At 69.6% G+C, this 53,361-nt stretch carries 58 protein-coding genes (2 of these 58 cut by a window edge); 25 read left to right on the forward strand and 33 right to left on the reverse strand.

Translation table 11 applies throughout. The features are described from left to right. Positions 1-474 carry the 5' end (the start) of an RsmB/NOP family class I SAM-dependent RNA methyltransferase gene (locus tag G5B31_RS01000; RefSeq protein WP_165012907.1) on the reverse strand. Its footprint begins 753 nt before the window's first position, so only the first 474 of its 1,227 coding nucleotides appear in the window; its start codon is at positions 472-474; its stop codon lies beyond the left edge, outside the window. Positions 475-533: 59 nt separating this feature from the next. On the opposite strand from G5B31_RS01000, the gene G5B31_RS01005 reads away from it, so the two are divergent. Next, the gene (locus tag G5B31_RS01005; RefSeq protein WP_165012909.1) at positions 534-716 is read left to right on the forward strand and encodes a DUF1674 domain-containing protein; all 183 of its coding nucleotides are present in this window, start codon (positions 534-536) and stop codon (positions 714-716) included. A 287-nt stretch (positions 717-1,003) separates the two neighbouring features. Here G5B31_RS01005 and dapB read toward each other — a convergent pair whose 3' ends face one another. Continuing rightward, a complete protein-coding gene (gene dapB / locus G5B31_RS01010) occupies positions 1,004-1,813 on the reverse strand; it encodes a 4-hydroxy-tetrahydrodipicolinate reductase (RefSeq protein WP_165012911.1) in 810 nt (269 codons plus the stop codon). 99 nt (positions 1,814-1,912) lie between these two features. Here dapB and rbfA point away from each other — a divergent pair, with 99 nt between their 5' ends. From rbfA to G5B31_RS01030, 4 genes are all read left to right on the forward strand, one after another. After that, on the forward strand, positions 1,913-2,347 hold the full coding sequence (gene rbfA / locus G5B31_RS01015; RefSeq protein WP_165012913.1) for a 30S ribosome-binding factor RbfA: 435 nt from the start codon (positions 1,913-1,915) through the stop codon (positions 2,345-2,347). After that, a complete protein-coding gene (locus G5B31_RS01020) occupies positions 2,344-3,081 on the forward strand; it encodes a phosphodiester glycosidase family protein (RefSeq protein WP_165013727.1) in 738 nt (245 codons plus the stop codon). The genes rbfA and G5B31_RS01020 overlap by 4 nt, the downstream gene beginning before the upstream one ends. A gap of 3 nt (positions 3,082-3,084) precedes the next feature. Next, positions 3,085-3,987: a tRNA pseudouridine(55) synthase TruB gene (gene truB / locus G5B31_RS01025; RefSeq protein WP_165012915.1), complete on the forward strand. Its 903-nt coding sequence runs from the start codon at positions 3,085-3,087 to the stop codon at positions 3,985-3,987. A gap of 100 nt (positions 3,988-4,087) precedes the next feature. After that, a complete protein-coding gene (locus G5B31_RS01030; RefSeq protein WP_165012917.1) occupies positions 4,088-4,609 on the forward strand; it encodes a DUF1643 domain-containing protein in 522 nt (173 codons plus the stop codon). On the opposite strand, the gene G5B31_RS01035 is transcribed toward G5B31_RS01030, so the two are convergent. Beyond that, complete coding sequence (locus G5B31_RS01035; RefSeq protein WP_165012919.1) at positions 4,590-5,600, reverse strand: calcium-binding protein; 1,011 nt, start codon at positions 5,598-5,600, stop codon at positions 4,590-4,592. The two genes, G5B31_RS01030 and G5B31_RS01035, sit on opposite strands and share 20 nt — an antisense overlap. 313 nt (positions 5,601-5,913) lie before the next feature. On the opposite strand from G5B31_RS01035, the gene rpsO reads away from it, so the two are divergent. Next, entirely contained in the window at positions 5,914-6,183 is a 270-nt protein-coding gene (gene rpsO / locus G5B31_RS01040) for a 30S ribosomal protein S15 (protein ID WP_165012921.1), read from the forward strand. A gap of 143 nt (positions 6,184-6,326) precedes the next feature. On the opposite strand, the gene G5B31_RS01045 is transcribed toward rpsO, so the two are convergent. Beyond that, entirely contained in the window at positions 6,327-6,542 is a 216-nt protein-coding gene (locus tag G5B31_RS01045; RefSeq protein ID WP_346763865.1) for a type II toxin-antitoxin system RelE/ParE family toxin, read from the reverse strand. Then, positions 6,539-6,772 (reverse strand): type II toxin-antitoxin system ParD family antitoxin, encoded by a 234-nt coding sequence (locus G5B31_RS01050; protein ID WP_165012923.1) that lies wholly within the window; start codon positions 6,770-6,772, stop codon positions 6,539-6,541. The genes G5B31_RS01045 and G5B31_RS01050 overlap by 4 nt, the downstream gene beginning before the upstream one ends. A 200-nt stretch (positions 6,773-6,972) precedes the next feature. Here G5B31_RS01050 and pnp point away from each other — a divergent pair, with 200 nt between their 5' ends. The 3 genes from pnp to G5B31_RS01065 all read left to right on the forward strand — a co-directional run bounded on the left by pnp (position 6,973) and on the right by G5B31_RS01065 (position 11,957). After that, the gene (pnp, locus tag G5B31_RS01055; RefSeq protein WP_165012925.1) at positions 6,973-9,117 is read left to right on the forward strand and encodes a polyribonucleotide nucleotidyltransferase; all 2,145 of its coding nucleotides are present in this window, start codon (positions 6,973-6,975) and stop codon (positions 9,115-9,117) included. Positions 9,118-9,345: 228 nt separating this feature from the next. Beyond that, complete coding sequence (locus tag G5B31_RS01060; RefSeq protein ID WP_165012927.1) at positions 9,346-10,479, forward strand: Fic family protein; 1,134 nt, start codon at positions 9,346-9,348, stop codon at positions 10,477-10,479. 137 nt (positions 10,480-10,616) lie between these two features. After that, positions 10,617-11,957, forward strand: coding sequence for a D-amino acid dehydrogenase (locus G5B31_RS01065; RefSeq protein WP_346763873.1), 1,341 nt, complete (start codon positions 10,617-10,619; stop codon positions 11,955-11,957). Between the two features lie 75 nt (positions 11,958-12,032). Here G5B31_RS01065 and G5B31_RS01070 read toward each other — a convergent pair whose 3' ends face one another. After that, the gene (locus G5B31_RS01070; protein WP_165012931.1) at positions 12,033-12,689 is read right to left on the reverse strand and encodes a peroxiredoxin; all 657 of its coding nucleotides are present in this window, start codon (positions 12,687-12,689) and stop codon (positions 12,033-12,035) included. 268 nt (positions 12,690-12,957) lie between these two features. Between G5B31_RS01070 and G5B31_RS01075 the strand changes: the two genes are divergently transcribed. After that, positions 12,958-14,403: an aldehyde dehydrogenase family protein gene (locus tag G5B31_RS01075; protein ID WP_165012933.1), complete on the forward strand. Its 1,446-nt coding sequence runs from the start codon at positions 12,958-12,960 to the stop codon at positions 14,401-14,403. A gap of 158 nt (positions 14,404-14,561) precedes the next feature. Further along, a complete protein-coding gene (locus G5B31_RS01080; protein ID WP_165012935.1) occupies positions 14,562-16,541 on the forward strand; it encodes an FAD-dependent oxidoreductase in 1,980 nt (659 codons plus the stop codon). On the opposite strand, the gene G5B31_RS01085 is transcribed toward G5B31_RS01080, so the two are convergent. From G5B31_RS01085 to G5B31_RS01105, 5 genes are read right to left on the reverse strand one after another with little or no spacing between them, the layout of a single operon-like run. Beyond that, positions 16,538-17,191, reverse strand: coding sequence for an RluA family pseudouridine synthase (locus G5B31_RS01085; RefSeq protein ID WP_165012937.1), 654 nt, complete (start codon positions 17,189-17,191; stop codon positions 16,538-16,540). The genes G5B31_RS01080 and G5B31_RS01085 overlap by 4 nt on opposite strands. After that, positions 17,188-18,084: a homocysteine S-methyltransferase family protein gene (locus G5B31_RS01090; protein WP_165012939.1), complete on the reverse strand. Its 897-nt coding sequence runs from the start codon at positions 18,082-18,084 to the stop codon at positions 17,188-17,190. The genes G5B31_RS01085 and G5B31_RS01090 overlap by 4 nt, the downstream gene beginning before the upstream one ends. A gap of 59 nt (positions 18,085-18,143) precedes the next feature. Next, positions 18,144-18,917 (reverse strand): GFA family protein, encoded by a 774-nt coding sequence (locus G5B31_RS01095; RefSeq protein ID WP_240904225.1) that lies wholly within the window; start codon positions 18,915-18,917, stop codon positions 18,144-18,146. After that, positions 18,914-19,366 (reverse strand): GAF domain-containing protein, encoded by a 453-nt coding sequence (locus G5B31_RS01100; protein WP_165012941.1) that lies wholly within the window; start codon positions 19,364-19,366, stop codon positions 18,914-18,916. The genes G5B31_RS01095 and G5B31_RS01100 overlap by 4 nt, the downstream gene beginning before the upstream one ends. Beyond that, positions 19,367-20,938 carry a gamma-glutamyltransferase family protein gene (locus G5B31_RS01105; protein WP_165012943.1) on the reverse strand — a complete coding sequence of 524 codons (1,572 nt, stop codon included), beginning with the start codon at positions 20,936-20,938 and terminating at the stop codon, positions 19,367-19,369. It abuts the gene before it with no gap. 69 nt (positions 20,939-21,007) lie between these two features. Between G5B31_RS01105 and G5B31_RS01110 the strand changes: the two genes are divergently transcribed. Next, on the forward strand, positions 21,008-21,175 hold the full coding sequence (locus G5B31_RS01110; protein WP_165012945.1) for a hypothetical protein: 168 nt from the start codon (positions 21,008-21,010) through the stop codon (positions 21,173-21,175). Between the two features lie 176 nt (positions 21,176-21,351). On the opposite strand, the gene G5B31_RS01115 is transcribed toward G5B31_RS01110, so the two are convergent. From G5B31_RS01115 to hspQ, 3 genes are all read right to left on the reverse strand, one after another. After that, positions 21,352-21,825 carry an ATP-binding protein gene (locus tag G5B31_RS01115; protein ID WP_165012947.1) on the reverse strand — a complete coding sequence of 158 codons (474 nt, stop codon included), beginning with the start codon at positions 21,823-21,825 and terminating at the stop codon, positions 21,352-21,354. Then, complete coding sequence (locus G5B31_RS01120; RefSeq protein WP_165012949.1) at positions 21,815-22,150, reverse strand: STAS domain-containing protein; 336 nt, start codon at positions 22,148-22,150, stop codon at positions 21,815-21,817. The genes G5B31_RS01115 and G5B31_RS01120 overlap by 11 nt, the downstream gene beginning before the upstream one ends. 81 nt (positions 22,151-22,231) lie before the next feature. Then, complete coding sequence (hspQ, locus tag G5B31_RS01125; protein WP_165012951.1) at positions 22,232-22,558, reverse strand: heat shock protein HspQ; 327 nt, start codon at positions 22,556-22,558, stop codon at positions 22,232-22,234. 216 nt (positions 22,559-22,774) lie between these two features. Here hspQ and G5B31_RS01130 point away from each other — a divergent pair, with 216 nt between their 5' ends. Beyond that, positions 22,775-23,359 carry a lytic transglycosylase gene (locus G5B31_RS01130; protein WP_165012953.1) on the forward strand — a complete coding sequence of 195 codons (585 nt, stop codon included), beginning with the start codon at positions 22,775-22,777 and terminating at the stop codon, positions 23,357-23,359. Positions 23,360-23,689: 330 nt separating this feature from the next. Here the strand turns inward: G5B31_RS01130 and G5B31_RS01135 are convergent, their stop codons facing one another. Beyond that, positions 23,690-24,307 carry an outer membrane lipoprotein carrier protein LolA gene (locus G5B31_RS01135; protein ID WP_165012955.1) on the reverse strand — a complete coding sequence of 206 codons (618 nt, stop codon included), beginning with the start codon at positions 24,305-24,307 and terminating at the stop codon, positions 23,690-23,692. 210 nt (positions 24,308-24,517) lie between these two features. Here G5B31_RS01135 and G5B31_RS01140 point away from each other — a divergent pair, with 210 nt between their 5' ends. Together G5B31_RS01140 and G5B31_RS01145 are read left to right on the forward strand one after the other, a co-directional pair. Continuing rightward, a complete protein-coding gene (locus G5B31_RS01140) occupies positions 24,518-25,129 on the forward strand; it encodes a class I SAM-dependent methyltransferase (RefSeq protein ID WP_165012957.1) in 612 nt (203 codons plus the stop codon). A 246-nt stretch (positions 25,130-25,375) separates the two neighbouring features. Next, positions 25,376-26,170 carry a phytanoyl-CoA dioxygenase family protein gene (locus tag G5B31_RS01145; protein WP_240904226.1) on the forward strand — a complete coding sequence of 265 codons (795 nt, stop codon included), beginning with the start codon at positions 25,376-25,378 and terminating at the stop codon, positions 26,168-26,170. Between the two features lie 99 nt (positions 26,171-26,269). Here the strand turns inward: G5B31_RS01145 and G5B31_RS01150 are convergent, their stop codons facing one another. The 3 genes from G5B31_RS01150 to G5B31_RS01160 form a co-directional block, all read right to left on the reverse strand. After that, complete coding sequence (locus tag G5B31_RS01150) at positions 26,270-29,359, reverse strand: DNA translocase FtsK 4TM domain-containing protein (RefSeq protein WP_165012959.1); 3,090 nt, start codon at positions 29,357-29,359, stop codon at positions 26,270-26,272. Positions 29,360-29,371: 12 nt separating this feature from the next. Beyond that, the gene (locus G5B31_RS01155; protein WP_165012961.1) at positions 29,372-30,550 is read right to left on the reverse strand and encodes an aminotransferase class I/II-fold pyridoxal phosphate-dependent enzyme; all 1,179 of its coding nucleotides are present in this window, start codon (positions 30,548-30,550) and stop codon (positions 29,372-29,374) included. A 131-nt stretch (positions 30,551-30,681) separates the two neighbouring features. Then, on the reverse strand, positions 30,682-32,013 hold the full coding sequence (locus tag G5B31_RS01160) for an amidase (RefSeq protein ID WP_240904228.1): 1,332 nt from the start codon (positions 32,011-32,013) through the stop codon (positions 30,682-30,684). An 82-nt stretch (positions 32,014-32,095) separates the two neighbouring features. Here G5B31_RS01160 and G5B31_RS01165 point away from each other — a divergent pair, with 82 nt between their 5' ends. Further along, positions 32,096-33,325: an FAD-dependent monooxygenase gene (locus tag G5B31_RS01165; protein ID WP_165012963.1), complete on the forward strand. Its 1,230-nt coding sequence runs from the start codon at positions 32,096-32,098 to the stop codon at positions 33,323-33,325. 361 nt (positions 33,326-33,686) lie between these two features. Here G5B31_RS01165 and G5B31_RS01170 read toward each other — a convergent pair whose 3' ends face one another. The 4 genes from G5B31_RS01170 to G5B31_RS01185 all read right to left on the reverse strand — a co-directional run bounded on the left by G5B31_RS01170 (position 33,687) and on the right by G5B31_RS01185 (position 36,200). Then, the gene (locus G5B31_RS01170) at positions 33,687-33,869 is read right to left on the reverse strand and encodes a Trm112 family protein (protein ID WP_165012965.1); all 183 of its coding nucleotides are present in this window, start codon (positions 33,867-33,869) and stop codon (positions 33,687-33,689) included. Continuing rightward, entirely contained in the window at positions 33,866-34,504 is a 639-nt protein-coding gene (locus G5B31_RS01175) for an LON peptidase substrate-binding domain-containing protein (protein WP_165012967.1), read from the reverse strand. Before G5B31_RS01175 ends, G5B31_RS01170 begins: the two co-directional genes overlap by 4 nt. 96 nt (positions 34,505-34,600) lie before the next feature. Next, complete coding sequence (gene trxA / locus G5B31_RS01180; RefSeq protein WP_165012969.1) at positions 34,601-35,506, reverse strand: thioredoxin; 906 nt, start codon at positions 35,504-35,506, stop codon at positions 34,601-34,603. Positions 35,507-35,633: 127 nt separating this feature from the next. Next, positions 35,634-36,200 (reverse strand): DNA-3-methyladenine glycosylase I, encoded by a 567-nt coding sequence (locus G5B31_RS01185; protein ID WP_165012971.1) that lies wholly within the window; start codon positions 36,198-36,200, stop codon positions 35,634-35,636. A gap of 105 nt (positions 36,201-36,305) precedes the next feature. Between G5B31_RS01185 and G5B31_RS01190 the strand changes: the two genes are divergently transcribed. From G5B31_RS01190 to G5B31_RS01205, 4 genes are all read left to right on the forward strand, one after another. Continuing rightward, the gene (locus tag G5B31_RS01190; protein ID WP_240904230.1) at positions 36,306-37,154 is read left to right on the forward strand and encodes an EAL domain-containing protein; all 849 of its coding nucleotides are present in this window, start codon (positions 36,306-36,308) and stop codon (positions 37,152-37,154) included. 441 nt (positions 37,155-37,595) lie between these two features. After that, the gene (locus tag G5B31_RS01195; RefSeq protein ID WP_165012973.1) at positions 37,596-38,771 is read left to right on the forward strand and encodes an acetyl-CoA C-acetyltransferase; all 1,176 of its coding nucleotides are present in this window, start codon (positions 37,596-37,598) and stop codon (positions 38,769-38,771) included. 120 nt (positions 38,772-38,891) lie between these two features. Then, positions 38,892-39,617, forward strand: coding sequence for a beta-ketoacyl-ACP reductase (locus G5B31_RS01200; RefSeq protein WP_165012975.1), 726 nt, complete (start codon positions 38,892-38,894; stop codon positions 39,615-39,617). A gap of 95 nt (positions 39,618-39,712) precedes the next feature. Next, the gene (locus G5B31_RS01205) at positions 39,713-40,591 is read left to right on the forward strand and encodes a DMT family transporter (RefSeq protein ID WP_165012977.1); all 879 of its coding nucleotides are present in this window, start codon (positions 39,713-39,715) and stop codon (positions 40,589-40,591) included. On the opposite strand, the gene G5B31_RS01210 is transcribed toward G5B31_RS01205, so the two are convergent. The 3 genes from G5B31_RS01210 to G5B31_RS01220 form a co-directional block, all read right to left on the reverse strand. Further along, on the reverse strand, positions 40,563-40,736 hold the full coding sequence (locus G5B31_RS01210) for a YdcH family protein (RefSeq protein WP_165012979.1): 174 nt from the start codon (positions 40,734-40,736) through the stop codon (positions 40,563-40,565). The genes G5B31_RS01205 and G5B31_RS01210 overlap by 29 nt on opposite strands. A 100-nt stretch (positions 40,737-40,836) precedes the next feature. After that, entirely contained in the window at positions 40,837-41,595 is a 759-nt protein-coding gene (locus G5B31_RS01215) for a methyltransferase (protein WP_165013737.1), read from the reverse strand. Continuing rightward, positions 41,595-41,810 carry a DUF2007 domain-containing protein gene (locus G5B31_RS01220; protein WP_165012981.1) on the reverse strand — a complete coding sequence of 72 codons (216 nt, stop codon included), beginning with the start codon at positions 41,808-41,810 and terminating at the stop codon, positions 41,595-41,597. The genes G5B31_RS01215 and G5B31_RS01220 overlap by 1 nt, the downstream gene beginning before the upstream one ends. Before the next feature lie 51 nt (positions 41,811-41,861). Here G5B31_RS01220 and G5B31_RS01225 point away from each other — a divergent pair, with 51 nt between their 5' ends. Continuing rightward, a complete protein-coding gene (locus G5B31_RS01225) occupies positions 41,862-42,869 on the forward strand; it encodes a polyprenyl synthetase family protein (protein WP_165012983.1) in 1,008 nt (335 codons plus the stop codon). On the opposite strand, the gene G5B31_RS01230 is transcribed toward G5B31_RS01225, so the two are convergent. From G5B31_RS01230 to G5B31_RS01240, 3 genes are all read right to left on the reverse strand, one after another. After that, positions 42,862-43,683: a 4-(cytidine 5'-diphospho)-2-C-methyl-D-erythritol kinase gene (locus G5B31_RS01230; RefSeq protein WP_165012985.1), complete on the reverse strand. Its 822-nt coding sequence runs from the start codon at positions 43,681-43,683 to the stop codon at positions 42,862-42,864. The two genes, G5B31_RS01225 and G5B31_RS01230, sit on opposite strands and share 8 nt — an antisense overlap. Then, positions 43,673-45,457 carry a tetratricopeptide repeat protein gene (locus G5B31_RS01235; protein ID WP_165012987.1) on the reverse strand — a complete coding sequence of 595 codons (1,785 nt, stop codon included), beginning with the start codon at positions 45,455-45,457 and terminating at the stop codon, positions 43,673-43,675. Before G5B31_RS01235 ends, G5B31_RS01230 begins: the two co-directional genes overlap by 11 nt. 117 nt (positions 45,458-45,574) lie before the next feature. Beyond that, positions 45,575-47,221, reverse strand: a complete 1,647-nt coding sequence (locus G5B31_RS01240) for an electron transfer flavoprotein-ubiquinone oxidoreductase (RefSeq protein WP_165012989.1) — start codon at positions 47,219-47,221, stop codon at positions 45,575-45,577. A gap of 264 nt (positions 47,222-47,485) precedes the next feature. Between G5B31_RS01240 and greA the strand changes: the two genes are divergently transcribed. From greA to G5B31_RS01260, 4 genes are all read left to right on the forward strand, one after another. Beyond that, positions 47,486-47,956, forward strand: coding sequence for a transcription elongation factor GreA (gene greA / locus G5B31_RS01245; protein ID WP_165012991.1), 471 nt, complete (start codon positions 47,486-47,488; stop codon positions 47,954-47,956). 2 nt (positions 47,957-47,958) lie between these two features. Next, positions 47,959-48,996, forward strand: a complete 1,038-nt coding sequence (locus G5B31_RS01250; RefSeq protein ID WP_165012993.1) for a hypothetical protein — start codon at positions 47,959-47,961, stop codon at positions 48,994-48,996. An 87-nt stretch (positions 48,997-49,083) separates the two neighbouring features. Then, positions 49,084-49,557, forward strand: coding sequence for a MarR family winged helix-turn-helix transcriptional regulator (locus G5B31_RS01255; protein ID WP_205911760.1), 474 nt, complete (start codon positions 49,084-49,086; stop codon positions 49,555-49,557). Between the two features lie 43 nt (positions 49,558-49,600). After that, positions 49,601-50,002, forward strand: coding sequence for a DUF1398 domain-containing protein (locus tag G5B31_RS01260; RefSeq protein ID WP_165012995.1), 402 nt, complete (start codon positions 49,601-49,603; stop codon positions 50,000-50,002). A gap of 3 nt (positions 50,003-50,005) precedes the next feature. On the opposite strand, the gene G5B31_RS01265 is transcribed toward G5B31_RS01260, so the two are convergent. From G5B31_RS01265 to G5B31_RS01285, 5 genes are all read right to left on the reverse strand, one after another. After that, positions 50,006-50,587 (reverse strand): N-acetyltransferase, encoded by a 582-nt coding sequence (locus G5B31_RS01265; RefSeq protein WP_165012997.1) that lies wholly within the window; start codon positions 50,585-50,587, stop codon positions 50,006-50,008. Further along, positions 50,584-51,462: a molybdopterin guanine dinucleotide synthesis gene (locus G5B31_RS01270; RefSeq protein WP_165012999.1), complete on the reverse strand. Its 879-nt coding sequence runs from the start codon at positions 51,460-51,462 to the stop codon at positions 50,584-50,586. The genes G5B31_RS01265 and G5B31_RS01270 overlap by 4 nt, the downstream gene beginning before the upstream one ends. After that, a complete protein-coding gene (mobB, locus tag G5B31_RS01275) occupies positions 51,452-51,946 on the reverse strand; it encodes a molybdopterin-guanine dinucleotide biosynthesis protein B (RefSeq protein ID WP_165013001.1) in 495 nt (164 codons plus the stop codon). Before mobB ends, G5B31_RS01270 begins: the two co-directional genes overlap by 11 nt. After that, entirely contained in the window at positions 51,943-52,527 is a 585-nt protein-coding gene (mobA, locus tag G5B31_RS01280) for a molybdenum cofactor guanylyltransferase MobA (protein ID WP_165013003.1), read from the reverse strand. The genes mobB and mobA overlap by 4 nt, the downstream gene beginning before the upstream one ends. A 328-nt stretch (positions 52,528-52,855) precedes the next feature. Next, positions 52,856-53,361 carry the 3' portion of a hypothetical protein gene (locus tag G5B31_RS01285; RefSeq protein WP_165013005.1) on the reverse strand. 118 nt of this gene lie beyond the right edge of the window, so only the last 506 of its 624 coding nucleotides appear in the window; its start codon lies beyond the right edge, outside the window; its stop codon occupies positions 52,856-52,858.

Consider the following 53,361-nt stretch of genomic DNA (forward strand, 5'->3'; position numbering starts at 1 on the left):
CGGCGGCTCGGCGGCATGGACTGCCTCGATCCCGGCAACGACCTCGCGGCCCCAGGCATGGACCAGCGGCTGGCGCAGCCAGCGCGGCAGTTTCTGCACCCCGGGCAAGGCCCCCTCGGGCACCGCCCGCAGCACGGCGTTCACCAGCCCGGCCAGATGCGCGGTCTTGCGGTTCGCCCGCACGATCTCCACCGCCGCATTGACCACGCCATGCCCGGGCGCGCCCAACGACCGCTCCACCACCGCCAGCCGCAGGATGTTCATCGCCCTGAGCGGCGGCCGCTTGCGCAGATGCGCCGCCAGCGCCCGGTCGGCCGGCTCCAGCCGCCGCAGCACCGCCGCCGCCAGCCGCAGGGCGCGCGCGCGGTCCTCGGGCGGCAGGGCCATATCGGCCTCGGCCAGCATCCGCCCCTCGCCCAGGACGGCATCCAGCATCGCCACCGCCGCCGCCCGCGCCTTCACACCCTCGGCCATCCGCTTTTCCTTTCGCTTCCCCGGGCCTATATCATCCGGAGGACGGAAGGAACCCGACGATGCCCGAAGACAGCCCGAAGGCCCTGCCCCCCGAAGCCCTGCGCGCCCTGGCCGAGGCCGAGGAACGCCGCCGCACCTCTCCGCCGGTGGAGCTGCCGCCCGAACTCGGCGGCCGCAAGGAGGGGCTGGAGGCGGTGCGCTACGGCGACTGGGAGAAGAAGGGGCTGGCGGTGGATTTCTGAGCCGGTCCGATCCCGACGGAGGCTCCAAGCAACGTCTGGCCGGGCGGGAGAGGGCGAGGCATTGCCTCGCCCTCTCCCGTGCATGCGGTTTCCACCGGAAACATGTCGGCAGGAGCCCCCGAGAGGCCAGCGCCCGACCCGGCGGGCGAGAAGCGCCTGGCCCGAGGGCGGGGCGGGCGCTGGCCGGGCCTTGGAGGCCCGGCCGGGACAAGGGCACCGGGCGAGGTGGTGGGTGGAACGCTTCCTAAGTCAACCACCTAGGGAAGCGTTCCACTCAGACCGGAAGCCTACAGCCCAAGCACGTCCATCATGTCATACTGCCCCGGCTTCCGCCCCTGCCCCCAGAGCACCGCGCGCAGCGCGCCGCGGGCGAAGATCGCGCGGTCGGTGGCCAGGTGTCGCAGCACCACCCGCTCGCCGTCCGCGGCGAAGATCACGTCGTGCTCGCCCACCACGTCGCCGCCGCGGATGGCGCTGAAGCCGATCGAGCCGCGTTCCCGCACCCCGGTGATGCCGTCGCGGCCGGAGACCATGGCGTCCTCCAGCTTCACCCCGCGGCCCTCGGCCGCGGCGCGGCCCAGCATCAGCGCGGTGCCGGAAGGGGCGTCCACCTTCATCCGGTGATGCGCCTCGACCACCTCGACATCCCAGTCCTCGTCCAATGCCGCGGCGATCTTCTGCGTCAGCCGCACCAGCAGGTTCACCCCGAGGCTCATGTTCCCCGCCCGCACGATCACCGCATGGCGGGAGGCCGCCTCGATCTTCGCCAGATGCTCGGGGCCGAGCCCGGTGGTGCCGATCACATGCACCAGCCGGGCCTGCGCGGCCAAAGCGGCGAAGTCCACCGTGGCGGCGGGAGCGGTGAAGTCCACCACGCCCTGCGCGCCGGCGAAGGCCTCCAGCGCGTCGTCGGTCACCACCGTCCCCAGCGGCGCGCCGCCCATACATTCCCCGATGTCGCGGCCGATCCAGGGATGGCCCGCGCGCTCGATGCAGCCGGCCAGCCGGGCCTTGCCGCTGTCGGCGATGGTCCCGACCAGCATCCGGCCCATCCGGCCCGACGCCCCGGTCACCACGATCCCCGGCAAATCGCCCATCTCCGCCCCCCGTTCGCTGCCGCTTCCGCTTTAGCCTCCCCTTGCCGCGGGCGAAAGCCCGCCGTTGCGGGCGGGGGCGAAAGGCCCTATGTGGGGGCCATGTCCCAGAAACGCTTTTCCCCGGCCGCAGGCCCTTCGCAGCGCCAGCTGCGCGTCGGCGAGTTGATCCGCCGCACGCTGTCGGACGTGCTGAACCGGGGCGAGATCCACGACCCCGACCTGAACGCCATGCCGATCACGGTGGGCGAGGTCTCCTGCTCGCCCGACCTGAAGGTCTGCACCGTCTATGTGATGCCGCTGATGGGCTCCGGCCCGGTGGAAGAGGCGATCAAGGCGCTGGCCCGCAACAAGGGCGAGTTGCGCCGCCGCGTCGGCGCCGAGCTGACGCTGAAATACGCCCCCGACCTGCGCTTCCGCCCCGACGAGACCTTCGACCGGCTGGACGAGACCCGGCGGCTGTTCTCGGACCCCTCGGTGCAGCGCGACATCGGTGCGGACGGGGCCGCCGACGAGGACGAGGGCGGGGAGGGCTGATGCGCCTGCTGCTGGCCCTGCTGGTCCTGCTTGCCCCGCAGGCAGCGGGAGCCGCGGCCTGCCGGGACGACAGTTTCGAGGGCGCCTCCTTCACCCTCTGCGAAGTGACGGCGGAGGAGGACCTGCGGCTCTTCCGCGACGGCGCCGACGGCCCCCTGGGCAGTTTCCGCGCGGTGGACGAGGTGCTGGCGGCCGAGGACAGGCAGCTCGACTTCGCCATGAACGCCGGAATGTATCACCGCGACCTGTCGCCGGTGGGCCTGTTCATCGGCGAGGGCGTGCAGACCGCCCCGCTGGTCACCCGCGCCGGGCCGGGCAACTTCGGCCTGCTGCCCAACGGCGTCTTCTGCTGGGGCACGCCGGGGCAGGGTTTCCGGGTGATCGAGAGCCGCGCCTTCGCCGCCGAGGCGCCGGACTGCCGCTATGCCACCCAGTCCGGGCCGATGCTGGTGATCGGCGGCAAGCTGCACCCGCGCTTCCTGCCCGACAGCGACAGCCTGAACATAAGGAACGGCGTCGGGGTCAGCGCCGACGGCCTGCGCGCGGTCTTCGCCGTGTCGAACGACGAGGTGAACTTCCACCTCTTCGGCCGCTACTTCCGCGACCATCTGGGGCTGCGGGACGCGCTTTACTTCGACGGCAACATCTCGCGCCTTTACGCGCCCGCTCTGGGGCGGCATGACGGCGGCTTCCCGATGGGGCCGATCGTCGGCACCGTGGTTCCGAAGGGCTGAAGGATGGCGAAAGCGCGCAAGGGCCGCCCGGTGCACGGCTGGGTGATCGTGGACAAGCCCGCGGGCGTGGGGTCCACCGACGTGGTGGGCAAGGTCCGCTGGGCCTTCCAGGCGCAGAAGGCCGGGCACGCGGGAACGCTGGACCCGGATGCCACCGGGGTGCTGGCGGTGGCCCTGGGCGAGGCCACAAAGACCGTGCCGCTGATCATGGACGCGCGGAAGGGCTATCGCTTCCGCATCGCCTTCGGGGCCGAGACCGCCACCGACGATGCGGCGGGGGAGGTGCTGCGGACCTCCACCCTGCGGCCTTCGGAGGCGGAGATCCTCGCCGCCCTGCCGGCCTTCCGCGGCGACATCCTGCAGGTGCCGCCGCAGGTCTCGGCGGTGAAGGTAGAGGGCGAGCGCGCTTATGACCTGGCGCGCGAGGGGGTGGCGATGGACCTCGCCGCCCGGCCGCTTCATGTCGAGCGGCTGGAGTTGCTGACCCGCTCCGATCCCGACCATGCCGAATTCGAGATGGTCTGCGGCAAGGGCGGCTATGTCCGCGCCATCGCCCGCGACCTGGGCCGGGCGCTCGGCTGCCTCGGCCATGTGCAATGGCTGCGGCGGGAATTCTCCGGGCCCTTCGCGGCGACCGAAGCCTGCACCCTGCAGGAGATCGAGGCGCTGGCGCGGACCGATGCCATCGACGCGCTGTTGCAGCCGCTGGAACTCGGGCTCTCCGCCCTGCCGGAACTGCGGGCGACGCCGGAAGGCGCCATGCGGCTGCGCAACGGCAATCCCGGCCAAGTCCTCGGCCACCTGCCCTATGGCGAGGAAGCCTGGGCCAGCCTGGACGGCCGGGCGGTGGCGGTGGGGCGCTACATGGGCGGCGAGTTGCACCCCAGCCGCGTCTTCGTGCGGTGAAGGGCTGCCGCCTCGGACTGCCGGGGCGGGCAGCGGCAAGGGCTCTGCCGGTTCACCTTGGTCCAAATACTCACTCCACCCGCCCGGCAGGGCGCTGCGGATGATCACCCGCAGCCACACCGCAGGCGAGACCCGTTCGACCGTCGTCTATTCGGCTTGCGAAACCTACCGCTACCTGCTGACCCGGGTCTGGAACCCGGCCGCGCCGCGGCTGCTGTTCGTGATGCTGAACCCCTCCACCGCCAGCGAATTGCGCAACGACCCGACCGTGGCGCGCTGCGAGGCGAGGGCGCGGGCGATGGGACAGGGGGCGCTGCGGGTGGCGAATATCTTCGCCTTCCGCGCCACCGACCCGCGCGCCCTGCGCGGCGCGTCAGATCCGGTCGGGCCGCAGAACGACCGGCTGCTGGCGGACAGCGCCTTGTGGGCCGATGCGGTGGTCTGCGCTTGGGGCAACCATGGCGCGCTGATGGGCCGGGCGGCCGCGGCCGAGGCGCTGATGCGCGCCACCGGCAGGCCGCTGTTGCACCTGGGGCTGACCGGCGCCGGGCAACCCCGGCATCCGCTCTATGTCCCGAACAGCCGCGCGGCCTTGCCGTGGATCAGGCCGCCAGCAGGGTGATGTCCTCGGCCGACAGGCCGGCGCCGCCCGCCACCAGCCCCACGGCCTGCCCGTCCAGCAGGATCCGCACGTCGTCGGTGCCCTCGACCGGAGCCAGCGTCAGTTCCGGCGCGGCATGGGTGGCCGGGTCGTAGACGACGACGATCTGGTCCTCCGCCGCGTCGTAATCGGTGATGGTGGCGAAGCCGCCCTCGCCCAGCCATTGGCCCAGGGTGAAGGCATCCGCCCCGGCGCCGCCGCTGCCATGGTCGCCCGTGCCGAGGACCAGCGTATCGTCGCCTGCGCCGCCGTTCAGGAAGTCCGCCTCGGCATCGTCGCCCTCGGGGAAGGCGCCATACAGGGTGTCGGCGCCGTCGCCGCCGTCCAGCGTGTCGCCGCCCGCGCCGCCGGCCAGCAGATCGTCGCCCTCGCCCCCGGCCAGCCAGTCGGCATCGCCGCCGCCGTCCAGCGTATCCTCGCCGGTGCCGCCGATCAGCGTGTCCAGGCCCCAGTCGCCGGCGATGCTGTCGTCGCCCTCGTGGCCGCAGAGCGAATCATCGCCCGATCCGCCCGTCAGGCTGTCGTCTCCCGCCTGCCCGTGCAGGATGTCGTTTCCCGCCCCGCCGGCCAGCAGATCGGCACCGGCGCCCGCCCAGAGGATGTCTTCCCCGTCGCCGCCGTCCAGATCGTCGTCGCCATCGCCGGCGTCGATCTGGTCGTCGCCCGCGCCGCCGGTGACGGTATCAGCCGCGCCGCCGCCCGAGATCAGGTCGTCGCCATTGCTGCCGTGCAGGACCAGCGGATCGTCCGGCGGATCGGGAATGTCATCCGATTCAATGGCATCGCCGTCGTCGTCCAGCGGGATCGTGCCGGTGCCGCCCTGCGCCGGGCCGCCGTCGCCGCCGTCCTCGTCCCCCTCGTCGTTGCCGTCGCCCGGCTCGGTCGCCGCAAGGACCGATTCCGCAAGCACCCCGGCGAACAACGCGCCAAACAGACCGAACAGAGCCAGCATGTCCCGTTACCCCATCTACCGCGCCGCACCCCTGCGGCGTTAACCATTTTTCCGTTAACCTTTTGAACGGACATGGAAATATACTTTCCTCCATAGCACGGAAATCGGGGCGGAAAAAGGGCGATGCGCGCCAGGGTTGCAAGGGATTGAGGCAAATGCCCCGCGTTCCGCCGCGGCCCGGGCCACAACGGGCTTTCCTTTTCGCGCCGCAGGCCCTATAGGCCGCCATCCGTCCCGAGGACGGAGCCTCCAAGGGCCCTGCTGGACGACATCCCGGCTTGCGCCATGACCCTTTGACGAACAGGAGACCCCGATGTCGATCACTGTCGAAGAGAAGACCCGCCTTATCAAGGAATATGCGACCAAGGAAGGCGACACCGGCTCGCCCGAAGTGCAGGTCGCCATCCTTTCCTCGCGCATCGCCACGCTGACCGAGCATTTCAAGAGCCACAAGAAGGACAACCACTCCCGCCGTGGCCTTCTGATGCTGGTCGCGCAGCGCCGCAAGCTCCTGGACTACCTGAAGAACAAGGACGAAGCGCGCTACACCGCGCTGATCCAGCGCCTCGGCCTGCGCCGCTGAGCGGACCACAGGTTTCGGGAAACGCCCGTGCCGCAAGGCGCGGGCGTTTTGCTTTTGCGGTCATTCCATCAGGTATTCCGCCCAATCGGAACGGGCGTGGACGACGCGCAGCACCTCCAGCCGGCCGGGCGCGGCCCGAAAGATCACCAGATGCGAGCGATAGCGGTGCAGCGGACCGGCGGAGTGAACTCCGGCCTTTCGCGGGCGATCTCGGGCTGTTCGGCCAGCAGCGACAGCAGGCGGTCAAGCCCGGTAAAGTAGGTCCTGGCCTGCGCCGGCCCCCATCTCTCGGCGGTATGATCCCAGATCGCGGCAAGGTCGGCCCTTGCGGCCGGGGTCAGCAGCAGGTGCCGGATCACCGACTTTCGCGCTCGGCAAGGAAAGTCCGCATGTCGAAGGGAACGGCGGGACCGGAGGCCAGGCCATCGTCCACCAGCCGCTGGATGCCGGCCACAGCCTCCTGCCGGGCCTGGTCGCGGCGGATCAGGTCGCGCATGTAGTCGCTGACATTGGCATAGCGCCCACCGGCGGCCTGCGCCTCGGCGAAGGCCTTCATCTGCTCGGGCAGCGATATGTTCATGGTGGCCATCCGCTCATCCTCGCAGCTTGGCAAACTTTGTCAACCAACCCGCCCCTTCCCAACCCCCTTGTTTTCCTGTATGGCCCGCCCCCATCTGCGACGTGAGGCCCGCCCCCGGGGCACATGCGAAGGATCGGGGGAAACGGCGGCAATGGGGCCGCCAGATACGGGGGCGCCGGCAGGGGCCGGACACCCAGAGGAAACGACATATGTTCAACGTGACGAAGAAATCCATCCAGTGGGGCAACGAGACGCTCACGCTGGAAACGGGGAAGGTTGCGCGCCAGGCCGACGGCTCGGTCGTCGCCACCCTCGGCGAGACGCAGGTGATGGCCAACGTGACCTTCGCCAAGGCGCCGAAGCCGGGGCAGGACTTCTTCCCCCTGACCGTCCACTATCAGGAAAAATACTATGCCGCGGGCAAGATCCCCGGCGGCTTCTTCAAGCGCGAGGCGCGGCCGTCCGAGAAGGAGACCCTGGTCTCCCGCCTGATCGACCGGCCCTGCCGGCCGCTGTTCGTGCCGGGCTTCAAGAACGAAGTGCTGGTGATGGCGACGGTGCTGTCCTGCGACCTGCACAACGATCCCGACATCGTGGCGATGATCGCGGCCTCCGCCGCGCTGACCATCTCGGGCGTGCCCTTCATGGGCCCGATCGGCGCGGCGCGCGTCGGCTTCGTCGACGGCCAGTATGTGCTGAACCCGCCGATGGACGACATGACCCAGCTGCGGTCCAAGCCCGACCAGCGGCTGGACCTGGTGGTCGCCGGCACCAAGGACGCCGTGATGATGGTGGAGTCCGAGGCCTATGAGCTGACCGAAGAGGAAATGCTGGGCGCCGTGGTCTTCGGCCACGAGCAGATGCAGCCGGTGATCGACCTGATCATCGACTTCGCCGAAGAGACCGCCAAGGAGCCCTTCGACTTCACCCCGCCCGACTACGCGGACCTCTATGCCAAGGTGAAGGCGGCCGGCGAGGCGCAGATGCGCGCCGCCTTTGCCCTCCGCAACAAGCAGGAGCGCACCGCCGCCATCGATGCCGCGGCCGAGGCCATCGTGGCCGCGCTGTCGGACGAGGACAAGGCGGATGCCAACCTCGGCCCGGCGATCAAGAAGCTGGAATCGTCCATCCTCCGCGGCGACGTGGTGAGGAACGGCACCCGCATCGACGGGCGCGACACCAAGACGGTGCGCCCGATCGTTGTGGAAACCGGCGTGCTGCCGCGCACCCACGGCTCGGCCCTCTTCACCCGCGGCGAGACCCAGTCGATCTGCGTCACCACGCTGGGCACCGGCGAGGACGAGCAGATCATCGACGCGCTGAACGGCAACTTCCGCTCCAACTTCCTGCTGCACTACAACTTCCCGCCCTATTCGGTCGGCGAGGTTGGCCGCGTCGGCAGCCCCGGCCGCCGCGAGATCGGCCATGGCAAGCTGGCCTGGCGGGCGCTGCAGGCGGTGCTGCCGGCGCCGACCGACTTCCCCTACACCGTCCGCATCGTGTCGGAGATCACCGAATCGAACGGGTCCTCCTCGATGGCCACGGTCTGCGGCGGGTCGCTGTCGATGCTGGACGCGGGCGTGCCGCTGAAGGCGCCGGTCGCCGGCGTCGCCATGGGCCTGATCCTGGAGGACGACGGCAGCTATGCCGTGCTGACCGACATCCTGGGCGACGAGGACCACCTCGGCGACATGGACTTCAAGGTCGCCGGCACCGCCGAGGGCATCACCTCGCTGCAGATGGACATCAAGGTCGCCGGGATCACCCCCGCGATCATGAAACAGGCGCTGGCGCAGGCCCGCGACGGCCGTCTGCACATCCTGGGCGAGATGGCCAAGACCATCTCGGCGCCGCAGGGCTTCTCGGCCTATGCGCCGAAGATCGAGACGCTGACCATCCCGACCGACAAGATCCGCGAAGTGATCGGCTCGGGCGGCAAAGTCATCCGCGAGATCGTGGAAGTCTCGGGCGCCAAGGTCGACATCAACGACGACGGCGTGATCAAGATCGCCTCCTCGGACGCCGCGGCGATCAAGAAGGCGCATGACATGATCTGGTCGATCGTGGCAGAGCCGGAAGAGGGCCAGATCTACACCGGCAAGGTGGTGAAGCTGGTCGATTTCGGCGCCTTCGTAAACTTCTTCGGCAAGCGCGACGGCCTGGTCCATGTGTCCCAGATCGCCAACAAGCGGCTGAACCACCCGAACGAGATCCTGAAAGAGGGTCAGGAAGTGAAGGTCAAGCTGCTCGGCTTCGACGACCGCGGCAAGGTGCGCCTCGGCATGAAGATGGTCGACCAGGAGACCGGGGCGGAAATCTCGCCCGAGAAGCAGAAGGAAGAAGCCGAGGGCTGAGCCCTTCCCGCTTTGCGAGGCGAGAGGCCCCGGGGGAAACTCCGGGGCTTTGTCGTATTCAGACGTCACCTCCAGCTACTACAACTTAGCTTGCGGGTGTTTCACGCACGACAAACCCCCTTGTCATACACACAGGCCGCCCACACGCACGACAAACCACTTTGTCATAGGCCCGGCTTCAGCTACGGTTGTTGTCGTAGCTAAATTTGATCGCAAAGCACGACAATCATGCAGGACCATCTGAAAGACGCCGTGACCTACCACTACGGCGCCTTCCCACCCGCAGATCTGCGCTTCGCCGAACTCCTAGACCCGGTGTTCGAAACCGGCAGCGCGCTCGCCCGCTACGACCAGATGCTGGAGGCGATGCGCAACAGCGAAATCCTGCTGGCCCCGCTGCGCAACCAGGAGGCGGTGATCTCCTCGCGGATGGAAGGCACCATCTCGACCCTGGACGAGGTGCTGCGGATCGAGGCGGAGGACGGTGAAGCCGCGGACGACGCCTTCCACCACGCCCGCAGCGAGGCGGTGGAAACCTTCCTCTACACCCGCGCCCTGCAACGCGTCCAACGCGAGATCGAGGCCGGACGGCCGCTTTCGGAAACGCTGATCCGGCAGGCGCATCAGGTGTTGCTGTCCTTCGGCCGCGGCGCCACCAAATCGCCGGGCGCCTACAAGACCGAGCAGAACTACATCGGCGAAAGGCGGCGGACGGTTTCCTTCGTCCCGATCAGCCCGACCGCGCTGCCCGGCGGCATGGAGGCCCTGTTCGCCTTCATCCGGGAAAGCCCGATGAACCGCCTGCTGAAGACCGCCGTGGCCCATGTCGAATTCGAGGCGCTGCACCCGTTCAAGGACGGCAACGGCCGCATCGGGCGGATGCTGATCACGCTGATGCTCTGGACCTCCGGCCTGATCAGCCAGCCGCACTTCTATGTCAGCGGATATTTCGAGCGTTATCGGGACGACTACATCGAGAGGATGCGGCGGGTGTCGTCGCATGGCGAATGGACGGAATGGTGCGTGTTCTTCCTGACCGGGCTGCGCGAGCAGGCCGAGCACAACATCCTTGTCGCCCGCAGGATCTTCGACCTCTACGAAGAAATGAAGCTGCGGTTCCGGGAAGAGCTGAAAAGCGAATGGGCGGGGGAGGCGCTGGACTTCATGTTCGCCAACCCCAGCTTCAAGAACAGCAAATTCACCGGCCACGACCCGATCCCGCCGCATGTCGCGGCCAGCATGACGCGCAAGCTGCGCGAGGCTGGCCTGCTGTCGCAGATCGTGCCCGGCTCCGGCCGCCGGCCGGCGATCTACGGCTTCAAGCCGCTGATCGACCTGGTGCGCAGCGAGACCGGCGACTAGGCGTCGCGACGGTGGCTTTATTCGCCCGTCGCGGCCATGGCCGGATATTATTCGTGAGATTTTCCGTCACGCCGAAGATTATTCTACACATGTGGAAAATATAAGCCATCTTCACCAAATCCTTTCCCGCAGACGCGATATTCTCTCCCGAACGCTTCCGCGAACAGGAGTTTCCCATGCGCGTCGTCGTCCTCGGTTCCGGCGTCATCGGTGTCACCTCCGCCTGGTATCTGGCCAAGGCGGGACATGAGGTCACCGTGGTCGACCGCCAGCCCGGCCCGGCGCTGGAGACCTCCTTCGCCAATGCCGGCGAGGTGTCCTTCGGCTATTGCTCGCCCTGGGCGGCGCCGGGCATTCCGAAGAAGGCGATCAAGTGGCTGCTGATGGAACATGCGCCCCTGATCCTGCGGCCCAAGGTCGATGGCGCCATGCTGTCCTGGCTGGTGCGGATGCTGCGCAACTGCACCTCGGACCGCTATGCCCTGAACAAGAGCCGGATGCTGCGGCTGGCCGACTACAGCCGCCTCTCGCTGGCCGCGCTGCGCGAGGAGACCGGGATCGACTACGACCAGCGCATGAAGGGCACCCTGCAGCTGTTCCGCACCGAGGCGCAGCTGGAGGCCTCGGCCAAGGACGTGAAGGCGCTGAACGCCGACGGCATCCCCTGCCAGGTGCTGGACCCGGCCGGCTGCATCGCGCAGGAACCGGCGCTGGCACAGGCCCGCGACAAGATCGTCGGCGGGCTGCTGACGCCGCTGGACGAAACCGGCGACTGCTTCAAGTTCACCAATGCGCTGGCGGCGCTGGCCGAGGCCAAGGGCGTGACCTTCCGCTGGGGCGAGAGCATCCAGCGGGTGGAGGTCGAAGGGGGCCGCGCCACCGGCGTGGTCACCGACAAGGGCACGATCAAGGCCGATGCGGTGGTGATGGCGCTCGGCAGCTACAGCCCGATGCTGATGCGGCCGCTGGGGATCCGGCTGCCGGTCTATCCGGTCAAAGGCTATTCGCTGACCATCCCGATCACCAATGCCGCGCTGGCGCCGGAATCCACCGTGATGGACGAAAGCTACAAGATCGCCATCACCCGGCTGGGCGACCGCATCCGGGTGGGCGGCATGGCGGAAATCTCGGGCTACAACAACCGGCTGGAACCCGCCCGCCGCCGCACGCTGGAGCATTCGGTGTCGGACCTGTTCCCCGGCGGCGACCTGCCGCAGGCGACCTTCTGGTCGGGCCTGCGGCCGATGACGCCGGACGGCACCCCGATCATCGGGCCGACGTCGGTGCAAGGGCTTTACCTGAACACCGGCCACGGCACCCTGGGCTGGACGATGAGCACCGGCTCGGCCCGGGTGATCGCCGACTTGGTGTCCGGCCGCGTGCCCGAGATCGACGCCGCCGACCTGGCCGTGGCGCGCTACCGGCGCAAGGGCGGCTGCCCGGCGGCGCCGCAGCCGCTGGCGGTTCCGGCCGAATAGGCCCGCGGCAAGGAAAAGGAAAACGCCCGCGAGTAGGACTCGCGGGCGTTTCCGTTCCGGCCTTCGGCCCGGGCTTCAGGCCGGGCGCTTGGCGTAGCGCAGATAGGGCAGCTTGATGTCCAGCGGCCCGAACTTCTCTTCCGCCTGATCGGTGGGGACCGAGGTCGCCACGATCACGTCCTGCCCCGGCTGCCAGTTGGCGGGGGTGGCGAAGGGCACGCCATCGGTGGCCTGCACCGCATCCAGCGCCCGCAGGATCTCGGCGAAGTTGCGGCCGACCGACATCGGATAGGTCAGCGTCAGCCGCACCTTCTTGTCCGGCCCGATGATGTAGACCGTGCGCACCGTGGCCGAATGGGCCGGCGTCCGGCCCTCGGTCGGCAGGTAGTAGTCGGCGGGCAGCATGTCATAGGCCTTGGCGACGGTCAGGTCGCTGTCGTCGATGATCGGGAAGTCGGGCTGCGCGCCGCCGACCGTCTCGATGTCGCGCTTCCATTTCTCGTGGTCCGAGACGGAATCGACCGAGACGCCGATCACCTTGGTGTTGCGCTTCTGCCATTCCGGGATCAGCTGGGCCACGGCGCCGAATTCGGTGGTGCAGACAGGGGTGAAATCGCGCGGGTGGCTGAACAGGATCGCATAGCCATCGCCGAGCCAGTCGTGGAACCGGATGGTCCCGGCGGTCGACTCGGCGGTGAAGTCGGGGGCAATGTCGTTGATGCGGACGGCCATGGCAGGTTCTCCAGATTGACCCATTCCAGATAGCCGATTCGGAACACGGTTTCATCCCTTTGCCCGACCTTTCGGTCAAAATAGAACGACAGTCCGGCAAGCCCCGGCGGGGCAGAACAAACCACCTGCCCCCGCGGCCGGCAGAATGCCAAGCCTCCCGCCAGATTGCCGTGTTTCCCGACATCCTTCCGTCGGAACTCTGCTTGCGGCGCCCGCCCCGGCCTGCGATGTTTGATCAAATCCCATCCCCCGGACAGCGGAGAGAACCATGCTGACGAAGCGCGATTTCTACATCAACGGGCGTTGGGTCGCGCCGGCCAAGGCCCGCGACTGGCAGGTCATCAACCCTTCGACCGAGGAACCCTGCGCGGTGATCAGCCTCGGCGACCAGGCCGATACCGATGCCGCCGTGGCCGCCGCCAAGGCCGCCTTCCCCGGCTGGGCCGCCACCCCGCCGGCCGAGCGTGCCCGGCTGATCCGCGGCATCCTCGACCAGTATGAGCGCCGGCTGCAGGAATTCGCCGAGGCGATTTCCATGGAAATGGGCGCCCCCATCGACTTCTCGCTGTCCGACCAGGCGCCCTGCCTGCCCTGGCACACCGGCAACTTCCTCAAGGCCTTCGAGACCATCGAATGGGTCCGTCCCCTCGGCCCGCAGGCGCCGCATTCCGCCGTGGCGCTGGAGCCGATCGGCGTCGTCGGCCTGATCACGCCGTGGAACTGGCCGGTCAACCAGATCGCGCTGAAGGCGATCCCGGCGATGCTGGCGGGCTGCACCTGCGTGCTGAAACCGTCCGAGGAAAGCCCGCTGAACGCCATGCTCTTCGCCGAATTCTGCCATGACGCCGGCATCCCGCCGGGCGTCTTCAACCTGGTGAACGGCGACGGCGCGGGCGTGGGCTCGCAACTCTCCACCCACCCGGATGTCGAGATGATCTCCTTCACCGGATCGACCCGCGCCGGCCGCGCGATCAGCAAGGCCGCGGCGGAGACGCTGAAGCGGGTCACGCTGGAACTGGGCGGCAAGGGGGCGAACCTGCTGTTCGCCGATGCCGATGCCAAGGCGGTGGAACGCTCGGTCCTGCGGATGATGGAGAACACCGGCCAGTCCTGCAACGCGCCCTCGCGCCTGCTGGTGGAGCGGTCGGTCTATGAGCAGACCATCGCCAAGGCCAAGGAAGTGGCCGAAGGCATCAAGGTCGGCCCGGCGCTGGAACACGGCCCCCACATCGGCCCGGTGGTGAACAAGCGCCAGTGGGACCAGATCCAGCGCTACATCCAGATCGGCATCGACGAAGGCGCGCGGCTGGTCACCGGCGGGCCGGGCCTGCCCGAGGGCTTCAACCGCGGCTTCTACGTCAAGCCGACGATCTTCGCCGACGTGACCCCCGGCATGACCATCGAGAAGGAAGAGATCTTCGGCCCGGTGCTGTCGATCATCCCCTTCGAGACCGAGGAAGAGGCGGTGCGCATCGCCAACGACACCCCCTACGGCCTGACCAACTATGTCCAGTCCGGCAGCCCGGAGCGGTCGAACCGGCTGGCGCGCCAGCTGCGCTCGGGCATGGTGGAGATGAACGGCAAGCCCCGCGGCGCGGGGTCGTTCTTCGGCGGTGTCAAGCAGTCGGGCCGCGCCCGCGAGGGCGGCATTTGGGGGATCGAGGAATTCCTGGAGCCGAAGGGCATCTCCGGCTGGGATTTCAACGCCGGGTGAGTGGCCTGTGCAATGGTGAACCGAAGGCCGCCCCATGGGCGGCCTTCGTGCTTTGGCTGAAGGCCCGAAAAGAAGATGCCGGAAGCAGTCCATGTGAAACTTGACACATATGTCGATTTTCGGATTTCCTGCGCCTGTCAGCACCCGGGAAGGCAGCCATGACGACGCACCGCCACCTCACCTCGCCCCTGCAGTTGCGCGGCCATACCTTGCGCAACCGCATCGTCTTCGGCGCCCATACCAACAACATGTCCGACCAAGGCATTCCCGGCCCGCGGCAGGGGAAATACCTGGCCGAACGCGCCCTCGGCGGCGCAGCGATGGTGGTCTGCGAGCCGGTGCCGGCGCATCGCACCGGCGTGCTGACCCGCGGCAACATCGCCCATGACTCGGATGCCATCGTCCCGCATTTCCGCCGCATCACCGAAGAGGTGAAGGAGGCCGGCGCGGTGGCGATCCAGCAGATCTACCACATCGGCGCCCATGGCGATTCCGACCTGTCGTTCCAGCCGCACTGGTCGCCCTCGGGCGGGCCGTCCTACCACGATTCCGACGGCTCCCACCGGATGACCGTGGCCGAGATCGAGGAATTGCTGGAGGCCCATGCCGCCGCCGCCCGCCGCGCCAAGGCCTGCGGCTTCGACGGGGTGGAGGTCTGGGCTGCCTATCACTCGCTGATCGACCAGTTCTGGACGCCGTGGTCCAACACCCGCGACGACGACTGGGGCGGCAGTCTGGAGAACCGCACCCGGTTCTCCCGCACACTGATCGAGCGCATCCGCCGCGACTGCGGCGAGGATTTCGTGGTGGGCTTGGCCATCAGCTATTCCCCCGCCTTCTCGGGCACCACGCTGTCGGCGGAATCCCTGTGCGAGATCGTCGAGTTGCACGACCGCAGCGGCCATGTCGACTATGTGACCACCGGCTTCGGCAGCTATCTGGAATTCGAGGGCATCATCCCGCCCTTCACCCATGCCGAGAAGCTGACCACGCCGCTGACCGCGCAGCTGAAGGCGCTGGCGAAGCACGCGAAGATCACCTCCGAGGCCGGCATCCGCACCCCGGACAATGCCGAGACCATCCTTGCCTCGGGCGAGGCCGATCTGGTCTCCATCGTCCGCGGCCAGATCGCCGACCCGCATCTGGCCCGCAAGGTGATGGAAGGCCGGGCCGAGGACATCCGGCCCTGCCTGTCGTGCAACCAGATGTGCTGGGGCCGCCGCTCGCGCGACTACTGGATTTCCTGCCTGATCAATCCCTCGGCCGGGCGCGAGTTCGAATGGGGCGGCGACCGCTTCACTCCCGCCGAAACCCCGCGTTCCGTCCTCGTGATCGGTGCCGGCCCGGCGGGGCTGGAGGCCGCCCGCGCCGCCGCCGAACGCGGCCACAGGGTCGAGATCGTCGAGGCCCTGCCGGTCATCGGCGGCCAGTTCCGGCTGGCGGGGCAGCAGCCGCGGCGGGCACAGATCCTGGACCTCTTGGACTGGTATGAACGCCAGTTCGACCGGCTCGGCGTGACCCTGCGGCTGAACACCTATCTGGAGGCGGAGGAGATCGCCGCCCACCCGGCCGATGTGGTGATCCTCGCCACCGGCTCGCTGCCCGACGAGGCCGGCTTCCAGCGCTGGCTGCCGCAGGAGCCGCAGCTGCCGGGGCTGGAGAACGGCCATGTCCACAGCCCCGAGGCGATCCTGCGGCGCGAGGTGCGACCCGGGGACGAGGTGATCCTCTACGACGAGGGCAGCAACTGGCGCGGCGTCGGCACCGCCTGGTGGCTGGCCGAGCAGGGCCACCGCGTCACCATCGTCACGCCGGAGCCCTTCGTCGGCAAGGAGATCGCCCGCACCGCCGCCGACGGCCCCGCCCGCCGGGCGCTGGCGGCGAAAGGGGCGCGGTTCCTGACCGAAAGCCTGATCGCCCGCTGGCACGGCAATGGCGCCACCGTGCGCAGCCTGCTGACCGGCGCGGAGGAGCTGATCCCGGCCTCGGCGCTGGTGATGTCCACCACCAACCGCAGCTTCGACCCCTACCCGGAGGCTTTCCCCGGCAAGCAGGTCCACCGCATCGGCGACTGCGCCGCCCCGCGGCTGGCGGCCTACGCCTTCCACGACGGCCGCAAGGTCGCGCTGGCGCTTTAGAACGGCAGCGGAGCAGCGAATTCCACCCAGTCCCCCGTCGCCGGATGGTGCAGCGCCAGGGTATGGGCGTGCAGCATCAGCCGGGGGTGGTCCTTCGCCGCGCCGGTGGCGTAGATCGGGTCGCCCAGGATCGGGTGGCCAAGCTCCTGCATATGCACCCGCAGCTGGTGGCTGCGGCCGGTATGCGGGGTCAGGCGGACCCGGGTCTCTCCGGCTGCGCGGCCGATCACCTGCCAGTCGGTCACCGCCGGGCGGCCGTGGTCATGACTGACCATCTGCCGCGGCCGGTTCGGCCAGTCGGCGCAGAGCGGCAGGTCGATGGTGCCGTGATCGCCCTCGACCTCTCCCGCCACCCGGGCGACATAGGTCTTCCGCGCCCGCCGCTGCTCGAACTCCTGTCCGAGGAAGCCCTGCGCCGTCTTGGTGCGGGCGAAGATCATCACCCCCGAGGTGTCGCAATCCAGTCGGTGCACCAGCAGCGCATCCCAGCGGGCGGCCTGCAGGCGCGAGAGCAGGCAATCCTGCCGCCCCTCCAGCTTGCCGGGAACGGACAGGAGCCCCGAAGGCTTGTCCAGCACCAGCACATGCCGGTCCTCGTGCAGGATCGACAGCGGCACGTCGGGGGGGCGGTAGACGAAATCCGGGATCATGCGATGCCGTGGCCCGCGGCGCGCAGGCGGTCGGCCAGATGGCGGATATGGGCGGGGCCGACCTCGCAGCAGCCGCCGACGATGGTGGCGCCCATCTCCACCCACCGCAGGGCGAAACCGGCATAGGCCTCCGGCGTCAGGTCGTGGCGGGCGCAATAGGCCGGGGCGCGGCGTTCCTCGGGCAACGGCAGCGAGGAGATTTCGGAAAACCCGTTGGCATAGGCGCCGAAGGGCAGGCCGAGCGGCCGCAGCGCTTCCATCGCCGCTGCCATCGCCTCGGGCATCGAGCAATTGGCCAGCACCGCCGCCGCCGGCGCCTCCGCCAGCACATCGGCCAGAGCGGAGACCGGCTCGCCCGAGCGCAGCCTCGCCCCGTCGCGGTCGTCGACCGAGACCGACAGCCAGACCGGCTTTCCCGCCGCCTGCGCGCCCTTCAGCGCACCACGGGCGAGGTCCAGCGAGGAGATCGTTTCGATCAGGATCAGGTCCACATGCGGGCCGAGAATGCGGGCCTTCTCGGCGTAAAGCGGGGCCGAGACCTCGACCGGCGGGGTCAGGTCGGGCCGGTAGCTTTCCCCCAGCGGCCCCATGGAACCCGCGATCAGGCCGCGCCTCGCCCCCGCCCGGGCCTCGTGCGCCTCGGCCAGCGCGCGCAGGTGCAGGGCGTGGAACAGGTGATCCAGCCCGTCGCGCTCCAGCCGGTCGTGCAGGATGTTGTAGGTGTTGGTGGTGGCGACGGTCGCCCCGGCGGCGAAGTAATCCTCGTGGATCGCCCGCACCAGCCCGGGGTGGTCGATCATCACCCGCGTCGCCCAAAGCGTGCCGGGATCGTCGCCGGACCGGGCGATCAGCTCCTGCCCCATACCGCCGTCGAGAAGGGTGATCTGTGCCATGCCGGGTCTCCTGCCGCTTCCGGGCCAGCTAGACCCGGGCGGCGGGCGAGATCAAGCCGCTATTCCCCGTGCGGGAACTGCAGCAAGCCGTCGGTCAGGGCATAGTAGTCGCCCTTGTCCTCGACGAAGATATGCGCGGCAAGCCGGCCGCCGGTGGGATTGTCGATGCAGCCCGCCTCGACCGAGAAGCTGCCGTCCGCGGCCCGGAAGAACAGCGAGGTGGCGCAGACCGGGCAGAAGCCGCGCCGCCCGCCGCCGGGGGTGACGTATTCCGCCAGATGCCGGGCCTGCCAGTCCAGCTGCGATTCATGGGCATCGAAGCTGGCGGCGTAATGGCCCGAGGTCTTGCGGCATTGGGTGCAATGGCAGGCGGTGACCCGGCCCATCGGCCCCGGCAGGGTGAAGCGGTTGGCGCCGCAAAGACAGGCGCCGTGCAGCAGCGAGGGGGTGTCGGTCAGCCGCGGCGGCGGGCCGCCGGCCGGGTCGTAGTAATCGCCCGCATCCTCGTGGAACCAGCTCTCGCCGGTCTCCAGCCCGGTCGGCCCGTCCAGCGCGCCGGGGGCGAAGGACATGCGGTCCTCGCCCTCGGCCTGCCAGAACAGGAAGCTGCCGCAGTCCCGGCAGAAGCCGCGGTTGGCGGTGGGGCTGGCGCGGAACCACTCCAGCCCTTCGTCCTTGGTGATGCGGAAGGTCGAATGCGGGGCCGACGTGGCGGCCCAGAAATGGCCGGATTGCTTGCGGCATTGGGTGCAATGGCAATCGACCACCGGGCGCAGCGGCGCAGCGGCCTCGAACGTCACCGCGCCGCAGAGGCAGGAGCCGCGATGGATCATTTCGCCCCCTCGAACACGGTGGCCAGCAGCGGCACCAGCCAGTCCTCGTCGGCCCTGGTGAAGGCGGCGGGGCTGTTGCTGTCGAGGTCGAGGACGCCCAGCAACTCCCCCGCGCCGTTGCGCACCGGCAGCACCAGTTCGGACCGGGTGGTGGAGGAACAGGCGATGTGGCCGGGGAAGGCATCGACATCCGGCACGTTCTGGATTTCCCCGGTGCGGGCGCAGGCGCCGCAGACCCCGCGCGAGAAGGGGATGACAAGGCAGCCGTGGCCGCCCTGATAGGGGCCGATCTTCAGCAGATCCGGCGCCACCACGCGGTAGAATCCGGTCCAGTCGGACTTCGGGTGGCGGTGGTGGATCTCGCAGGCCAGCGTCGCCATCAGCGAGACGGCATCGGTCTCGCCATGGGTGATGGCCAGGATTTCCTTGGTGGCCTCGTCGTAATCCATTCAATACCCCAATGCGCAGCCGTCTTTCCGCGGGTCCGATGCGCCGGTCAGCCCCCCGTCCTGCCCGATCAGGATGGCCTGCGCGCCGCCCAGCGGTATGGCGGGAATCGACAGGGAATGTCCCATCCGCGCCAGCGCCTCGCGCGTCCCGACGCTGTAGCCGCGTTCGACCTCCAGCCCCTCGGGCCCGGCGAAGCAGCGCGGGGCGTCGATGGCGGCCTGCGGGTCCATGCCGTAATCGGCGAGGTTCGACACGAAGCGGGCATGGCCGGTGGGCTGGTAGGCCCCGCCCATCACCCCGAAGGGCATGGTGACGCGGCCGTTTTCGCGGATCATGCCGGGGATGATCGTGTGCATCGGCCGCTTGCCCGGCCCGGCCTCGTTCGGATGGCCCGGGGTCAGGGTGAACCCGGCGCCGCGATTCTGGAAGTTGATGCCGAACCTGTCGGAGGCGAGGCCGGAGCCGAAGCCCCAGAAGATCGAATAGATCAGCGAGACCGCCATGCGGTCGCGGTCCACCACGGTCAGGTAGACGGTGTCCTTGTGGACCGCCTCGGCCAGCGGGGCCGGATCGGCCATGGCGCGGTCCGGGTCGATCAGCCTTGCCAGCGCATCGGCGGTGGACTGGTCCAGCATGTGGTCCAGCCGCGGCGCGGGATCGGCGATGAAACGGTCGCGCGCGTCGTAGGCCAGCTTCGCCGCCTCGGCCTCCAGATGCGCACGCTGCGCACCCAGCGGGGCCAGCGCGGCGAGGTCGAAATTCTTCAGGATGTTCAACAGCAGGATCGCCGTCGCTCCCTGCCCGTTCGGCGGATGCTCCAGCAGTTCCAGCCCGCCGTAGGTTCCGCTCAGCGGCCGGGTATAGTCGCAGGCGGTGGCGGCCAGATCGTCCAGCGTATGGCTGCCGCCGAGGGCGCGGAGCGAGGCGATCATGTCCTCGGCCACCTCGCCCTCGTAGAAGCCCCTGCGGCCCTCGCGCGCGATGCGCCGCAGCACCTCGGCCTGCAGCGGGTTGCGGAAGACCTCGCCCACCCGTGGGGCGCGGCCACTGAGGCTGTAGATCTCGCGCGCGCGGCCCTGCAACACGGGCAGGTCGGCGGCCCAGTCGAAGGCGGTGCGCGGGGCGACGGGCACGCCCTCCTCGGCGCAGGCGATGGCGGGGGCCAGCAGACGGTCCCAGTCCAGCCGGCCATGGTCGGCGTGGAGGCGGCAGAAGGCGTCGATGGCGCCGGGCAGGGTGACGGTGTGCACCCCGTGCAGCGGCATCCGGTCGTGGCCCCCGGCCCGCAGCGCCTCGGCCGACAGGCCCTTGGGCGCACGGCCGGAGCCGTTCAACGCGATAACGTCCTCGGTTCCGGCCGGTTTCAGCAAGATGAAGCAGTCGCCGCCGATCCCGGTCATCTGCGGCTCGGCCAGGCCGAGGACGAAGGCCGCCGCCAGCGCCGCATCGACGGCATTGCCGCCCGCCCTCAGCGTGTCGATAGCGGTCAGGCTGGCCAGCGGGTGCGATGTGGCGGCCATGCCGTTCAGGGCATGGACGGTGGACCGCCCGGGCAGGTGGAAATCGCGCATGTCTGTCTCCTCTTGCCGGCCAGCCTAGCGGGGATCGCGCCGGGGCGAAAGCCGGAGGGGAGGCGGAGGTTGCGCAAATTCAGCCGCGAAATCCGCGCGGATTTCGGGTCGATTTCTGCGCAGAAATCGACGGGGAGGTTGCGCAAGAGCATGAAGGGGGAAGCGTTTCTGCGGCAGCAGGCCAAGGCCGCCGCGGCAGCGTTGCGCGAATGCTCGACGGGGAAGGGAAAGACGTAGACTCGCGGCGGGCCTTTCGGAAACAGGTTCCGCCAGATCGGAGAACCCCGGCGCCGGGACTGGGTGGGGGCTGTTGATCCCGGCGCCGAGGTGAAGCCTTATGCAGCTACGGGTCCCATATGGGGGTCCGCGGCGGCGGATTTAGGGGGAAAAGATGGCAGGATGACGTCACTTTCCTAAGACCGGGGACAATCCCCGGCCCGGCCCCGGGATCGTTCCGCAGGCAGGGAGAAACTCAGCAGGTTCCTGCCCCCTGCGCGTTCATACCGCAGGCCCTGGCAGAGCAGGCGAATCAGGTGCCAGCCGAATCCGCCCTCCGGCAGGGCCGCCGGATCGCCGGGCCGGCCCGCCGGCAAGGCGCCGCCGGGCATGGGCGCGCCCTCGTCCTCCACCCGGCACTGCAGCAGCCCCTCGCCCAGCGACAACGCCAGCAGGATCGGGCCGCCGCCCGCGGCATAGGCATGTTCGACGACGTTGTTCAGCACCTCGGCGAGCACGATCTCGGCGGTGCCGCGGTCCTCGGCGGAGAGCGACAGCAGCGGCTCGGCCGAGAACGCCTGCCGCAGCCCGTCGCACACCGACAGCGCGTCGGCGGTCAGGCGGAAGCGCGCCTCCGCCGGGGCGGTGTCGGCGAGGTCGTCAGCCCGCATTCCGCAAGCCTTCGGCAAGCGCCGGGTGGATGGTGAAGACCGAATCCATCCGGGTCAGCCGGAAGACCTTGGCAACGGTGGGGGTCAGCCCCGCAAGCTCCAGCTTCCGGTCCGGCGCCAGGAGCTTCATCACCGCGACCACGGCGCCGAGGCCGGAGGAATCGAGGAAATGCACTTGGCCGAGGTCGAGGATGACCCGCTGGCTGGCCAGCTGGATCAGGTCGCGCATCCGTTCCTTGAACTGGATCGCGCCGGCGGCGTCGATCCGGTCCTCGGCCACGCGGATGACGAGCGTGGTGCCGTTCATGGCGGATTTGAGTTGCATGGCCCTTCCCTTCTTGCGGCGTGACGCCAAGGCTAGGGGGCAAGGGTTGACAAGCGGTAAGCGGGAAAAGGGTTTCCGCCCTCAGTTCAGCTGGAACTGCAGCGGATAGCGGCCATCCTCGAAATCGCCGAACAGGTCGCCGAGGTCGGGATGGTCCACCGGCTCTCCGGTGTCGTCGGGCACCAGGTTCTGCTCGGAGACATAGGCGACGTAATAGCTCTGCTCGTTCTCGGCCAGCAGGTGGTAGAAGGGCTGGTCCTTCGAGGGGCGGCTGTCCTCGGGGATGTTCTGATACCATTCCTCGGTGTTCGAGAACATCGCATCGACGTCGAAGACCACGCCGCGGAAGGGATGCTTCCGGTGACGCAGCACCTGGCCGATGTGATACTTGGCCTCAGTCATGAACATCGCGCGAGAGTCCCCCATCCGGGGTTAGTAAACCCTTGGCAAATTCCTGTCCATCCGTCGGGGCGGCAGCGGCGGGAAACAGTCTGTGGCCCCCTGACTCACAGTGCGGGACGCCGCCGCTCGCGCATTCCTGATGCAGGTGCCGGGTTTTCCCCGGTTTTCCTTGGCATTGCTTTCGGCTAGACTGGCCGCAAAACAAGAATGCACGAGGGGCAGATGAGCAGGTTTCTCCGTGCGTCGGTGCTGTTGCTGCTGCTTGCCGCCTGCGGCGGGGGCAGCCGTCAGTATGCGGCGCCGCGTCAGCTGGACGATGCTTGCGCGATCATCCGCGAACGGCCGCATTACCTGCGGGCGATGAAGGCGACCGAGCGCAGATGGGGCGTGCCGGTGCATGTGCAGATGGCGGTGATCCACCAGGAATCGAAGTTTATCGGCAATGCGCAGACGCCGCACCGCTGGGCGCTCGGGGTGATCCCGATGGGCCGGCAGAGCACCGCCTACGGCTACAGCCAGGCGCTGAACGGCACCTGGGAGGAATACCAGGCGTCGGAGGGCGGCCGCCGCGCCAAGCGCGACGACATCGGCGACGCCACCGATTTCATGGGTTGGTATTTCACCGAGACCACCCGCAAGCTGGGCATCCCGCTGGACGATGCCGAGGCGCAATACCTGGCCTATCACGAGGGCCGCACCGGCTATTCCAACCAGTCCTATCTGGGCAAGCCCTGGCTGGTGGAAGTGGCGGCGAAGGTCGGCGCCCGGTCGGAGATGTATCGGGGTCAGCTGGCCTATTGCCGGTAGGGGCGGGTTATCCTGCTGCTGCCGAGCTTTCCCTGGGGCAGGAAAACCGGCTCTCCTCGGGCGGGAACAGGCGAGGCACTGCCTCGCCCCCGCCCGTGCGGACGGTCTCACTCGGAAACGGTAGCGGCACATAACCCCGAGAGGCCAGCGCCCGACCCGGCGGGCGAGAAGCGCCCGCCGAGGGCGGGGCGGGCGCTGGCCAGGACTTATGGTCCCGGCCGAACAAGGTGAACCGTTGCGTGATGGCGAAGGCGATGGCCTTCGCCAAAGGCAAGCGCGACTGTCATCACGGGGATGGCGACAGGCTCCCTCCGCCTCGCAGGCAAGGGATCAGAGCCCCCGCTTGTTCTTCTCGTTGGTGATCGAGAACATCCCCTCGCCCAGCGAGCCGCCCTTCTTCATCGTCCCGAGGATCACCGTGGTCTGCTGGCCCAGGTCGTCGGTGATCACCCATTGCCGCAGCTCCACCGGATCGGCCGAGAACACCAGCTCGATGGTGCCGTATTCCGGGTGCTCGGGGTCCTGCGCCTTGACCCGGGTGGAGGTGGCGTCGGCGCTGTGGCCCACCACCATCTTCGCCCGGCCGAGGTCGATGTTGGCGGCGAGGATCAGGTTCAGCGGCGTGCGCTTCAGCGGATACTGCTCGGGCGGGACGTTGGACTTGCCGTCGAAGATGGCGACCTGCTGGCCGCCCGCCAGCACCAGCGCCTTGTCCGGCGGGTTGTATTCGAAGCGCACCCGCCCCGGCCGCTTGATGAAGATCCGCCCGGTCGAGACCGAGCCGTCCGAGTTCACCTGGGTGAAGTCGGCTTCGACGGTGGTCAGGCCGTTGAGGTATTTCGACAGCGTGCCCAGCGAAAGCTTCTCGGCCAGGACGGGGGCCGAAAAGGCCAGCAAGGCGGCCGGTGTCAGAAGGGCGGGGGCGAGGAACAGGGTGCGACGGTTCATGCCCCCTATATAAGTCACGCCTCCGCTTGCGGGAATCCCCCTGCAACAATGCTCGCGGCTTTGTGCCGGCGCCGTGACGCCGGGCGGTGCTTTGCCGTCCGGCCGCAACCCGGGGTTGACGCCGCGTCGCTTCGCCCCGAGATTTCGCCCGCGCTCCGGGGGCAGTCCCGCGACCGGAGCGCAGTCCAGTGCCAGCCTGTGGAGAACCAGATGAAAGCCGCTGCCGTGACCGCCTCCTACAAACGCTGGGCGCCGGTCTATGATTCCGTCTTCGGACGGCTGTTGCAGGAGGGCCGGCTGCGCGCCGCCGCCCATGCCACCGCCCGCGGCGGCGAGGTGCTGGAGGTCGGCGTCGGCACCGGGCTGGCGCTGCCGCTCTACGGCCCCGGGGTCAGGATCACCGGCATCGACTTCTCCGCCGAGATGCTGGCGCGGGCCGAAGAGAAGGTGCGCGAGCGGCGGATGGACAACGTCACCCTGCGGCAGATGGATGCGCAGGCGCTGGACTTCCCGGACGCCAGTTTCGACACGGTGTCGGCGATGCATGTGCTGTCGGTGGTGCCCGATCCCGAAAAGGCGCTGTCCGAGATCGCCCGGGTCTGCCGCCCCGGCGCGCATGTGCTGATCACCAACCATTTCGCCGCCGAGAAGGGCGCGCTGAAACTGGCCGAGCGGCTGATCCACCCGCTGCGCCACCACCTGGGCTGGGAGGCGGATTTCCCCATCGCCCGGGTCCTGGGCGATCCGCGGCTGCGGATGGTGGACTGCCGGCCGCTGCCGCCGCTGGGGGTGATGACCTGGCTGGTGCTGGAGCGGGTCTGAGGGAGGTCGCCGGCAGCCGGTGCCGAGGGAAGCCGGTCGCCGCCGAGCCGGATGACGGCCTTGCGGGAGGGGGCCGCCGTTCGCAGCCATGGTTGTGCCTCGCTTGCGCTCGCCGATTTTCATCCTAGATTGGTGCCATGATGTTCATGTCCACATTCTTCCCGCTGATCTGACCGGCCCAGCCGCTGGCGCGCCTGCGCCATCAGATCAACGCAAGGCGCCGCCGATGCGAGCGCCGGATGGAGAATGGATATGCCGAATTCCACACAAGGCGGCCTGACCGGGGGTCAGGTCCAGGGTTTCATCGATGACGGCTTTGTCAGGATGGACAACGCCTTTCCTGCCGATCTGGCAAGACGGTGCAGGGACGAGCTATGGGCCGCGACGGGTCTTTCCCCCGACGAACCGCAGCATTGGACGCAACCCGTCATACGGATCGCGTCGATGGCCACGCCCGCTTTCGTTCAGGCCGCCAATACGCCGCGTCTGCACCGGGCCTACGATCAGCTTGCCGGGCAGGGGCGCTGGATCGCTCCGCGGGGATTGGGAACTTTCCCGATCCGCTTCCCTTCGCCCGACGCTCCCGGCGACGATGGCTGGCATGTCGACATGAGTTTCGGCGACAGCGCCGATTTCATGGACTGGCGGGTCAACGTGAAAAGCAGCGGCCGGGCGTTGCTGATGCTGTTCCTGTTCTCGGATGTCGGCCCCGACGACGCTCCCACGCGGATCAGGAAAGGCTCGCACATGGCCATCGCCCGCGAACTGCTGCCCCATGGCGAAGCGGGCGCGACCCTGCGGCAGCTTTCGGCAGGAGGCTGGTCATCGACCGCCGGGTGCCCCCAGGAGCTTGCAACCGGGGCGGCGGGCACGGTCTATCTGTGCCACCCGTTCCTCGTCCATGCAGCCCAGCCCCATCGGGGGACAAGGCCGCGCTTCATGGCGCAACCCCCGCTGCTGCCGAAGGCTGAATTCGACCCGGCCCTGCCGCCCTCGCCGGTCCAGATCGCGATCCGCAAAGCCTGCGGGTTGACGTTCTGAACCCTGTAACCTTCCGGGGGCCGGGTGACGGCCCCCGGTATCATCCGGAGACCGTCCGCAATCGGCTCCAGCCGCCCGGCAATCCGGGCGGCCCGTGCCTCACGTCTCCGGGACCAGAATTTCCCGCTTGCCGACGTGGTTCGCCGGCGTCACCACGCCCTGCTCCTCCATCTGCTCCACCAGCCTTGCGGCCTTGTTGTAGCCGATGCCCAGCTTGCGCTGGATGTAGCTGGTCGAGCACTTGCGGTCCTTCGCCACGATCGCCACCGCCTGGTCGTAGAGCGCGTCGTCGCCGCCCTCGCCCGACCCCAGCCCCAGCACCATGTCGATGTCCGAGGCCGCGTCCTCGTCCGGGCCTTCCACCACGCCGGACATATAGGTCGGCGGGCCGAAGCTCTTCAGGTGGTTGACGATCTCCTCGACCTCCTCGTCCGAGACGAAGGGCCCGTGGATGCGGGCGATGCGCTGGCCGTTGCCCATGTAGAGCATGTCGCCCTGGCCCAGAAGCTGCTCGGCCCCCTGCTCGCCCAGGATGGTGCGGCTGTCGATCTTGGACGTCACCTGGAAGGAGATCCGCGTCGGGAAGTTGGCCTTGATCGTGCCGGTGATCACGTCCACCGAAGGCCGCTGCGTCGCCATGATCAGGTGGATGCCGGAGGCCCGCGCCATCTGCGCCAGCCGCTGGATGCAGGCCTCGATCTCCTTGCCGGCCACCATCATCAGGTCGGCCATCTCGTCGACGATGACCACGATATAGGGGAAGGCGACGGGGGCATATTCCTCGGTCTCGAAGACCGGATCGCCGGTGTCCTCGTCGAAGCCGGTCTGGATGGTGCGCTTGAACAGTTCGTTCTTCGCCAGCGCCTCGCGCACCCGACCGTTGTAGCCCTCGATGTTGCGCACGCCCATCTTGGACATCTTGCGGTAGCGCTCCTCCATCTCGCCCACCACCCATTTCAGGGCGACCACCGCCTTCTTCGGGTCGGTGACGACGGGGGAGAGGAGATGCGGGATGCCGTCGTAGACCGACAGTTCCAGCATCTTCGGGTCGATCATGATCAGCCGGCATTCCTCGGGCGTCAGCTTGTAGAGGAGGCTCAGGATCATGGTGTTGATGGCGACGGATTTGCCCGAGCCGGTGGTCCCGGCGATCAGCAGGTGGGGCATCTTGGCCAGGTTCGCCACGATGGGATCGCCGCCAATGTCCTTGCCGAGCGCCAAGGGCAGCCGCATCTGGCTGTCGCCGAAGTCGCGGGCGGCGAGGATTTCCTTCAGCACCACCTTCTCGCGGTGGGCATTCGGCAGCTCGATCCCGATGACGCTGCGGCCGGGCACGGTGGAGACGCGGGCCGAAAGCGCCGACATGCTGCGGGCGATGTCGTCGGCCAGGCCGATCACCCGGCTGGCCTTCAGGCCCGGAGCGGGTTCCAGTTCATACATGGTGACCACCGGGCCGGGGCGGACCGAGACGATCTCGCCCTTCACGCCGTAGTCGTCCAGCACGGATTCCAGCATCCTTGCGTTTTCCTCCAGCGCCTCGTCGGACAGCTGGCTGCGCTGGATGCTGACCGGATTGGCCAAAAGCGACAGCGGCGGCAGTTCGTAAACCTGCGCCGGCTCGTCGAAGCGCAGGCGGGGCTGCGCTTCGGCCATGGCGCGGGTGGAGGGCTGGACCGGCTTCTTCGCCGGGGCCTGCACGATGGGACGGCGGTCCAGCGTCATCGGCGCCACCCGGGGGGCGACGGGGGCCGGGTCGTAGTCCGGCTCGTAATCCTCGTCCGGCTGCCAGTCGGCGGCGGTCTCGTCCCAGGGTTCCTGCCAGTCGGCCTCCTCGGCGGTGAACATGTTCTCCGGCGCGGGCTGCGGGGCCATGCGGGGATGGGCATGGAACCCGGGCACCGGGGCGACCAGCGGCGGCGGCTCCATCGCCGCGGGGGCGCGGGCGGCGGTCACCGGCGGCTCCATCGGCACGGTGCCGGGGCGGGTGTCGGCCAGAAGCGGCACGGGGCCGCGCGGGCGCATCACCGGCGGCTCGGCCCGGCGGGCGGCGACGGCGGCCTGCAGCGGGGTCAGCCCTGGGGCGATGGCCGGGCCGACGCCGCGGGCGCGGTTGCGGATCACGTCCGAGATGCGGGCCTTGATCCGGTCCTCGGTCGGCAGGTCCGCCTCGGAGGCGGCCTCGGCCAGCATCGGCTCCACCAGTTCCGGCTCCGGCTCCACCACGCGGCGCAGGCGGGTCAGAAAGCCCAGCTTCTCCTTCGGCAGCTCGGCCGGCGCCTCGAAGCGACGCGGCTCGGCGCGCAGGGTGGAAGGCGCGTTCCAGGCCGGGGCGGCGGCCAGCGGCTCGGGCTCGTAGGCGTCGTAGCTTGGCTCCGCCGTCACCGGTGGCGCGGCACGGCGGACACGGGCGGCGGAGACCAGCACCGGCGGCTCTTCCCAGCCGCCCTGGACCACCTCGGCGCTGCGGGCGGCCCGATGGGCGGCGGCGCGCTCCTGCAACCCGCGGGCGCCGCGCATCGCGCCGGTCAGCGCCACGGCGCCGCCCTTGCCCATGGCGTTCATCGCCCAAGAATAACCCATCACCGAGCCGGTCAGCAGGAACCAGCGGATCGCCCGCAGTTCCGCCCGGTCGAAGCCGGTGACGTAGAGCATCATCGCCACCAGCCCGACGAAGGCCAGCACCGACAGCAGTTTCAGCCCGAAGCCCAGCGAGCCGGGGATCACCCCCACCAGCGCGCCTGCCACGGTATCGCCGAACAGCCCGCCCAGGCCGAAGGCGTGCGGCCAGTCGGAAGGCGTGGCCAGCGTGGCGGAATAGGCCGAGGCCAGCGCCACCGCGATCACGGCAAAGACGATGCGGGCCAGCGCCCGTTCGCCGCCGCGATGCAGGATGAAGCGCATCCCCCAGGCCAGAAGGATCAGCGGGATGCACCAGGCCCCGCGCCCGATCAGGATGATCAGGGTCGAGGACACCGCCGCGCCGAAGCGGCCCAGCATGTTGCGGGCGGGTTCTTCCGTGGCGACCATCCAGCCCGGATCGTCGGGCGAGTAGCTGCCCAGCAGGACGGCGAAGGCCAGCCCGACCAGCACCAGGACGATGCCCAGCAACTCGCGCGAGCGGCGCTCCAGCATGGCCTGGGTGCCCTGGTCCAGAAGCGGATCGCGCTGCCGTGCCTGATAGGATGCCATTCTTCGCCGTCCTCAATCGTAAAGGCAGTCGCGGAGCCGGATCAGCCCGCGCTGCGTTTCTTCCCGTGGGGCCACCAAGGCGACCCTTATGTATCCCTTGCCGGGGTTCTGCCCCCCGGCCTCGCGCGACAGATAGGCGCCGGGCAGCACCCGGACGCCGGTCTGTTGCCACAGCTTCAGCGCCGCTTCCTCGCCGTCGTCCACCGGCAGCCAGAGGAAGAAGCCGCCGCCCGGGGGCTGGAAGCCCTGCATTCCGGCGAAGACCTGCTCGGCATCCGCGAATTTCTGCTGGTAGAGCGCGCGGGAGGCCGTCACATGCGCCTCGTCCTGCCAGACCGCCTCGGCCACCTTCTGCAAGGGCAGCGGCAAGGGCGCCCCGGCAAAGGCGCGCAGCTTGCGGATGCGCTCCATGCTGGCCGGGCCGGCGGCCACGAAGCCGGAGCGCAGGCCGGGCAGGTTCGACCGTTTGGACAGCGAATGGAAGGCCGCCACCCGCTCCGGGTCCGCGCCGATGGCCTGCGCCACCTCCAGGATGCCGGGGGGCGGGGTCTCGCGCCAGATCTCGGAATAGCATTCGTCGGCGAAGACGGTGAAGTCGTGCTTCTCGGCCAGCGCCAGCAGGTCGGCCAGATAGCCCTTCGGCGCCACCGCCCCCTGCGGGTTGGAGGGCGAGCAGATATAGGCCACCGCCACCCGGTCCAAGAGATCGGGGGCAAGCGAGGCGTAGTCGGGCAGGAAGCCGGTGGCCGCCGTGGCGGGAACGTAGACGGGTTCCGCGCCCAGGGTCAGGGCGGCGACGGCATAGACCTGGTAGAACGGGTTGGGGATCAGCACCGCCGGGGTCTGCCCGCGCTTCCGTTCGGGACACAGCGCGATGAGGGCGTTGAACAGCCCCTCGCGGGTGCCGTTCAGCACCATCAGCCGGTTCTCGCCCACCGTCACCCCATAGCGCCGGGCGATCCAGCCGGAGATGGCGGCCAAGAGTTCCGGCGTGCCGTCGTTCGGCGGGTAGACGCCGAAGCCGGCAAGGTTCTCGGCCAGGATGCGGCCGACGAATTCCGGCATCTCGTGGCGCGGCTCGCCGATGGTCATGGCGATGGGTTCGCCGCCGGGGGCGTGCGCGTCGAGAAGTTTCCGCAGACGCGGAAACGCATAATCCGGCAGGTCCGAAAACCGCTCAGGAAACGCCATTGCTGCCTCAGGTCCGGGGTCCTTGGTGGCCCCGGTTTGCGCCAGATTAGCGCCGCCCTTTGCGCCGGTCCAGTTTTTCCCAACCATCCCTAGGGGTTGGAACGCGAAAATGTGGCTTTTTTGCCCCCGGCCTATCGCAACGCCCGTTCGGCGGCGGCGCCGAGCCGCAGGAGCCGCCCTTCGGCGAAGGCCGGGGCCAGCAGCGAGATGCCGCAGGAGGGCTGCGAGGTCGGCAGGGTCAGCCCGCAAACCCCCATCAGGTTGCCGATCCTCGTGTTGCGCAGCGCCAGCAGGTTCTCGGTCACGTAGTAGTCCTGGTCGGTCATCAGCCGGTCGGCATCGGGCGGCAGGATCGGCGAGGTGGGCAGGATCACCGCATCATAGCCCTTCACCCGGGCGGCCCATATCGCCCGCAGTTCCTCCAGCCGCCGCCAGCCGGAGATGTAGTCCATCGCCGACACCTGCGCCCCGGTGCGGAAGCGTTCGAGGATGCGGGGGAACATCTTCTCCGGCGCGGCCTCGATCGCCTCGCGCCAGATGCCGTAAGCCTCGGCGGCGAAAAGGATACCGGCCAGCCCCATCGCCTCGGCCACTTCGGGCGCGGCGAGGCGTTCCACCTTCGCCCCGGCGCGGGACAGCCGCTGGCAGGCGTCGTCGAAGCCCTTCGCCGGCCGGTCCCGCAAGCCCTCCAGCGCCACCGTCTCCAGCACCGCCAGCCGCGCGCCGGAGAGGTCCGCCCCGGTCAGGTCCACCGCCCGGCCGCCCTGCAGGGCCGCCAGCAGCAAGGCGCAATCCTCGACCGAATGGGCCAGCGGGCCGATGCTGTCGAAGCGCTCGCAGAGCGGCACCACGCCCGTGGTGGGCAAGAGGCCGTGGCTGGCCTTCAGCCCGACCAGATCGTTCCAGGCCGCCGGAATCCGCACCGAGCCGCCGGTGTCCGACCCCACCGCCGCCGGCGCCAGCCCGAAGGCGACCGAGGCGGCGGCGCCCGAGGAGGACCCGCCCGAAACCGCCTTGTCGTCGTTCAGGCAGGGCGGCGTCGCCGTCACCGGGTTGAGGCCGAGGCCCGAGAAGGCCAGTTCCGACATATGGGTCTTGCCCAGGCAGACGGTGCCGGCCAGCGTCGCCTCGGCCAGCACCGCGGCATCGCGGTCCGGCACCCGCCCGCGCAGCAGCGCCGATCCGGCCTCGGTCGCCGTGCCCGCCGTGTCGAACAGGTCCTTCCAGCTGAGCGGCACCCCGTCCAGCGGCCCGCGGCGGAAGCCGGTCTTGGCGCGGGTGGCGGCGCTGACCGCCTCTCCCCGCGCCCGGGCCGGGGTGAGGCGGGCGTAGATGCGGGCGGCCAGCGGGTGGCTTTCGATCCGGTCCAGCCAGGCCTCGGCCAGTTCGACCGGGTTGATCCGGCCGCGGTCGATCTCGCGCCCCAGATCGGCCGCCGTCATGTGGAACCAGGTCCCGCTCATCTTCACCCCCGCACCGCCGGGGGCGACGGTAGCGGCTGCAGAGCGCATGGACAATGGGGCCCGGCGGGCCTAGGTCAGGGGGATGGAGCATGATGCCGACATCCTGATCGCGGGCGGCGGGCTGAACGGCCCGGCCCTGGCGCTGGCGCTGGCGCAGGGCGGCCTGCGGGTCGCGGTGATCGACGCCCGCCCGGCGCCGGCCCGGGCCGAGGCCGGCTTCGACGGCCGGGCCTATGCGCTGGCCATCGCCTCGAAGCGGCTGTTGCAGGCGGTGGGGGTCTGGGACCGGGTGGCGGCGCAGAGCCAGCCGATGCTGCGGATCGTCACCAGCGACGGCCATGCCGGCCGGGGCGCCTCGCCCTTCCACCTGTCCTTCGACAGCGCCGAGATCGAGGAAGGCCCGATGGGCTTCATGCTGGAGGACCGCTTCCTCTATGCCGCCTTCCTTGCGGCGATGGCCGCGGAGCCTGGGATCGCGCTCTTGTCCGGCGAGACCGTGGTGGCGCAGGAGACCGGCCCGCAGGGGGTGACGGTGACGCTGGCCTCCGGCCGCCGGCTGGCGGGGCGGCTGCTGGTCGGCTGCGACGGCCGCGGCTCGGGCGTGGCCTTGCGGGCGGGGATAAGGCGGCAGGGCTGGGGCTACGGCCAGACCGCGCTGGTGACGGCCATCGCGCATGAAAAGCCCCACGAGGGCACGGCGCATCAGTTCTTCATGCCCTCCGGCCCGCTGGCGATCCTGCCCTTGCCGGGCGGCCGCCACTCCAGCATCGTCTGGAGCGAGACCGACGCGCAGGCGCAGGCGATCCAGGCGCTGGACGACGACGGCTATCTGGCGGCGCTGCGGCCGCGGTTCGGCGATTTCCTCGGGCAGATCGCGCTGGCCGGCGCCCGCTTCACCTACCCGCTGAGCCTGTCGCTGGCCGAGCGCTTCGTCGCCGAACGGGTGGCGCTGGTCGGCGACGCGGCGCATGGGGTGCATCCCATCGCCGGGCAGGGGCTGAACCTCGGCCTGCGCGACGTGGCGGCGCTGGCCGAGGTGCTGATCCTGGCGCATCGCCGCGGCGAGGACATCGGCGGCGCGGTGCCGCTGGAGGACTACCAGCGCTGGCGCCGCTTCGACGCCACCACGCTGGCCCTGGGGATGGACGGGGTGAACCGGCTGTTCTCCAACGACAATCCGCTGCTGCGGCTGGGGCGCGACCTCGGGATGGGACTGGTCAACGCCCTGCCCGGGCTGCGGCGGGGTTTCATCCGGCAGGCGGCCGGGTTGCAGGGGGAACTGCCGCGGCTGCTGGCCGGCAAGCGGGTGTGAGAGCGGCGGGGTGAACCCCGCCCTACACATGACCATCGGGTTCGGCGACAATCGTAGGGCGGGGTTCACCCCGCCGCTTCTCGCCGTTGTCGGCGGGCGGGAACAGGCGAGGCATTGCCTCGCCTCGCCCCTGCGCAGCGATTCAACCGGAGACGGATCAGCACATAAACCCGAGAGGCCAGCGCCCGACCCGGCGGGCGAGAAGCGCCCGCCGGGGGCGGGGCGGGCGCTGGCCGGGCCTTGAGGGCCCGGCCGGTCTGGTTGACATGGTGCGCGGTGGCGAAGGCACGCGCCTTCGCCAAGGAAAGCCGGGTGGAATGGCGGGGTGAACCCCGCCCTACGGTGCCAGAGCGGGCCCCCTTCACTCCACCTCCCGCGCCTCCGAGACCAGCATCACCGGGATGCCGTCCCTGACCGGAAAGGCCAGACCGGCGGATTTGGAGACCAGTTCCTGCCGCTCGGCATCCCAGCTCAGCACGGAATGCGTAACGGGGCAGACCAGCGCCTCCAGCATCCGGCGGTCGGCGGTCACTTCGTCGGTCATTGCAGCACCTCGTCGTCCTCGCCGCCGCGCAGGGAGAATTCGATCAGCGTCACCAGCGTCTCGCGCCGCGTCACCAGGTCGGGCGCCTCCAGCAGCGCCTGCCGGTCCTCGGGCGTGAAGGGGGCCAGCTGCGACAGCGCGTTGATCAGCGGCTCCGGCTCGGCGCTGCGCAGGCTGTCCCAGTCCGAGGTCAGGCCGCGGGCGGCGAAGAACCGCGCCAGCAGGTCGAGAAATCCCTCGCGGTCGAAGCCGGGGTCCGCCTCGGCGGGGCCGAGGTCGCGGGCGAAGGGCGCCCAGTCGACCGAGGCGCGGCGGTAGGGGGCGAAGCCCTGCACCTCGTCGCGGATGCGGAAGCGGCTGATCCCGGCCAGCGTGATCATGTAGCGCCCGTCCGGGGTTTCCGAGAAGCCGACCATCCGCCCGGCGCAGCCGATGGCCTGCAGCCCCTCGGCCCCCTGGGTCTCGCGCGGCTGCACCATGCCGATCAGCCGGGCGGAGGTCTTCAGGCAATCCTCGACCATCGCCAGATAGCGCGGCTCGAAGATGTGCAGCGGCAGGCGGGCGCGGGGCAGCAACAGCGCCCCGGACAGCGGGAAGACGGGAATCGTCTCGGGAAGGTCGGCGGCGCGGATCATGGCGGGATGGTAGGGGCAGCACCGGACGCGGGCAATCGTCCCGCGCGAAGGGCCCGGCGGGCAGGCAGCCGCCCGCCGCACCGGGCGGCCTGGGGATCAGGCGAAGATCATCGAGGACAGCCGGCGGCGGCCCTTCAGCACGATCGGGTCCTGCGGCTTCAGCGCGTCGAAGATGGTGAAGAGCTGGGTCCGCGCGGCGCCGTCGTTCCATTCGCGGTCGCGGCGGAACAGGTCCAGCAGCTGGTCCACCGCCTCCTCCACCTTGCCGGCGGCGTTCAGCGCCACGGCGAGGTCGAAACGGGCCTGATGGTTCTGCGGATCGGCCTCCACCGCCGCGCGCAGCTCGGCCTCCGGCCCGGCATTGGCGGCCTGCCGCGCCAGACCCAGCTGGGCGCGGGCGGCTTCCAGCTCCTTCGCCTTGGCGATGGCGGCGGGGGCGGCGTTCAGGAAGGCCTCGGCCTGGTCGAGGTTGCCCGCGGCGACATGGGCGCGGGCGAGGCCGGCATAGGCGGCGGGGTTCTCCGGCTCCTCGCCCAGGATCGCGGCGAAGGTCTCGGTGGCATCGGCCAGCGCGCCCTGTTCCAGCATCTCCTCGGCCGCGGCAAGGGCATCGGCCAGCCCGCCGTCGCCGCCAAGCGCGGCCAGCTTGTCGATGAATTTCTTGATCTCCGACCCGGGCAGCGCGCCCTGGAAGCCGTCGACCGGCTGGCCCTGCCAGAAGGCATAGACGGTGGGGATCGACTGGATGCGCATCTGCGCGGCGATGGCCTGGTTCCGGTCGACGTCGATCTTGACCAGCTTCACCTTGCCCTTCGCCGCAGTCACCGCCGCCTCCAGCGCCGGGCCGAGCTGCTTGCAGGGGCCGCACCAGGTGGCCCAGAAGTCCACGATCACCGGCACCTCGCGCGAGGCGTCGATGACGTCGGCCATGAAGCCGGCCTCGCTGCCGTCCTTGATCAGATCGCCCGCGGGGGCGGCGGAAGTGTCGCCAAGACCAAGCATGTCGTCCTCATCTTCAGGTTCGGGGCCTATATGAGCCTTCGGGGCGGGATCGCCAAGGGGGTCTGCTCATCGGTGCCTTCGGCCCTCTTCGCGCGATGAGCGGCCGAAGGCACGCGAAGAGCGCCTGTCACGCCATCGCGGCGCATTCGGCATGGGCGGGGCAGTCGACCATGTGGTCGTTCACCATGCCCACGGCCTGCATGAAGGCATAGGTGATGGTCGGGCCGCAGAACTTGAAGCCGCGGGCCTTCAGCGCCTTCGACATCGCGCGGGATTCGGCGGTCTCGGTCGGCACCCCGGCCATCGAGGTCAGCCGGTTCTGGATCGGCTTGCCGCCGACGAAGGACCAGAGGAAAGGCGAGAAGCCCTGTTCCGCCTCGATCTCAAGGTAGGCGCGGGCCGAGGCGATGGTGCCCTCGATCTTGCCGCGGTGGCGGACGATGCCGGGATCGGCCAGCAGGCGCAGGACCTCCGGCTCGCCCCATGTGGCGATCTCCTCGGGGTGGAAGCCGCGGAAGGCGGCGCGGAAGGTCTCGCGCTTGCGCAGGATGGTGATCCAGGAAAGCCCGGCCTGGAAGCCGTCGAGGATCAGCTTCTCCCACAGCGCGCGGGGGTCGCGCTCGGGGCGGCCCCAGTCGGTGTCGTGGTAGGCGACGTAGAGCGGATCGGTGCCGCACCAGCTGCAACGTGTCATGGGACCCCCGGAAAATCGCGCGACTTCGAGGCAAATGCCGAAGCTTCAGCCGGGGTTTACCCTTCCCGGCGCAGCCTGTCACGCGATGCCGCCGCGGGGGATGCGATGAGTTTCATGTCGGGGCCGAAACGGCCGAGGTTCGAGATCGAGGCCGGGCTGGAAAATCCCCTGGCCGTCGCCGTCTCGGCGGCGGACCGCGAGGTGCTGGCGATGGTGCGGGCGGCGCTGTCGCTGCGGCGGATGCGGCTGGCCTTCCAGCCGGCGGTCTATGCGGCGGACCCGTCGATCATCGGCTTCTACGAAGGCTATATCCGGCTTCTCGACCCGCAGGACCGGGTGATCCCCGCGCGCGACTTCATGGAGGTGGCCGAGACGCAGGAACTGGGGCGCGAGATCGACGTGGCCGCGCTGCAGCTGGGGCTGATCGCCCTGCAGAAGAACCCGGGCATCCGGGTGGCGGTGAACATGTCGGCGCGCTCGGTCGGCTACCGGAAATGGGTGCAGGTGCTGCGGCAGGCGCTGAAGACCCATCCCGGCCTCGGGCGCGGGCTGATCCTGGAGATCGGCGAGGCTTCGGCGATGCAGATGCCCGACGTGCTGGTCCCCTTCATGAAGGAGCTGCGCGAGGAGGGGATCGCCTTCACGCTGGACGATTTCGGCGCCGGGGCGACATCGCTGCGGCTGCTGTCGGAATTCCGCTTCGACATCGCCAAGCTGGACGGAGGGTTCGTCCGCGGGATCGAGCGGGATGCGGGCAACCAGCCGATCCTGCGCGCCGCCATCGCCATGGCGCGGGAGTTCGGCATGTTCCTCGTGGCCGAGGCGGTGGAGACCGCGGCCGAGGCCAACTGGCTGCGCGAGCAGGGGGTGGGATGTCTGCAAGGCTATCTGTTCGGCGCGCCGGAGGTGACGCCGGATTTCAGCCGCTTCCGCAGGGGGCGGCAGGAGGGATAATGGCCGGCGGGGTGGACCCCGTCCTATGGGATGACCCGGCATCGTAGGGCGGGGTTCACCCCGCCATTCCTTCGATATCCGCGGGCGGGATAAGGCGAGGCGCTGCCTCGCCCCCGCCCGTGCGCGGCGGTTGCTCCCGGAGACGGTGGCTGCACAAGACCCCGAGAGGCCAGCGCCCGACCCGGCGGGCGAGAAGCGCCCGCGAGGGCGGGGCGGGCGCTGGCCGGGCCTTTGGGGCCCGGCCGGGAAGGTTGCAACCGTTCCGCCATGGCGAAGGCACGCGCCTTCGCCAAGGCAATCACGGCCAATGTTCCCCCCTCCCCCGCCATTATCGGCAATGATGCCGCATCGCCGCGCAACTTTCTTGCGGTTGCGGCGCGAAAGTCCTAATCCCGAGTCAGGCGCGGATTGCGCGGACATCACCTTGAGGAGAGGGATCACATGACCAATGTCGTTATCGTCGCGGCGGGCCGCACCGCCGTGGGCAGTTTCAACGGTTCCTTCGCCAATACCCCCGCGCATGATCTCGGCGCCGCGGTGATCGAGGGCGTGGTCGCCCGCGCCGGCATCGACAAGGCGGAAGTCGAGGAAACCATCCTCGGCCAGGTGCTGACCGCCGGCCAGGGCCAGAACCCGGCCCGCCAGGCCGCGATCAAGGCCGGCCTGCCGAAGGAGGCCAGCGCCTGGGGGCTGAACCAGGTCTGCGGCTCGGGCCTCCGCGCCGTGGCGCTCGGCGCGCAGCATGTCCAGCTGGGCGACGCGCGGATCGTCGTCGCCGGCGGGCAGGAAAGCATGAGCCTCTCGCCCCATGTCGCGCATCTGCGCGCCGGCCAGAAGATGGGCGACCTGAACTTCATCGATTCGATGATCAAGGACGGGCTCTGGGATGCCTTCAACGGCTATCACATGGGCCAGACCGCCGAGAACGTCGCCAACCAGTGGCAGATTTCCCGCGACATGCAGGACGAATTCGCGTTGGCCAGCCAGAACAAGGCCGAGGCCGCGCAGAAGGCCGGCAAGTTCAAGGACGAGATCATCCCCTTCACCGTGAAGACCCGCAAGGGCGACACCGTGGTCGACGCCGACGAATACATCCGCCACGGAGCGACGATGGAGGCGATGCAGAAGCTGCGCCCCGCCTTCGTCAAGGACGGCTCGGTGACGGCGGCGAACGCCTCGGGCATCAACGACGGCGCGGCGGCGGTGCTGCTGATGTCCGAGGAAGAGGCGGCCAAGCGCGGGCTGAAGGTGCTGGCGCGGATCGCCAGCTACGCCACCGCCGGGCTGGACCCCTCGATCATGGGCGTCGGCCCGATCTACGCCAGCCGCAAGGCGCTGGAGAAGGCGGGCTGGAAGGTCGGCGACCTCGACCTGGTCGAGGCGAACGAGGCCTTCGCCGCCCAGGCCTGCGCGGTGAACAAGGACATGGGCTGGGACCCCGCCATCGTCAACGTCAACGGCGGCGCCATCGCCATCGGCCACCCGATCGGCGCCTCGGGCGCGCGCATCCTGAACACGCTGCTGTTCGAGATGAACCGCTCGGACAAGAAGAAGGGCCTGGCGACGCTGTGCATCGGCGGCGGCATGGGCGTGGCGATGTGCCTCGAACGGGCCTGAACTGAGGCTGCATCCGCAGCATCCTTCTGCAAATGCAAAACCGGCGCGCAATAATGTTGCGCGCCGGTTTTCATTTCGGTAACAGGATTTCAAGGCCAGAACACCCAGGAGGAGAATCACATGGCACGGGTTGCACTTGTCACCGGCGGATCCCGCGGCATCGGCGCGGCGATCTCGGTCGCGCTGAAGGCGGCGGGCTACAAGGTGGCGGCGAACTACGCCGGCAACGACGAGGCGGCGGCGGCCTTCACCAAGGAGACCGGCATCCCGACCTACAAGTGGTCGGTCGCGGATTACGACGCCTGCGCCGCCGGGATCGCCAAGGTGGAGGCCGAGGTGGGGCCGGTGGACGTGCTGGTGAACAACGCCGGGATCACTCGGGATGCGATGTTCCACAAGATGACCCCGGGCCAGTGGAAAGAGGTGATCGACACCAACCTGACCGGGCTGTTCAACATGACCCATCCGCTGTGGTCGGGGATGCGCGACCGCAAGTTCGGCCGGGTGATCAACATCTCCTCGATCAACGGCCAGAAGGGGCAGGCCGGGCAGGCGAACTATTCGGCGGCGAAGTCGGGCGACCTCGGCTTCACCAAGGCGCTGGCGCAGGAAGGCGCGCGGGCCGGCATCACCGTGAACGCGATCTGCCCGGGCTATATCGGCACCGAGATGGTGCGCGCCATCGACGAGAAGGTGCTGAACGAACGCATCATCCCGCAAATCCCGGTCGGCCGCTTGGGCGAGCCGGAGGAGATCGCCCGCTGCGTGGTGTTCCTGGCGGCCGAGGATGCCGGTTTTATCACCGGCGCGACGATCAGCGCCAACGGCGGACAGTTCTTCGTCTGAACCAGAGGCGCCGACACCATGCCCTGAGGCCCGCCGCCATGGCGGGCCTTTTCCCTTTCCCCGGCGCGGGCTACAGGGACAGGGGGAGGACAGGAATGACACGCAACCGCGCCACCGCCATCGGCTTCACCGCGATCCTGATGTGGTCGGCTCTGGCATTGCTGACCATCCGCTCGGCCCCGGTGCCGCCGCTGTTGCTGAACGCGCTGTGCTTCGCCGTGGGCGGCGTCCTCGGCCTGATCTGGACGGTGCGGCGCGGGGTCGCGGTGCTGCGCGGGGTGTCGTGGAAGGTCTATGCCTTCGGGGCCGCGGGCCTCTTCGGCTACCATTTCCTCTACTTCACCGCCTTCCGGCTGTCGCCCACGGCGGAGACCGGGCTGATCGCCTATCTCTGGCCGTTGTTCATCGTGCTGTTCTCGGGCCTGCTGCCCGGCGAAAGGCTGGCGGCGCGCCATATCCTCGGCGCGCTGGTCGCCTTTTCCGGCGCGGCGGTGATCCTGCTGGGCCGGGACAGCGAAGGGACGGGCACGGCGGCGGGCTTCGCGCTGGCCTTCGCCTGCGCGCTGACCTGGGCCGGCTATTCGGTGCTGTCGCGCCGCATGGGCGCGGTGCCGACCGAGGCGGTGACGGTGTTCTGCCTGGCCACCGCGATCCTGTCGGCGCTGGCCCATCTGGCGGTGGAAGAGACCGCCTGGCCCGAAGACGCGGCCGGCTGGCTGGCGGTTCTGGGCCTCGGCCTCGGTCCGGTGGGGGCGGCCTTCTTCACCTGGGACGTGGGCATGAAGAAAGGCGACATCCAGGTGCTGGGTGTCGCCTCCTATGCAGCGCCGCTTCTGTCCACATTGGCCCTTGTCGCGGCAGGGATCGCCGAGGCCTCATGGACCATCGCTCTGGCCGCCCTGCTGATCACCGGCGGAGCGGCCATTGCTGCGCGCAAAGGTGCCGTCAGTGCGGACCCTGCGACAGGCGGGTGATCTCCTCTTTCAGCTTCAGCTTCTGCTTTTTCCATTCGGCGATCTGCAGGTCGTCGGATCCGGGACTGCGCTGCGCCTCTTCCACCATCGCAGCGAGGGCTTCGTGCTTCTTGCGCAGTTCCTGCAGATGCGAAGCAATCGTCATGTCCATCCTCCTGTGATTGTAACCTACGGGGCCAGTGCATCACGGAACCCGAGTCGTGTCACCCACAATCGGCCCCCCTGCGGCGGAATATCCCGACAGTTCAGGAAAAGAGCGGCAGGATGTCGCCGCCGCCGCGCAGCACCGCATTGGCCTGCGGGGTATAGCTTTCGCGGTCGCCGTCATGGGCATCGCCCTCGTGGATCACGAAGGGGGCCAGCAGGCGGAAAGGGGCGCGGCCGCCCTTCCTCGCCCGCAGGATCAGCCGCAGCGCCGGGCGGCCGGGGCGGGCGGCCAGCGGCAGCACGGCGGCGGAGCCGAGCTTGGGCGCCAGCGCCGACAGCAGCTCCGGCAGGCTGTCGGCGCCGGCGATCAGCGTCAGCCAGCTGCCGGGCGCCAGCCGCCGCGTCGCCGCCTGCACCCAGGCCGACAGCGGCAGCGCGACCTGCAAGGCGGTGGCCCGCCCCGGCACCGGCGAGGGCGTGCCGCCCGGCGGATACCAGGGCGGGTTGGCGATCACCTGATCGAAGTCGCGGCGCAGGGGGGACGGCATCCGGGTCAGATCGCCCTCGTGCACCTGCATCGCCACCCCGTTGCGGTCCGCATTGCGGCGGGCGAGGTCGGCATAGCCCGGTTGCAGTTCCAGCCCCGCCAGATGCAGCCCCGGCACCCGGGCGGCGAGGCACAGCGACGCAGCCCCCGCCCCGCAGCCGAGGTCCAGCACCGACTGGCCGGGCGCGGCCGGGCAGGCCGCGGCCAACAGCACGGCATCGGTGGCGGCGCGGTAGCCCTTGACGGGTTGCAGAAGCCGCAGCCGTCCGCAGAGGAACTTGTCGTCGGACAGCTGATCTTCCTCGAAAATCACGCGCTCGGCTCCACCCCGTTGTCGCGGCAGATAGCGCGGGCCATGAACAGGTCGCGGTCCGCCACCATCAGCCGCTGCGGCAGAAAGCCCAAGCTGCCGTCGAGGATGCTCATGTGGACGTCCAGGGCGAAGGAAGCTATACCCTCCCCGTCGAGAAGGGCCTGCGCGAAGGCGATCACGGTGGGGTCGGTGGTGCGCAGAAGTTCTTTCATAAGCTGGAATTAGTCCTGCCCGCGCGATCGGGCAAGGCGGAAGGGTCGGGGATGGACACACAGCCCGAGAAGCCGAAGGCGGGGCCGCAAGACCGACTGGCCGCCCATCTGGCCGAGGACATGGCGGCGGTGAACGCGCTGATCCGGGCGCGGATGGCCTCGGACCATGCCCCCCGCATCCCCGAGGTGACCGCCCACCTGATCGAGGCCGGCGGCAAGCGGCTGCGGCCGATGCTGACGCTGGCGGCGGCGCGGCTCTGCGGCTACGCCGGGACCGACCACCAGAAGCTGGCCGCGACGGTGGAGTTCATCCATACCGCCACGCTGCTGCATGACGATGTCGTGGACGAAAGCCAGCGGCGGCGGGGGCGGCCGACGGCCAACCTGTTGTGGGACAACAAGTCCTCGGTGCTGGTGGGGGATTACCTCTTCGCCCGCAGCTTCCAGCTGATGGTCGAGACCGGGTCCTTGCGGGTGCTGGACATCCTGGCCAATGCCAGCGCCGTGATCGCCGAGGGCGAGGTGCTGCAACTGACGGCGGCGCAGGACCTTGGCACCACGGAAGACATCTACCTGAAGGTGATCCGCGGCAAGACCGCGGCGCTGTTCTCGGCGGCGACCGAGGTCGGCGGGGTGATCGCAGGGGTGCCGGAGGCGCAGGTGCGGGCGCTGCACACCTATGGCGACGCGCTCGGCATCGCCTTCCAGATCGCCGACGACCTGCTGGATTACGGCGGCTCCTCGGCCACCATCGGCAAGAACACCGGCGACGACTTTCGCGAGCGCAAGCTGACCCTGCCGGTCATCAAGGCGGTGGCGGCGGCCAATGCGGAAGAGCGCGCTTTCTGGGTCCGGGTGATCGAGAAGGGCGACCAGCGCGAGGGCGATCTGGAGCAGGCGCTGGCGCTGATGGCGAGGCACGGCGCGATGGAAGCGGCGCGGGATCAGGCGCTGCGCTGGTCCGGCACCGCCCGCGCGGCGCTGGAGGTGCTGCCGGAGCATCCGCTGCGCGACATGCTGGCCGATCTGGCGGCCTATGTGGTCAGCCGGATCAGCTGAGCAGCGGGGCGGCGGCGACCCACCACTCAGGTTGTCCGGCCGAGATCGCCCGAGCAGCGGCCTGCGCGGCCGCTTCCTCGGCGAAAAGCCCGAAGCAGGTGGCGCCCGACCCCGACATCCGGGCCAGCAGGCATCCGGGTTGCGCGGCCAGCGCGGCGTGGGCCTCGGCGATGACCGGGGCCAGCGCGATGGCCGGCGGCTCCAGGTCGTTGCGCTGACCTGCCAGCCATGCCGCCAGCCCGGCGGTGTCGCGCAAAGGCGGCAAGGGCGGCATCGGCGGGTTGTCGCGGCGGGCGAGGGCGCGGAAGACCTGCGGCGTCGGCACCGCCACGCCCGGGTTGGCCAGCACCAGCCAGCCCGGCGGCAGGGCGACCGGGGTCAGCACCTCGCCCACCCCCTGCATCCGCGCCGCGCGGCCGGCCAGGCAGACGGGCACGTCGGCGCCGAGCGCCAGCACCTCGGCCGGGCCGGGCAAGGGCCGGCCCATCCGCACCATCGCCCGCAGCACCGCCGCCGCATCCGCCGAGCCGCCGCCGATGCCCGAGGCCACCGGCAGCACCTTCTCCAGCCGCACCGCCACCCCGCCGCCCATGGCGCGGGCGGCGCGCAGGCAGAGGTTGTCCTCGGACGGCTCCAGCGCCGCGGCCTGCGGGCCGGCGATCTCCAGCCCCTGCCCCGGCGAAACCGTCACCCGGTCGCCGACCCCGGCGAAGGCAACCAGCCCGTCCAGCAGGTGATAGCCATCCGCCCTTTGCCCGGTGACATGCAGGCAGAGGTTCACCTTGGCGGGGGCGAATTCGCTCTCACTCGCCATCGGGCGGCGGCGGGGCGGGCAGGACCGGGCTGCTTCCGGCCTCGTCCTTCATCACCTGGTCGAGGCCGACTTCCAGCTTCCTGCGGATGCGGATCGCGTCCTTCTCCTCCGGGCCGAAGGACAGCGCGCGGTGCCACTGGAACTCGGCCTCGCGCTTGCGGCCGACCATCCAGTAGACATCGCCGAGGTGATCCGTCACCACCGGGTCCACGGGTTCCAGCAGCGAGGCCTTCTCCATCGGCGCCAGCGCCTCCTCGTAGCGGCCGAGGCGGAAATAGGCCCAGGCGAGGCTGTCGATGATGTAGCCGGCATCGGGTTCGGCCCGCACCGCCTGCTGGATCAGCGCCAGCGCCTCGTCGAGGTTGATCCCGCGGTCCAGCATCGAATAGCCGAGGTAGTTCAGCACCTGCGGCTGGCCGGGGCGCAGTTCCAGCGCCTTGCGGAAATCCGCCTCGGCGCGGGGCCAGTCCTTCAGGCTTTCGTGGCAGACGCCGCGGCTGAAGAACAGCATCCAGTGACCCTGCTCCACCTCGGGCACCAGCGCCAGCGCGGCGTCGTAGGCGGGCACGGCCTCGGCGCAGCGCTCCTCGCGCCGCAGGATGTCGCCCAGGGCGCGCTGGACCACCACCAGGTCGGCATGGCTGCGCGACAGGGCCTGCAACACCTCGACCGCCGCCTCCTTCCTGCCGGCGGCATACAGCGCCTCGGACCGGCCGATCTCGGCGCTGTAGAAATAGGGGCTGTCCTTGGGGAAGCGGGCATAGGTCTCGCCCGCCAGGTCGTATTGGCCCAGTTCCTCCAGCGCCTGCGCGGTCAAGAGCAGCGCCTCGGCATTGGCCGGGTCCAGATGGTTGGCGATGCGGCTGTGGATCAGCACATAGGCCGGGTCGGCCTCGCCCTGCAGCAGGGTGCCGAGGGTGAAGAACACCTCGGCGATGCCGGCCTTCGCGCCGGGCACCATGTCGAAGGGCAGCGCCTCACCCGCCTGAAGCCGGGCGCGCAGCCCGTCCAGCATCGGCTCCGGCTGCGGGCCGAAGGTCTGGTCCAGCAGCGCCAGCGCGTCCTGGTTGCGCTCCAGCTGCGACAGGATCTGCACCCGGGCGATGATGCCGCGGCGGTTGAGGTTGATCCTGCCCTCGGCGTTGCCGGCCAGGATGGCGTCGGCGCCCTCGAAGTCGCCCGCCGCCGCCAGCGCCAGCGCCTTGTGGTACAGCCCCACCGCCTCCATCCCGCCCATCTGCGCCACGGCGTCGAAATCCTTCAGCGCGTCCGACATCTTGCCGTCGCCGAAGCGGGCCCAGGCGAGGACCAGTTCGTCCAGCACCGGACCGACCTTGCGGCCCCCGGTCTTGGCCGCGATCAGCGCCGGCCAGTCCTCGGCCGCGGCCTCGCCGGCGTCATGGGCGAAGCCGGCCAGCTGGACCTCTTCGGCGGGGCTGGTGGTCAGCGCATCGGCCAGCGGTCCGGCGCGGTCGAAATCGCCAAGGGCGAGGGCGGCGTAGAGCGCGCCCTCGACCAGCGCGAGGTTGCCCGGATCGGCCTGCATCGCCGCGTCATACCAGCGCGCCGCCGCGCGGAAGTTGCTTTCCGATTCCGCCACCCGCGCGGCCAGATAGGCGCCCGACAGGCCCTCGGCCGGAAGAACGACGGTCTCGGCGGTGACTTCCGGCGCGGTCTCCGGCACGTCATCCTGGGCCCGGGCCGCCTGCGGCAGGGCCGCGGCAAGCGCCGCCGACAGAAAGGCGGCAAGGGCGGGGCGGGCGGTCGGGGGCATGGCGGGCCTTTTCACGAAGCACTTTCGCGCCACGCTATCCGCGCGGGGGCCGGAGGGCAACGTGCGGCGGGCCGGACCCGGCCCTCCGCCGCGCTGACAGTTGCGTGAGGCGGGGCCTCACATGTTCGGGTAGTTCGGCCCGCCGCCGCCCATCGGCGTGGTCCAGTTGATGTTCTGGCTGGGGTCCTTGATGTCGCAGGTCTTGCAGTGGACGCAGTTCTGGAAGTTGATGCGGAAGGTTGCCTCGGCCCCTTCCCCCAGCACCTCGTAGACCCCGGCCGGACAATAGCGCTGCGCGGGTTCGGCATATTCCGGCAGGTTGACCCGGATCGGGACCGAAGGGTCCTTCAGCTTCAGGTGGGCGGGCTGGTTCTCGTCGTGGTTGGTGAAGGAGAAGGCCACGTTGGTCAGCCGGTCGAACGACAGCTTGCCGTCGGGCTTCGGATAGTCGATCGGCTTGTAGTCCTTCGCCTTGCCGGTTGCAGCCGCATCGGTCTTGCCGTGCTTCAGCGTGCCGAACAGCGTCAGGCCGATGGTGTTCAGCCACATGTCCGCCCCGCCGCCCATCAGGCTGGCGACCAGGCCGTATTTCGACCACAGCGGCTTGACGTTGCGGACCTTCTTCAGGTCCTTGCCGATGGCGCCGGTGCGGACCTCGGTCTCGTAATCCGACAGTTCGTCGCCCATCCGGCCCGCCTTGATCGCGGCATGGGCGGCCTCGGCCGCGGCCTTGCCGGACAGCATGGCGTTGTGATTGCCCTTGATCCGCGGCACGTTGACCATGCCGACCGAGCAGCCGAGCAGCGCCACCCCCGGCGCCACCATCTTCGGCATCGACTGATAGCCGCCCTCGGAAATCGCCCGCGCGCCATAGGCCACGCGCTTGCCGCCCTCCAGCAGCGCGGCCACCATCGGGTGGTGCTTGAAGCGCTGGAATTCCATATAGGGGTAGAGATAGGGGTTCTTGTAGTTCAGGTGGACCACGAAGCCCACATAGACCTGATTGTTTTCAAGGTGATAGATGAAGCTGCCGCCGCCGGCGTTCGATCCCAGCGGCCAGCCCATCGTATGGGTGACCGTGCCCAGCTTGTGCTTCGCCGGGTCGATCTCCCAGATTTCCTTCATGCCGAGGCCGAATTTCTGCGGCTCGTGGCCCTTGGACAGGTCGTATTTGGCGATGATCTCCTTCGCCAAGGACCCGCGCACGCCCTCGCCCAGGAAGACGTATTTGCCGCGCAGTTCCATGCCGGGTTCGTAGGACGGCCCCGGCTCCCCGGTCTCGGGGTCGCGGCCGAATTCGCCGGCGACGACGCCGGCCACGCGGTCGCCGTCATAGACCAGTTCCGAACAGGACATGCCGGGGAAGATCTCCACCCCCAGCCCCTCGGCCACCTGCGCCATCCAGCGGCAGACGTTGGCCATCGAGACGATGTATTTGCCGTGGTTGTTCATCAGGGGCGGCATCGGCCAGTTCGGGATGCGCACCTTGCCCGCCGGGCCGAGGATGTAGAAGTTGTCCTCCTTCACCGCGGTCTTGATCGGCGCATCCATCGTGCGCCACTCCGGCAGCAGCGCATCCAGCCCGCAGGTGTCCAGCACCGCGCCCGAAAGGATATGGGCGCCGACCTCGGAGCCCTTCTCCAGCACCACCACCGACAGGTCGGGGTCCAGCTGTTTCAGCCGGATCGCTGCGGACAGGCCCGAGGGCCCGGCGCCGACGATGACGACATCGTATTCCATGCTTTCGCGCTGGACCTGGCTCATGGCTTTGTCTCGCCTCCCTGGCTGGCTCCCCTTGGCCCCGCTGATTGCCCCATGGGCAGGCCAAGGTCAACCATGACGCAACATCAAGTCGCTGCATTGCAGCAACGGCGTAATATTCTTGCCCGCAGGCGACAGGTCGCCGACCTGGGGCGGCATTCGCGCTTGCATTTCCTGCGGCCATGCGCTGATCTGGCCTTTGCAGAGGCGTGAAGTCATGGTCCGGGCAGCCCCCGGCCGTGGCTTCTCTTTTGACTGGTGAATGCAATGGAAAAGATCCCGATGACCCAACGCGGCTTCGACGCGCTGGACGAAGAGCTGAAGCAGCTGAAGACCGAGGCCCGGCCCGCGGTGATCCGCGACATTGCCGAAGCCCGGGCGCATGGGGATCTGTCGGAGAACGCCGAATACCATGCCGCGCGCGAGAAACAGGGCTTCATCGAGGGCCGGATCAAGGAGCTGGAGGGCATCCTGTCGCTGGCCGAGGTGATCGACCCGGCCAAGCTGTCCGGTCCGGTGAAGTTCGGCGCCACGGTGCAGCTGGTCGACGAGGAATCGGAGGAAGAGAAAACCTACCAGATCGTCGGCGAGGTCGAGGCCAATATCGAGGCCGGCCTGCTGAACATCCGCTCGCCGCTGGCGCGGGCGCTGATCGGCAAGGAAGAGGGCGACAGCGTCGATGTCGTCACCCCGGGCGGGCAGCGGTCCTACGAAATCCTCTCGGTGCGCTACATCTGACCATGGCGCAGGACCCAGGCCCCCAGACCGGCCGCCCTTCGGACCCCGGCCTCGCGCCGGGGATGGAACCGGCGCGCTCGGGCCGGGCGAGCGAAATCGTCGCGGGTCTGCTGTCGGTGATCTGGGTGGTGTCGGTGCTGGCCTATATCCTGACCTCGCCCCCCGGCGACGACGTCAAGACGCTGGGGCTGGTGATGACGCTGCTGATCGTCTTCCTGCCCCTGGCGCTGATCTGGGTGGCGGTGATCACCCTGCGCTCGGTCCGCGAGCTGCGGGCCGAGGCGGCGCGGCTGCAGGCGGCGGTGGATGCGATGCGGGCGTCCTACGTGCAGACCTCCAGCCAGATGCAGGCGGCGGCGTTGAAACCCTCGGTCGAGAAGAAGCTGGACGAGATCGCCGCGGCGGCGAAGCAGGCCGAGACGGTGCTGGCCACCTTCTCCAGCCGCCGCGACACCGCGCTTTCGGTGCCCTCGGCCGACCGCAAGGCGGCGCTGGCGGTGCCGAAGACCGACCCCGAGGCCGAGGAGCCGCGGCTTGCCCTCGGCACCCCGGCCGAGGAGATGCGGCCGCCGCTCAGCGTGGCCGACTTCATCCGCGCGCTGAACTTCCCCGAGACGCCCGAGGACAAGGAGGGCTTCCGCGCCCTGCGGCTGGCGCTGGAGGACCGCTCGGTCGCCAAGCTGATCCGGGCGGCGCAGGACGTGCTGACTCTGCTGTCGCAGGAAGGCATCTACATGGACGACCTGAAGCCCGAGATGGCTCGCCCCGACGTCTGGCGCCGCTTTGCTGCCGGCGAGCGCGGGCGGACCATCGCGGCGCTCGGCGGCATCCGCGACCGTTCCTCGCTGGCGCTGACCGCGGCGCGGATGCGCGAGGACACCATCTTCCGCGACGCCGCCCACCATTTCCTGCGCACCTTCGACCGCACCTTCGCCATCTTCGAGAAGAACGCCAGCGACGCGGAACTGGCCGATCTGGCCGACACCCGCACCGCACGCGCCTTCATGCTGTTCGGCCGGGTGGCGGGGGTGTTCGACTGAGGGGACCGAGGTCCCTGCCTCGCGGGCGGACGCCGCGGGGTTCTGCTTGCTGATAGTTGACATGGAAACTTCTTCAGGATAGTTTCCATGGAAATCAGCGGGGCGGAAATGACCGGAATCTCGGACCTGCAGGCCCATAGGGGATACTGGCTGCGGATGGTGTCGAACGCCGTCTCGCAAAGCTTTGCCCGGCAGATGGCGGATCAGGGCGTGACCGTGGCGGAATGGGTGTTCCTGCGGGTGCTCCACGATGCCGAGGCGATGGCGCCCTCCTCGGTGGCGGAGGCGATGGCGATGACGCGGGGGGCGATCAGCAAGATTTCGACGCGGCTGGAGGCCAAGGGGCTGGTGCAGCGCACGGGGAATGCGCAGGACCGTCGCGGGCAGACCCTGTCGCTGACGGCCGAGGGGCGGGCCAAGGTGCCGGTGCTGGCCGGCATCGCGGACCGCAACGACGCCGATTTCTTCGGCGTGCTGACGGCGGAAGAGGCCGCGGCGCTGGACAGGGTCCTGGCGGCGCTGGTCGCGCGGCGGGGGCTGCGGGATGTGCCGGTGGACTGACCCCGGCCCGATGGATCACGACAACCGGAAGAAGGAGCCCGCGATGGACGCGGAAAAGATCGCCATTGCCGAAGCCTGCCTCCATGCGGCGCATGACGGCAGCCTGGATTTTCCCCGGATTCTCGGCCGGCTGATGGCGGCGGGGTTCGAGGGTTATGCCGTCGACTATCGGCTGGGGGTGCAGGTCTACTACCTGAACAGCGGGGAGGCGCTGTCGCTCGCCGCGCCTGCGACGCGTGGCGAAGTGGCCCCCGCCTTCGACGCCGCCGCCGTGGCGGAACTGATCCGCTGGGCGCAGGCGAACAGGCCCGACTACAGCTATGCGGCCTTCTGCACGCGGGTGAAGGCGGCCGGTTGTGCCGGCTATTTCGTCTCGCTGCCGGGGCGGCGGGTGGTCTATTTCGGCCGCACCGCCGAAACGCATGTCGAGCATTTTCCCGGATAAGGGCTAAAGCGGCCGCACCATCGTGGTGGCGGCGGCGAAGCCGAAGACGTGGCGCAGCGGGCCGAGGGGTTCGGTGCGCACCGGCAGGAAGCCCTGCCGCTCATACAGCGCCCTTGCCCGCCAGTTGCTGTCGATCACCTCCAGCCGGATCGAGGCATAGCCGCGGGCGCGGCCCTCGGCGCAGAGCGCCTCCAGGAGCGCGGTGCCGATGCCCCGGCCGCGGGCGGCGCGGGTGACGGCGATGCCGTCGACCAGGAAGCGGTGGTTGTCCACCTCGTGCGACAGCATCCACAGCGCCGCGCTGCGCCAGGCGGCGCCGATCCGGCCATAGACCGCGCGCATCTCGGCGGAGGAGCCGCCGACGAAGGCCCCCTCGGGCGACTTGAAGCCGGCGATGCCGAGCAGGCGGCCCTCGGCATCAGTGGCGGTGAAGCAATGGTCCGGCCGCAGGGTGGCGGCGATGAAGCGCAGCGCCCGGTTGTCGGGGCCGAGGACGGTGCCCAGCTTGCCGCCGAACGCCTCCCAGTAAAGCGCCGCGGCCTGGGGGCGCTGGCTGACGGGGAAGCCCTTGGCGATAATGGTCATCGCAGCGCCCCCGCCAGCAGTAGGGGATCGTTGGCGCCGAGGATCCAGCCCTGTTCGGCGGCCTCGGGCGGGGCAGCCAGCAGCGGGGCCAGCGCCTCGGCTTGCGCCAGCCGCCACAGCGCCCGGGACAAGAGCCGCACCTGCGCCTGGTCGCGGGGAAGGGTGTGGCGGTTGGCCTCGATCGCCACCGGCCCGGCGATCAGCGAGGGATAGACCTCTGCCAGCACCACCGCGGCCCCGGCCAGCGCCTCGGGCGGATCGAAGGGCCAGACCGCGGTGCCGGGGCGGGCGGCGAGGCGGTGGATCATCGGCAGGCCGAGCAGGGTCTGCGAGCCGACCGAGCCCGGGTTGAATAGCATCCAGGGCGATTTCGCGCCAGGAGTCATGGTCTCGGCCAGCCGATGCTCGGCGAGGCCCAAGGCGGCATAGTCGATGCCGCGGCGCAGGGCGGGGATGCCGGGCCAGTGCTGCTCGGAGGGGAAGCTCCAGAACGGACCGGGGCCTTCGGGGAACAGCGCGTTTACCGCCTGCGCCACGGCGAAGCGGTTGTTGCGGTTGTCCGGGGCGTCCTCGATGGCCCCGGCCAGCCAGCGCCACAGCGCCCGCGGCCCGGTCTCGCCAGTCAATCGGGCGGAGAAACCGGCGGGATAGGCCATGGCGAAGTCGAAGCCGACCAGGAGGCGCTGGCCTTGGGCGACAGCGGTCCCGATCAGGCCGTCCACCTGCTCCTCGGCGGAGGCGCGGGTGCGGTGGTGCCATTCCGCCCCGCCCTCGGCGTCGTGACAGCCCAGCCAGATGGCATTGGCCCGGTTGACCGCGCTGGTGGGCAGGTTCGCCGCCGACCAGTCGGCCACGATGACGCGGTCAAACCGCAAGCCCGGCCTCGCGCAGGATGAAATCCGCAACGGCAGCGGTGTCGTTCAGGTCCAGCACCGGCACCGGCAGGGTCAGGGCGGCATCGGTGGCCACCGCCCGCACCAGCGGATCGCCGGGCTGGATCAGCGGATGGCCGGTCTCGGCCCGCCAGACCTCCACCTTGGGATGGGCGTCGCGCTTGTAGCCCTCGACCAGCACCAGATCGACCGGGGCGAGGCGGGACAGGATCTGCGGCAGCTCCGGCTCCGGCCCGCGGTGTTCGCGCATCAGCGCGAAACGGTGGGCGGAGGCCAGCACGGTCTCGGTCGCCCCCGCCTTGCGGTGGCGGAAGGTGTCCTTGCCGGGGATGTCGAGGTCCACGTCATGGTGGACATGCTTGACGGTGGAGACGGTGAAGCCCCGCCCGGTGATCTCGGCCACCAGCCGTTCCATCAGCCCGGTCTTGCCCGAGTTCTTCCAGCCGATGACGCCGTAGACCCTCATGGCGCGCCCCCGAGCAGCGCCCCAGCGGCGGCGAGGTCCTGCGGCGTGTTCAGGTTGGCGAAGGCGCCGTCGTCGGGGAAGGCGGCAATGGCGGCATGGTGGGCGGCGGCGAAGTCCATCATCTTCGGCTTGGCGCCCGAGGCGAGGAAATCGGCGAGGGTCGGGGCCAGCGACACCGGCCAGAGGCCGAAGGCCGGGTGCAGTCGCTCCCCCGCGCGGGCGATGGCGAGGTGGGGACCATCGGCGGCCAGGATCAGCCGCGGGGTCAGGTCGCCGGGCAGGAAGGGCGCATCGACCGGGGCCGAGACCAGCGCATCGGCCCCCTGCCCCGCAGCCCAGCGAAGCCCGGCGAGGATGCCGGACAGCGGACCGAGCGGCTGGTCGTCGGCCAGAACCGGCAGGCCGAAGCGCGCCAGCCGGGCCGGGTCGCCGTTGGCGGAGATCGCCAGCGCCTCCACCTGCGGCTCCAGCCGGTGGCGGACATGGGCCAGCAGCGGCCGGCCCGCCAGCGGCACCAGCGCCTTGTCGGCGCCCATGCGGCGGCCTTCACCCCCGGCCAGAATGATCCCGAAAATACGCAAGGCGAACCTCCGGCCCCAGCCCTAGGCGGGCGGGCGGACAAGGTAAAGACCCCAGTTGAGCGGGCGGGCGGCTTCCACATGCGGAGGGTCCGCAGAGGCGGGCGGGAACAGGCGAGGCACTGCCTCGCCCCCGCCCGTGCAGATGGATTCACCCGAAGACGGTGGTCAGGAGAAACCCCGAGAGGCCAGCGCCCGACCGGGCGGGCGAGAAGCGCCCGCCAGGGGGCGGGCGGGCGCTGGCCGGGCCTTTGGGGCCCGGCCGGTCCCGGTTGATCGGTTGCGCTGTGGCGAAGGCAATGGCCTTCGCCAAGGAAACCGCCTCCCGCCGTCAGACCCGGTTGCCCTTCTTGTCGACGAAGATCACGTTGTGCTGGTCGCTGCCGTCGTTCTCTTCGGTCACGATGCGGGTGGTGACGCCCGGCAATTGCCCGAAGCCCTCGCCCAGCTTGATCGGGAACCAGGTCGAGGGGACCGACTCGAACCCGGGCACGCTGCGCAGGATGGCCGAGATCGAACTGGCGCATTGCGCCTTGGGCACGGCGCCGTTGGCTTGCACCTTGCGCAGGATCATCTCGGCCACCTCGGGCGAGACATAGAGCCTGCGCTCCACCACATGGAACTTCTCGGTGGCGGAATCGCGGGCGTGGTAGTCGAGGAAGGCGGCCAGCACGGAATCGGTGATGCCGTAATGCACGTCGCCCTGCACCGGCGCCCGCGGGTGGGTGAAGGTGCCGGCCGGATCGAACAGCACCCTTTGCGAGGCATTGACCAGCAGCGCCGAATGCGCGCCCGAGCCGTTGCGGTCGTTGATCCCGGTGTAAAGCACGATATAGG

Origin of the sequence: Rhodobacter sp. SGA-6-6, assembly GCF_011043545.1 — a bacterium.
GTDB lineage: Bacteria > Pseudomonadota > Alphaproteobacteria > Rhodobacterales > Rhodobacteraceae > Pseudogemmobacter.

Excerpts from the sequence above, each read along its gene's own strand:
- G5B31_RS01060 (WP_165012927.1), top strand. The coding sequence starts at position 9,346 with ATGCAGGACCATCTGAAAGACGCCGTGACCTACCACTACGGCGCCTTC.
- hspQ (WP_165012951.1), bottom strand. The coding sequence starts at position 22,558 with ATGTTCATGACTGAGGCCAAGTATCACATCGGCCAGGTGCTGCGTCAC.
- G5B31_RS01085 (WP_165012937.1), bottom strand. The coding sequence starts at position 17,191 with ATGATCCCGGATTTCGTCTACCGCCCCCCCGACGTGCCGCTGTCGATC.
- G5B31_RS01195 (WP_165012973.1), top strand. The coding sequence starts at position 37,596 with ATGACCAATGTCGTTATCGTCGCGGCGGGCCGCACCGCCGTGGGCAGT.
- G5B31_RS01210 (WP_165012979.1), bottom strand. The coding sequence starts at position 40,736 with ATGACGATTGCTTCGCATCTGCAGGAACTGCGCAAGAAGCACGAAGCC.
- G5B31_RS01135 (WP_165012955.1), bottom strand. The coding sequence starts at position 24,307 with ATGAACCGTCGCACCCTGTTCCTCGCCCCCGCCCTTCTGACACCGGCC.
- G5B31_RS01250 (WP_165012993.1), top strand. The coding sequence starts at position 47,959 with ATGGCGCAGGACCCAGGCCCCCAGACCGGCCGCCCTTCGGACCCCGGC.
- G5B31_RS01225 (WP_165012983.1), top strand. The coding sequence starts at position 41,862 with ATGGACACACAGCCCGAGAAGCCGAAGGCGGGGCCGCAAGACCGACTG.
- G5B31_RS01160 (WP_240904228.1), bottom strand. The coding sequence starts at position 32,013 with ATGAGCGGGACCTGGTTCCACATGACGGCGGCCGATCTGGGGCGCGAG.
- G5B31_RS01230 (WP_165012985.1), bottom strand. The coding sequence starts at position 43,683 with ATGGCGAGTGAGAGCGAATTCGCCCCCGCCAAGGTGAACCTCTGCCTG.
- trxA (WP_165012969.1), bottom strand. The coding sequence starts at position 35,506 with ATGCTTGGTCTTGGCGACACTTCCGCCGCCCCCGCGGGCGATCTGATC.
- G5B31_RS01050 (WP_165012923.1), bottom strand. The coding sequence starts at position 6,772 with ATGGCCACCATGAACATATCGCTGCCCGAGCAGATGAAGGCCTTCGCC.
- G5B31_RS01170 (WP_165012965.1), bottom strand. The coding sequence starts at position 33,869 with ATGACCGACGAAGTGACCGCCGACCGCCGGATGCTGGAGGCGCTGGTC.
- G5B31_RS01075 (WP_165012933.1), top strand. The coding sequence starts at position 12,958 with ATGCTGACGAAGCGCGATTTCTACATCAACGGGCGTTGGGTCGCGCCG.
- G5B31_RS01140 (WP_165012957.1), top strand. The coding sequence starts at position 24,518 with ATGAAAGCCGCTGCCGTGACCGCCTCCTACAAACGCTGGGCGCCGGTC.
- G5B31_RS01240 (WP_165012989.1), bottom strand. The coding sequence starts at position 47,221 with ATGAGCCAGGTCCAGCGCGAAAGCATGGAATACGATGTCGTCATCGTC.
- dapB (WP_165012911.1), bottom strand. The coding sequence starts at position 1,813 with ATGGGCGATTTGCCGGGGATCGTGGTGACCGGGGCGTCGGGCCGGATG.
- G5B31_RS01145 (WP_240904226.1), top strand. The coding sequence starts at position 25,376 with ATGGATATGCCGAATTCCACACAAGGCGGCCTGACCGGGGGTCAGGTC.
- G5B31_RS01165 (WP_165012963.1), top strand. The coding sequence starts at position 32,096 with ATGGAGCATGATGCCGACATCCTGATCGCGGGCGGCGGGCTGAACGGC.
- G5B31_RS01030 (WP_165012917.1), top strand. The coding sequence starts at position 4,088 with ATGATCACCCGCAGCCACACCGCAGGCGAGACCCGTTCGACCGTCGTC.
- truB (WP_165012915.1), top strand. The coding sequence starts at position 3,085 with ATGGCGAAAGCGCGCAAGGGCCGCCCGGTGCACGGCTGGGTGATCGTG.
- G5B31_RS01155 (WP_165012961.1), bottom strand. The coding sequence starts at position 30,550 with ATGGCGTTTCCTGAGCGGTTTTCGGACCTGCCGGATTATGCGTTTCCG.
- G5B31_RS01005 (WP_165012909.1), top strand. The coding sequence starts at position 534 with ATGCCCGAAGACAGCCCGAAGGCCCTGCCCCCCGAAGCCCTGCGCGCC.
- G5B31_RS01185 (WP_165012971.1), bottom strand. The coding sequence starts at position 36,200 with ATGACACGTTGCAGCTGGTGCGGCACCGATCCGCTCTACGTCGCCTAC.
- G5B31_RS01255 (WP_205911760.1), top strand. The coding sequence starts at position 49,084 with ATGGAAATCAGCGGGGCGGAAATGACCGGAATCTCGGACCTGCAGGCC.
- G5B31_RS01120 (WP_165012949.1), bottom strand. The coding sequence starts at position 22,150 with ATGCAACTCAAATCCGCCATGAACGGCACCACGCTCGTCATCCGCGTG.
- G5B31_RS01235 (WP_165012987.1), bottom strand. The coding sequence starts at position 45,457 with ATGCCCCCGACCGCCCGCCCCGCCCTTGCCGCCTTTCTGTCGGCGGCG.
- G5B31_RS01090 (WP_165012939.1), bottom strand. The coding sequence starts at position 18,084 with ATGGCACAGATCACCCTTCTCGACGGCGGTATGGGGCAGGAGCTGATC.
- G5B31_RS01175 (WP_165012967.1), bottom strand. The coding sequence starts at position 34,504 with ATGATCCGCGCCGCCGACCTTCCCGAGACGATTCCCGTCTTCCCGCTG.
- mobB (WP_165013001.1), bottom strand. The coding sequence starts at position 51,946 with ATGAGGGTCTACGGCGTCATCGGCTGGAAGAACTCGGGCAAGACCGGG.
- G5B31_RS01265 (WP_165012997.1), bottom strand. The coding sequence starts at position 50,587 with ATGACCATTATCGCCAAGGGCTTCCCCGTCAGCCAGCGCCCCCAGGCC.
- greA (WP_165012991.1), top strand. The coding sequence starts at position 47,486 with ATGGAAAAGATCCCGATGACCCAACGCGGCTTCGACGCGCTGGACGAA.
- G5B31_RS01035 (WP_165012919.1), bottom strand. The coding sequence starts at position 5,600 with ATGCTGGCTCTGTTCGGTCTGTTTGGCGCGTTGTTCGCCGGGGTGCTT.
- G5B31_RS01200 (WP_165012975.1), top strand. The coding sequence starts at position 38,892 with ATGGCACGGGTTGCACTTGTCACCGGCGGATCCCGCGGCATCGGCGCG.
- G5B31_RS01115 (WP_165012947.1), bottom strand. The coding sequence starts at position 21,825 with ATGCGGGCTGACGACCTCGCCGACACCGCCCCGGCGGAGGCGCGCTTC.
- G5B31_RS01190 (WP_240904230.1), top strand. The coding sequence starts at position 36,306 with ATGAGTTTCATGTCGGGGCCGAAACGGCCGAGGTTCGAGATCGAGGCC.
- G5B31_RS01070 (WP_165012931.1), bottom strand. The coding sequence starts at position 12,689 with ATGGCCGTCCGCATCAACGACATTGCCCCCGACTTCACCGCCGAGTCG.
- rbfA (WP_165012913.1), top strand. The coding sequence starts at position 1,913 with ATGTCCCAGAAACGCTTTTCCCCGGCCGCAGGCCCTTCGCAGCGCCAG.
- G5B31_RS01220 (WP_165012981.1), bottom strand. The coding sequence starts at position 41,810 with ATGAAAGAACTTCTGCGCACCACCGACCCCACCGTGATCGCCTTCGCG.
- G5B31_RS01095 (WP_240904225.1), bottom strand. The coding sequence starts at position 18,917 with ATGATCCATCGCGGCTCCTGCCTCTGCGGCGCGGTGACGTTCGAGGCC.
- G5B31_RS01100 (WP_165012941.1), bottom strand. The coding sequence starts at position 19,366 with ATGGATTACGACGAGGCCACCAAGGAAATCCTGGCCATCACCCATGGC.
- G5B31_RS01105 (WP_165012943.1), bottom strand. The coding sequence starts at position 20,938 with ATGCGCGATTTCCACCTGCCCGGGCGGTCCACCGTCCATGCCCTGAAC.
- G5B31_RS01080 (WP_165012935.1), top strand. The coding sequence starts at position 14,562 with ATGACGACGCACCGCCACCTCACCTCGCCCCTGCAGTTGCGCGGCCAT.
- G5B31_RS01205 (WP_165012977.1), top strand. The coding sequence starts at position 39,713 with ATGACACGCAACCGCGCCACCGCCATCGGCTTCACCGCGATCCTGATG.
- G5B31_RS01130 (WP_165012953.1), top strand. The coding sequence starts at position 22,775 with ATGAGCAGGTTTCTCCGTGCGTCGGTGCTGTTGCTGCTGCTTGCCGCC.
- G5B31_RS01260 (WP_165012995.1), top strand. The coding sequence starts at position 49,601 with ATGGACGCGGAAAAGATCGCCATTGCCGAAGCCTGCCTCCATGCGGCG.
- rpsO (WP_165012921.1), top strand. The coding sequence starts at position 5,914 with ATGTCGATCACTGTCGAAGAGAAGACCCGCCTTATCAAGGAATATGCG.
- pnp (WP_165012925.1), top strand. The coding sequence starts at position 6,973 with ATGTTCAACGTGACGAAGAAATCCATCCAGTGGGGCAACGAGACGCTC.
- G5B31_RS01150 (WP_165012959.1), bottom strand. The coding sequence starts at position 29,359 with ATGGCATCCTATCAGGCACGGCAGCGCGATCCGCTTCTGGACCAGGGC.